Source organism: Holophagales bacterium, assembly GCA_016699405.1.
In the GTDB taxonomy this organism is placed as follows: Bacteria; Acidobacteriota; Thermoanaerobaculia; order Multivoradales; family JAGPDF01; genus JAAYLR01.
This window is the reverse complement of the sequence record CP064972.1, coordinates 1,975,776-2,033,446: the sequence shown is the minus strand read 5'-3', so window position 1 is coordinate 2,033,446 and position 57,671 is coordinate 1,975,776. Positions and strand designations below refer to the sequence as shown.

Here is a 57,671-nt window from a genome sequence, read left to right as displayed (position 1 = left end):
GACCACGTCCTGGTCGCCGTCGCCGTCGAGATCGACGGCCCGCACGGCGGCTCCGTCGACCAGCGCGCCCGTGCCGACCGTGTGTCCGGCCCAGACCGTCCCCGTGCCGTTGTTGGCGTACCAGAAGATGTTGTCGTTCAGCCGCTGCACGAAGACGAGGTCGACGTCGCCGTCGCCGTCCATGTCGGCGGCGTCGATGCCGCGCACCCCGTCGGCGCCCGACTTGGCCGTGACGTCGACCCAGAGGCCGCCGATGCCCGACGAGTTCAGATAGACGTGCACCTCGTCCTCGTCGTACGCGGTGGCCGCGACGTCGAGCTTGCCGTCGAGGTTGAAGTCGTCGATGACCAGGTCGAAGGGGCCGTTGGCTGCGGCGAGCAGATGCTGGGTCCAGGCCGTGCCGATGCCGTTGGTGTTCTCCCAGAGGTCGACGCGGTCGCCGTCGTAAGCGGCGGTGACGAGGTCCATGTCGCCGTCGCGGTCGTAGTCGAACGCCTCGACGCGATGTGCCCCGTTCAAGCTCGCCGAGACCGTGTGCGCGGTCCAGGTGGGCAGCGCCCCGCCGTTGTTCTGCCACCAGACGACGTCGTCGTCGACCACCGCGGTGCCGAGCACGTCGAGGCGGCCGTCGCCGTTGACGTCGGCGACGTCGACGTCGCGCGCCGCGTCGAACCCGGTCGCGACGACGTTCTCCCAGAAGAGATAGCCCGTACCGTCGAGGCTCAAGTAGGCGACGATCTCGTCGCTGTCCCACTGCGCGCTCACCACGTCGAGGAAACCGTCGCCGTTGAGATCGGCGACCTCGAGGGCGCGCGGATCGCCGACGCCGCTGCGCACGTCCTGCGCCGCACCGTCGACGAAGCGCCGATGCGTGAGCTGGCTCTCCCACCAGAGGAAGCGGTCGCCGGTCCAGGCCACCGCCGCGAGGTCGGGATCGCCGTCGCCATCGAGGTCCCCGGCGACGGCACCCACGACGCCGTCGATGCCGGTTTCCACGACCCGGTGGGTCCAGGAGATGCCGGTTCCCGCACTGTTTTCGAGCCAGCGCACCTGGTCGCCGCCCTCGATGCCGGTCAGCACGTCGAGATCGCCGTCAAGGTCGAGGTCGCAGGGGAAGACCGATCGCACGGCATTCAGGCTGGTGCCGGCGGAATGGGCGGTCCAGCTGGCGCCGCTGCGCTCGTACCAGCGGACCTCGTCGGCGACGTTCCCGCCCGCGATCACGTCCAGGACGCCGTCGCCGTCGACGTCCCCGGCGGCGACCGTGATCGCCCCGGTCAGGTTCGACTCGACGGTGTGCCGCACCCAGCCGGCATCGGGCGTGCCGTCGTTCTCGTACCAGAAGACGGCGTCGGAGAGCGCGTCGGTTCCCAACAGGTCGATGTCGCCGTCGCCGTCCACGTCCGCCGCGGCGATCCCGAACGGACGTCCTCCGGGCCGCGAGTCGATGCTGTAGCTCGTCCACCCGGTGTCTTCCGGCGTGCCGTCGTTGGCACTCCACGAGAATCCGCCGCCCGTCCCTTCCGTCGCGTAAGCGATGTCCACGTCCCCGTCGCCGTCGAAATCGGCCATCGCCACGCCGCGAACTCCGGCCGTGGTGAGGTAGGAGATGCCGAAGGAGGCCCAGCCGACCGGCCCGATCTTCGGATTGCGCAGCCAGAGCAGCTCGGCGTCCTCGGGGGGAAACGGCGGCGCGCCCGGCAAGGGAATGTTGTCGTACTGGCCGACGAGGATGTCGAGGTCGCCGTCGAGGTCGAGGTCGCCGTACGCGAGGGCAAAGGGCGAATCGAGCCCGCTGGCGGCGGTCGCGGAGGCAAAGGTCCCGCCGCCGATCGCGAGCCGGACCTTGACGTCGCCGGTGATCTCCGAGGCGACGGCGAGGTCGCTGATGCCGTCGCGGGTCAGGTCGAGCGCGAGGATCGCCGAGGCGCCGTCGTAGGTGCCGGCGAAGTCGACGCCGGTGCCGAAGGGGACCTGTCGCGCCGTCGCCGGGGGCGCCAGCACGAGGCCGAACAGCAGCAGCCCGAGGGTGAAGGTCAAACGATGTCCGGACATGGCCTAGCCTCCCGTAGGGGTTGTCGGCGGCCGACAGGCCACCGTCGATTTCCGTCCGGGAGTCTGGAAAACGGCGGAGATCGGGACCATGTCCGGAAGCGACAGGGACCGGTACGAACCCGCCAATCGGCAACCGGCCGGCCCGGACGGGCCGGCCGGGGCCAGGCGAAGGGGGAGGAAAGCCGAGGGTCAGGCCGCCCAGAGCGGGACGCGGGCGAAGCGGTCCACGTCGACGAGGCCCTGGTCGGTCAGCTTCAGGCTGGGGATGACCTCGAGCGCCAGGAAGGCCATCGCCATGAAGGGGTCGTGGAGCGTGCTGCCGAGCTCCCGCGCCCCGGCGATCGCCCGGTCGAGGCGGGCGCGGACCTCCTCGATCGGCCGGTCGCTCATCAGGCCGCCGAGCGGCAGCGGCACGTCGGCGACGATCTGCTCGCCGCTCGCCACCGCCATCCCGCCGCCCATCGCCGCCACCCGGCGCGCCGCGGCGAACATCGAGATCTCGTCGGCACCGATCACCACCAGGTTGTGGTGGTCGTGGGCGACCGAGGAGGCGATCGCGCCGTGTTGCAGCCCGACCCCGCGCACGAAGCCCTTGCCGACCGCCCCCGAGCCGCGATGGCGCTCGATCACCACCATCTTCAGCAGGTCGCGTGACGGGTCCGCCACCGCCTGGCCGGCGTGCACCGTCGGGCTTTCGATCAGATGGTGGGTCACCAGTTGGTCGGGGACGACACCGATGACGCGGATCTTCTCCCCTTCGGCCGGCACCGAGAGGTCGATGGCATTCCAGTCGATGCTCATCGTCCCGCGCAGGCGCGGGATCATCTTCGGCCCTTCGGCCGGGAGCATCACCCCGTCGCGCGCCACCACCTGCCCGCGGCGGATGACGAGATGCGGCCGCAGGTCGTGCAGATCGCGGAAGATCATCAGGTCGGCGCGGCGCCCCGGGGTCACCGCGCCGCGGTCCCAGAGGCGGAAGTACTGCGCGGTGTTCCAGGTCGCCATGCGCAGCGCGACGACCGGGTCGACACCGCCGGCGATCGCCATGCGCACGAGGTGGTCCATGTGCCCCTGGTCGAGCAGATCCGACGGCTGGCGGTCGTCGGTGCAGAGACAGAGACGGTGATGGTTCATCGGCGTGACCAGCGGCAGGAGCGTCCGCAGGTTGTGGGCGTTGGTCGCCTCGCGCAGGAAGATCGTCATCCCGGCACGGAGCTTCTCGCGTGCCTCCTCGACCGTCGTGCACTCGTGATCCGAGCCGATCCCCGCCGCCGCGTAGGCGGCGAGCGCCTGACCGGCGAGCCCCGGGGCATGCCCGTCGATCACCTTGTCGGAGAAGGCGCGCAGCTTGGCGAGGACACCGGGGTCGCCGTGCACGACCCCGGGGAAGTTCATCACCTCGGCCAAACCCAGAACCCACGGGCTCGACTTGAAGGAGGCGAGGTCGACGGCGTCGAGCGACGCACCGGAGCTCTCCATGTGCGTCGCCGGCACGCACGACGAGGCCATGACGAACATGGCCAGGCGCGAGCCCTTGGCGCACTCGAGCATGAAGCGGATCCCCTCGAGACCGAGCACGTTGGCGATCTCGTGCGGGTCGGTGATCACCGTCGTCGTGCCGCGCGGCACCACGGCGCGCGCGAACTCCGCCGGGGTCACCATCGCGCTCTCGATGTGGACGTGGGCATCGAGCAGGCCGGGGGCGACGTAGGCACCGCCCAGGTCGATCACCTCGTGCGCCGCGTAGCCGCGGCCGACGCCCACCAACTTGTCGGCGGCGATCGCCACCTCGGTCGGGTAGATCTCGCCGGCGAGCACATCCACCAGCTTGAGGTTGGTCAGCAGCAGGTCGGCGGGCTCACGGCCGCCGGCTCGTCGGATCAGGCTCTCGAGATCGGTCTGGGTGTCCATCCGCGAAGTGTATCCGCAGCCGCCGGCGGGCGGAGGGCCCGCGCGTCGCCCGGTGACCGGAGCCCTCGGCTCGGCCGGACCGGGCGACTGCCGGCGGGCCGAAGGCCCGCCGAGCTGCCGCCGCCGCGCGAAGTCTCGTCGTTCAGGAGACGACGGCGACCGGCGTCACCGCGTCGACGTCGGTTTCGCCGGTGCGGATCCGCACGACGCGCTCGACCGGGACGACGAAGATCTTGCCGTCGCCGACCTCGCCGGTGCGCGCCGCGCTCCGGATCGCGTCGATGGTGACGTCGACGAACGGCTCCGACACGCCGATCTCGAGCCGCACCTTCTCGACCAGCTCCATCTTCACCGTCGTGCCGCGGTAGGTCTCGACCGCTTCGGTCTCGCCGCCGTGGCCGTGCACGCGGGAGATCGAGAGGCCGCGCACCTCGGCGCGGAACAGCGCCTCGAGCACGTCGTTGAGCTTCTCGGGACGGATGATCGCGGTGATCAGCTTCATGGCTCAGCTCCCGGAAGTGCCGGCGAGGTGACTGAGATTGACGACCGGCGCGGCGGAGGCCGGCCGGCTCTCGGAGAGCACCAGGATCGCGCCCTCGCCGGAGCCGTAGGCCTCTTCGCCGTGCAGCTCGACGTCGAGCCCGCGCCCTTCGCCGCGCGGCTCGGCGCGCAGCGCGGAGACGAACGAAACGGCCTTGATGAGCCCCCACGAGACGACGCCGCTCCAACCGAGGGTGGCGAGCACGGCGATCGCCTGCCGGCCGAGCTGCGCCGGATTGCCCTCGACGAGGCCGGCCGTGCCCCCCCAGGCCGCCGACGCCAGGACGCCGGTGAGCAGCGCCCCGGTCAGTCCGCCGAGCCCGTGGGCGGCGACCACGTCGAGCGAATCGTCGAGGCGCGTGCGGGAGCGCCAGAGGATGCCGAAGTAGCTCGGCAGAGCCGAGACACCGCCGAGCAGGATCGCCCCCATCGGGCTGACGTACCCGGCCGCCGGGGTGATCGCGACCAGTCCGACGACGATCCCGGTCGCGGCGCCGACGGCCGTGAACTTCCCGGTGCGCGAGCGGTCGAGGAGCATCCAGACCGAGAGCGTCGCCATCGGCGCGAGCATCGTGTTGACGAAGGCCAGGGCCGCCGACGCATTCGCGGCGAGCGCGCTGCCGGCGTTGAAGCCGAACCAGCCGAACCAGAGCAGCGCCGTGCCGAGCAGGACGAACGGCACGTTGTGCGGCAGGAGGGCCTGGCGGCCGTAATCACGGCGGGCGCCGAGCGTCGCCGCGGCGACCAGCGCCGCGATTCCGGCGTTGACGTGCACCACCGTGCCCCCGGCGAAGTCGAGCGCCCCGAGCCCGGCGAGCCAGCCGCCGCCCCAGACCCAGTGGGCCACCGGCGCGTAGACGGCGAGCGACCAGAGGGTGATGAACGCCAGATACGGCCCGAAGCGCATCCGCTCGACGATCGCCCCGGAGATCAGCGCCGCGGTGATCACCGCGAAGGTCCCCTGGTAGGCCATGAAGAGCACATGGGGAATCGAGCCCTTTGCCGCGAGGTCGACACCGCGCAGGAAAAGGTGCCCGAAGCCGCCGATCGCCCCATTTCCCTCGCCGAAGGCCAGGCTGTAACCGGCGATCGCCCAGGCGAGCCCGACCACGCCGAGCGAGGCGAAGCTCATCATCATCGTGTTGAGGGCGTTCTTCGAGCGCACCAGGCCGCCGTAGAAGAAGGCGAGCCCCGGGGTCATCAGCAGCACCAGCGCCGTGGCCACGAGCATCCAGGCGGTGTCCGAGCCCGAGAGGGCAGGAGGGGCAGCCTGAGCGGTCAGAAAGGCGGGTTCGAGCAATAGCGGCATCGGCATCTCCTCGGCCGTTCGCCGCGGAGACTAGAGAAAATGCCGAGCCGTGTCAATTATTTCTGGATGAAATTATGCCAGATGCTGGAAAATTTATATTTAAATAATAGTCAATTAGATTATTTCGACAGAACCTGAACCCCCGGCACCGCGCCCTCCTCGGCCTGAAGTCGCTCGCGCAGCAGATCGCGGGCCGCACTGAGCTCCAGATCGACCTGCGGCAGGAGGTCGGCAATCCCCCCGAGCTGTCCGGCCCGCGCCGCCGCTTCGAGGGCGCGCCCGAGCCGGGCGACGCGAACCGCCCCCAGGTTCGCCGCCACGCCGGCAAGGGTATGGGCCACCGTCTTGATCCGAGCCGCGTCGCCGGCAGCGATCGCCTGAGCGAGACCGTCGGCGAGATCGCGCGAGCGCCCCTCGAAGCTCTCGACGAGCGGCCGGAGGAGCGGCGTCCCGGTTCGCCTCCCCAGCGAGGCAAGATCGTCGAGGCGCACCGGATCGAGGCGGGGCTCGCGCTCCTCGACCCGCTCGGCCTCCGGCGCAGAAGCAGCCTCTGGCGTCGCCGACGGACCCAGCCATTCGTCGAGCGCCTTCTCGAGCTGCGCGAGAGAGGTCGGCTTGCGCAGGCATTCGTCCATTCCGGCTTCGAGGCAGGCCGCCTGCTCCTCCGGGAAGCCACGCCCCGACAACGCCAGGACGACCGTGTGCCGCTCCCCTCGTTCGAGCGCACGCAGCCGCTTCGTCGTCTCGAGGCCATCGATCCCTTCGATCTCCAGGTCCATGAGCACCGCGTCGAAGGGCTGCGCCGCCAACCGTTCGAGCGCCTCCTCGCCGCGCGAGACCGCCTCGGCGACGCAACCGAGCACCCGAAGCTGGGCGAGCGTCAGCTCGCGAACGAGCGGATCGTCCTCGACCACCAGGATGCGGCGGTGCGTCGCCTCCCGCGGCGCTTCCCCCTCGTCGCCGGAGAGGCGGAGCCGCGACGAGGTGGTGTCCGCCTCGGCCGCCGTCGCGACGCCCAGGGAGATCTCGAGCCAGAACCGCGATCCGCCGCTCGGCCGCTCCTCGGCGCCGAGCTCGCCGCCCATCGCCTGCGAAAGCTCGCGGCTGATCGAGAGACCGAGACCCGAGCTGGGGAGGTGCCGATCGGAGATCTGAGAGCCTCTCGAATAGCGCTCGAAGAGCTTGCGCGAGTCGAGTGCCGAGAGACCCGGGCCGGTATCCAGCACTTCGAAGCGCAACCGCGACCGCTCGTCCGACTCGGGCGTGGCGATGACCACCAGCTGGACGCCGCCGCGGCGAGTGAACTTCACGGCATTGCCGGCCAGATTGAGAAGGACCTGGCGAAGGCGCCGGTCGTCGCCGACGACGAAGCGCGGCGCGTCGGTCGCCACTACGGTCTCGAACGACAGCCCCTTCGAGTGGGCTCGGGGGGCGAGGATTCGCTCGACCCCCTCGACCAGCTCGTGCAGGGCGAACGGCCGGCTGCGCAGTCGAAAGCGCCCCTGGCCGATGCGGTCGAGGTCGAGTAGGTCGTCGAGGAGGCTGAGCAGCGACTCGGCGGAATTGAGCGCCCACTCGAGCTGTCGCCGCTCGGCCGCCGGCAGGTCGCTTCGCAGGACGAGCTCGAGCAACCCGATGACCCCGTGCAGCGGCGTCCTCATCTCGTGGCTGACGTCGGCGACCTGCCGGCTGCGCTCTTCGCGAATCGAAACCGCGAGCGCCTCGGCGCGCGAACGCTCCGCCGATTCGCCCTCGAGCCGTCGCTCGAGCAGCGCTGCCCGCGCCTGGAGCAGGCTGCCGGCCAGCGCGATCACGACGACGCACGAACCGAGCAGCAAGAGCCCCGGGATCTCCAGGGCGGCGCGGATCACGCCCTCCGTCCGGTCGCCGAGCAGCGAGACCGCAGCCACGGAGGCGAAGGACAGGCCGGCCCACATCCAGGCGCGCCAGGGCCGACGGCCGGCGAAGGCGGCGACCGGCAGGGCGAGCAGCGCGGGGTGGATCGGTCGACGCTCGGCGACGGCGATTCCCAGGTCGACCGTCGCGGCGGTCCAGAAAAAGGCAAGGGAGAGCGCGTCCCGGACGCGCGCCGGAAGGCCGGTGATCGAGCTCTCCGCCATCGCCAACACGATCGCGGCGCAAGCGACGGCGAGGACCGCCGCATCGACGCGACCGCGCACCGCGGCGTCGAATGCGACGATCATGAACCCGACGGCGAGCGCCGAGGCCAGGGCGCGGCTCTCCGAGGAGAACCAGAGGACGATCCGGGGTAGGCGTGTCGCGGACATGCCGCCCTCCGCCTCAGGTGTCATCGGGCCGCCCTCCCGTCCGGTCGCCGAGCCCGCGTACGCTCACCACCCCTCGTCGACTGGCCGGAGTCGGCTCGAGCTTCTGCCGCACGCGATGGACAGACGCGCCCAGCGCGTCCTCGAGAAGGCCACCCGGTGACCAGCGGTTGCGCAAAAGGTGCGCCGACGGCACGGTGCGAGGCGCGTTCGTCGACAGAACGAAGAGGGGCTTCGCCGGCGGAGGCCACAACGGCAATCTGGTACCTCGCGGCAACGGACGCGGAGCGCGCGGTCCGCCGTAGGTCGGGACCGTCGTCGGACACGAAGATGCGCTGGCGGAGGCCGGCAGCCTCGGCGAGGGCGGCGATGGCGGGCATCGAAGAAAACAGGCTGCCACAGTCGCCAACCAACCGCAAGGTGGACCGGCCGGGCATTCCGACGGCCCGCCGGGTCATTCGCCGGGGAGGACGATCTCCGCCCGACGGTTGAGCGCCCGCCCCGCGTCCGGGCTCTCCTCGGCCACCGGGAACTGCCATCCGAACTCCTCGACCGCAATGCGGGACGCGTCGACGCCGTGCCGCTTCTGCGTGTCGGCAATCGCCTCGGCGCGAGCCAGGGAGAGCGCGAGGTTGTGGGCCTCGCCTCCGGTGTGATCGTTGTGACCGGACGCCCAAACGCGCAGGCCGGCGAACGGCCCCTGCAAGAGCTCGGCCTGGCGGGCGAGCAACACCAGGGCCTCGCCCCGCAGCTCCGCACGGTCTGCTTCGAAGAGCGCCCCGCCCGAATCGTCGAAGACCGTGACACACCCGAGTCCGAGCGCATGCGCGAGAGGCGTCGGCGCGTCCCCGAAGCCAAAGGTGATCTCGAGATCGGTCTCGCCCCGCACGCGAATTCGCCGCTCCACCAACGGCAGCCCCGAGCTCTCGGCGCGCAGGGCGAGCGCCTCGGCCATCGACGCCGCACCCATCCGCAGCGGCGCGACGCCGAGCGCTTCGTCACCGCGGGCGATTCGCGCCCCCGGGCCGATCGGAACGAACGTCGACGGTCCAGGCGGGGACGAGCGGGGCTGGCGCCGGACCAGGCGACGAAGCGCAGGCGAGCAGGAGAAGCACTGCCGGTGCGAGACCAATCGTTCGGTTCACCGTGAGGCTCCCTCGACCCGGAATCAGAAGCTGACGGCGAGCGACACGCGAGCCGGGACGGGCACGCCCGCGGCGTCGAGCGCAAGGTTGAACACGTAACCCCGGAGAGCACCCGCCGCCGCCGCTCGGCAGGCCGGTGCAACCGGCCGCAGCGATCGCGAGGCCACGACGCGACCGGCGCATCGACGAGCAGCGGTGCGGTCACCGGTCGACCTGGCGGCAGGTCGCGGCCGGCGCCCGTCCCGGCTCGATCGCCCGGAACCGACGCATACGGCAGTCGCCCGCTCAGCATCTCGTACGCGGTGACGCCGAGGGCGTAGAGATCGGCCCGCCCGTCGATCGACGAGCCGGCGAGCGCCTCCGGAGCACGGTAGGCCGGCGTTCCCATCAGCGCACCGGTGGCGGTAGCGCCCGGGGGGCCGTCCACCTTGGCCATGCCGAGGTCCATGACGCAAGGCCTGCCCGCGGCGTCGAGCACCAGGTTGGCCGGCTTGAGGTCGCGATGAACCACGCCGCGATCGTGGATGACGCCGAGCGCGTCGAGAACCTGCACGACGATCTCGACGACGTCGCCCGGAGAGAACGTCCGTCCACGGCGCAGCTCGTCGGCGAGCGTCGATCCGTCGATGAACTGCATGGGGGACCAGAAGATGCCGTCGGTGCAGCCGAACTCGTGGATGCGGACGATGTTCGGGTGGTCGAGCGCCGCGGCGATCTGCGCTTCGCGGGTGAAGCACTCGACGAACTCCGCATCCTCGCCGCGCACGTCGGCCAGGACCTTGAGCGCCTCGACTCGCCCGAGCCGGCGATTGGTCACCCTCCACACCGACGCGAAGCCGCCGCGACCCAGGTGCGAATGAAACTCGCACCGCGGCGACAGCACCTCGCGCACGGCCGAGGACCAGAGATCGGAGCTCGGACCCATCGCAGGGATTCTGGTTTCTCGGCGCAGCGCGCCCCCACCCGGCCGTCGGTGGCGCACTGCCCCCGCCGGCGAAGCAGAACCGCGGCGTCCGGAACCTCCGCCGCACACCCGACGGGAGGTGGCGTTCATCCCGCGTTCATCCGACCGCTCCATCCTGTTAGATTGCCAAGGAAGTCTCCGAGCCGCTCGCCGTTTCGGGCGCCGGCCCGAGCTCCGGCGCGCGCACGAGAGGAACCGCGAGATTGTCCGAGCCCACTGCGTTGCCCAGCCGCTTCATCGACCGCAGCCGCGCGCTCCTTGCCGGGCGTTTCCGTCCGGCCATGCTGATCTTCGTCGCGGCGTTGGCTTTCGCCCAGGTGACCCGGCTCTCGCTCTTCGCCCTCCGGCCACAGGCCTTCGCCGATGGGGTCGGCTCGGTCCTCGCCGCCCTGGCCGCAGGTTTCGTCCGCGACGTCGCCACGGCACTGTGGCTGGCCACACCGTGGGTCCTCTACCTGACGCTCGCACCAACCCGCTGGTTGCGAACCCGCCTCCAACGGGCATTGATGATCGCGTGCCTGGCCGCCTCGCTCTTCGGCATGCTCTTCGTCGCGGCGGCCGAGGGGTTTTTCTTCGACGAATTCGAGAGCCGATTCAATTTCGTCGCGGTCGACTACCTGCTCTACCCGACCGAGGTGGCGACCAACATCTGGGAGAGCTATCCGACCGGAACGATCCTCTCCGTCCTGTTCCTCGCCTCGGTGGCTTCGGCCTGGGCGCTGCGCCGGCATCTCGATCGCTCGTGGCTGGAGCCGGTCGGCCGACTCTCCCGCACCGCCTTCGCGGCCGCGGCGCTCGGAACCGCAGCGCTCGGCTCGTGGCTGCTGCCGACGGGGCTTGCCGAGGTCTCTCGCGATCGGCTGCTCGTCGAGATCGCCGGCAACGGCTACGCGAGCTTCGTCCGTGCGCTGCTCGGCGCCGACGTGCGCTACGACGGCTTCTTCTTGACAAGACCCGCCGACCAGGTCCTGGCACGACTCCCGGCGCTGCTCGCCGAGCCCGGCGCACCGGCCTCGAGCTTCGTTCCCGGGACCTCGCTGCGCAAGATCCCGGCGAGCGGCACGGGACGCCGCCTCAATGTCGTCGTGGTGCTCGAGGAGAGCCTCGGGGCCGATTTCGTCGGCTCGCTCTCCTCGCGCCAACCGAGCCTGACACCCGAGCTCGACGCGCTGGCGCCCGAAGGAACGCTGCTCACCCGCGCCTACTCGACGGGCAACCGCACGATCCGCGCCATCGAGGCGACCACCGCCGGGTTGCCGCCGTTGCCGGGCGAATCGCTGGTGCGGCGGCCGACCTCGAGAGGCCTGTTCACCTTGCCCGGTCTGCTGGCCGAGCAAGGGTACGAGACGCTCTTCGTCTACGGCGGGCGAGCACTCTTCGACGGCATGGGGCGCTACCTGACCGCCAACGGCGTGGGGACGGTGATCGACCAGGCCGACTTCCCGGACGGGACGTTCACCACGGCCTGGGGCGCCAGCGACGAGGCGATCTTCACGCGGGCGATTGCCGAGTTCGATCGGCTCGAGCAGGCCGGGCGCCCCTTCTACGCCCTGGTGCTCAGCGTGTCGAACCACCGTCCCTACGACTTTCCGCAGGACGGGATCCAGAAGCTGCCGGGACTGTCGCGCCGCGAGAACGTGGTGCGGTACGCCGACTACGCGCTCGGACGCTTCATTCGCGAGTCCCGCTCGCACCGCTTCTTCTCCGACACCATCTTCGTCCTGATGGGCGATCACGGCGCCCGGGTCTACGGCGCGGGCGAGATCCCGTTGCCGAGCTATCGGGTGCCGATCCTCTTCTTCGCTCCGGGCATCGTCCCGGCGGGCCAGCGGCTCGACGTCGTCGCCTCTTCGCTCGATGTCCCGCCGACGGTGCTCGGCCTGCTCGGCCACGCCTACTCGTCGCGCTTCTTCGGGCGCGACCTCTTCCACGACGGCGACACGGTCGGCCGCGCCCTGCTCAACCACAACCACAAGGTCGCCCTGCTTCGCGGCGGGCAGCTCGCGGTGCTCGGGCTGCAGCGCCGCGCCGAGCTCTTCACGGTGCGGAGCGACCAGGGCGAGTTCGAGCCGATCGCCGCTCCGGACGCGACGGCCAACCAGCTGCTCGAGGACGCGATCACCTACTACCAGGGAGGCGACCTGCTCTACCGGACCGGTCGCTACCAGCTCGACCCGGTGGTCGCCGCGACGACCCCGGCCGACGACCTGACCGGTCGCCCACCCGGGTGACGCTCCGTCGGCTGTGCCTCGCCAAGGACGGGGCTCCGGGCTAGCATCCTCGAATTCCGAGGAGGTTCCCGTGCCCCGTCACCACGCCGTCCGCCCTGCCCTCGTCCCTGTCGCGCTGCTCGGGCTCCTGTGGCTCGTCCCCGCTCCGGCCGCCGGCTGGGGCGCCACCGGACATCGCACCATCGGCCGGATCGCCGAGCATCGGCTCTCTCCCGCCGCGCGCACGGCGCTCGCCGAGCTGATCGGCGCCGAGTCGCTGCCGCGGATCAGCACCTGGGCCGACGACATTCGCACCGACCCCGCCTGGGCGAAGGCGGAGACCTGGCACTACGTCAACATCGCGGACGGTGCGACCTACGAGAACACGAAGAAGAGCGAGACCGGCGACGTTCTCGAGGCGATCGGCCGCTTCTCCCGCATCCTCGCTGACCGTGCCGCCCCGCGCGAGGAGCGCGCCACGGCGCTCAAGTTCCTGGTGCACTTCGTCGGAGATCTGCACCAGCCGCTGCATGCCGGTCGCGCCGACGACCGCGGCGGCAACGACATCCTGGTGCTCTGGCAGAACGAGCCGTCGAACCTACACAGCGTCTGGGACAGCGGGATGATCGACGCCTCGAAGCTCTCCTTCAGCGAGCTCGCGGAGTTCATCGACCATGTCGAGCCCGAGCAGGAGCAAGCCTGGCGCAAGAGCGAGCCGGGCGACTGGGCCAAGGAGTCGATGGCCTTGCGGAGCCAGATCTACGATCTCGGCGACCATCGATTGAGCCACAAGTACGTCGCTCGCAATTGGGCGACCGTCGAGCTCCGCCTCCTCCAGGCCGGCGTCCGGCTGTCCGCTCTGCTTGAGAAGCTGCTCGTCGACTAGTTGAAGGTCTCGCAGACGTCCGGGTTGCCGCTCTCGAGGCCGCGACGCAGCCACTCGACCCGTTGGGCCGAGGAGCCGTGGGTGAAGCTGTCGGGCGAGACGCGGCCAGTGGCCATCTTCTGCAAGCGGTCGTCGCCGATCGCCGCGGCGGCGCGCAGCCCCTCTTCGACGTCCCCGGGCTCGAGCAACTGACGCTCGCGGTGAGCGTGGTTGGCCCAGACACCGGCGAGGCAGTCGGCCTGCAGCTCGAGCCGCACCGAGTACGCGTTCGCCTGGGCCTCCGAGCCGGCACGTTCCTGCGCCGCACTGACCTTGTCGGAGATGCCAAGGAGGTTCTGCACGTGGTGCCCGACCTCGTGGGCGATCACGTAGGCCTGGGCGAAATCACCCGGCGCGCCAAAGCGGCGCGACAGCTCGTCGAAGAAGGAGAGGTCGAGGTAGACCTTGTGGTCGCCCGGGCAGTAGAACGGCCCGACCGCGGCGCTCGACATGCCACACGCCGACTGCACCGCACCGGTGAAGAGCACCAGCCGCGGCTTCTCGTAGCGAGCTCCGGCCTTGGCGAAGACCCCATCCCAGGTCTCCTCGGTGTCGGCGAGCACCACGGACGCGAACTTCCCGAGCTCGTCGCTCGGCGGCGCGCCACCGGGCTCGACCGCCGAGGGCGAGGCTCGGCAGCGTCGCCTGGGTCCCCTGCACCATCTGCAGGAGCGCCATCGGATCCTGCCCGGTGGCATAGGCGATGACGAGCACGAGCAACAGCCCTCCGCAGCCCAGCCCGGCTCCCGCCCGACCGATCGGCCCACGTCCCCGCACGTCCTCGACGTTGTCGCTCTCCCGCCGTCCTTGCCAGCGCATGGCGATCCTCCAAGTTACGGCGGATCTTAGAACAGGGGTGCGTCAGGGCGCGATTGCCATCGTCGCCGCGCCCGAGTACGCCGCGAACTCCGGGGCGTACATCGACTGCACCGTCGCCGGTCCGACACGGAAATCGCCCGCGGTCGCCGCGCGCAGCCGGTACTTGAGCGTGTACTCGCCCGCCGGCAGCTGTTCGAAGAAGAAGCTCGTCGCGCTGTCGCGCGTCTCCTCGTAGCGGGTGATGCCGAGATCCCAGCGCCAGCCCGAATCGGGGCGATCGGGCTCGAGGCCGGCTGCCCGCGGATCGCGCAACTGGACGTACTCGGCGCCCATGCGGCTGCGCAGCGAGAGCTGCACTTCGATCTCGTCGCCGATCGCCACCGTCGACTGCGGCGTCAGAGGCTCGAGCGTCGTCTCGCGCCCCTGCTTGACTCGCCGGAAGTAGCGGCGTTCGACCGAGAAGAGGTCGCCGTCGCCGCGCGCCGGCGGCTGCTCGGTCGAGAAGCTCCAGGTCGCCGAAGCGAAGGCGAGACCCTTCGTGTCCTTCTCCACCACGACGGCCGGCCGCGTGGTCTGGGCCAGCGCCTCGCCCGGGACCACCATCTGGCGCTCGGTGCCGGCGAACTCCGCCGGATCGAAGACGAAGCGGGCCGTGCGCCCGGCTGCCGCGACGCGAATCTCCTCGGTCGTCAGCAGGCTGCCTTCCTTCTCCAGGTGCCGGGCCACCGAGTAGAGCACCTCGGCCGTGGCGCGCGTCGACTTCCAGTGATTGAGCTGCCGGTTGAGGAACAGCCACTGCACCAGCCCGGCGCGACGCGGATCCTCGGGCGCCACTTCGAGCAGGGCGCGAACCGCCCAGGCATGGGTCTCGATGGTGTCGTTGTACCAGAGCCACGACCGCTCCTCGGGGCGCCAATAGGTGCCTTCGTCGCGAGTCGACTTCGCCGAATCCATCACGCTGGCCAGCACGAGCTTGGCGTCGGCGCCACGCCCGGAACGCGCGAGCGTCATCGCCAGCATCAGCTTGAGCTGCGGCGAGTGCTCGCGCCAGTGGCGGAATCCGAGGTCGAGGATCTCGCGCCGCTCGCTCGCCGACAGCCCCGCCTCGGCCCAGCTCGGATCGGGATACGAGGAAGCGACGTAGCCGAGGAAGGTCAGATACTCGAAGCAGCAGCCCTGCTTCAGATCGCGCCTCCACTGCTCGCGGAAGTCACGCGCCAGGTAGCGCCACCCCCGCTCGACCATGTCGCGCGGCACCGCCACCCCGAACTCGGCGGCGCGCGCGAAGCCGGACATCAGATAGAGCGTCATGTACGGAGACGGCGGTCCGCCCGGGAACCAGGGAAAGGCTCCCGAAGGGAGCTGCGACTCGACGAGCCGGGCGAGCGCCGACTCGCGCTGCGCGCGGGCGACCTCGGGATCGAGCACCCGCAGCCAGGCGGGATCGCCCTCCCTCGCTCCGCCGCGCGAGAGCTCGAGCCACGGCGTCTCCTCGAGCGCGAGTCGACGGTTGGGATCGTCGGCCTTCCACGCCTCGAGCGGCGTCGTGCGTCTCGCCGCGAGCCGACGCCCGAGCTCGGCGAGCTCCGGGCGTTTCTCGAAGAGACTCGAGATCATCCCGGTCGACAGGAACCGGTTGAGCGTCTGTTCGGTGCACTCGTACGGATAGTCGGCGAGGTACGGCAGTGCCGCCAGCATGCCGGCGAAGAGCTGACCGTCGACGGTGACCACCAGCTTCTCGTCGATCCGTGTCGGGTCCTGCTCGCGCAGGTCGGGAAAATCGAGCTCGCGCCGGTCACGGTCGTTGAGCGCCGCGAAGCGCGACTGCACGAGGTGGACGCGCGACGGCAGCAGCGGCAACGGGCGGCGTTCGCCGTCGCTCCGTCCGTCGGCTCGTGCCGCGACCTCGACGAGAACGCGGCTCAGGCGGCGCGGAGCGAGGAGTTGGAATTCGAGGTCTTCGCCGCCGCCGGGTGCGATGCGGAACGAGCGTCGCCGCGCCTCGGGAGCGAGCCCGAAGGCGCTCGTCAGATCCTCGCCACTCGCCTCGTCGCGCAGCACGATCTCCGCCTCGCCGTCGAGCGGCACACTGGCCGCGTTGTTGACGACGACCTTGAGACGTGCACGGTCTCCCTCGCGCAGGAAGCGCGGCAGGTAGGGCCGCACCATCAGCTCCTTGCGGGTGCGGGCTTCGGCCTCGAGGGAACCGAAGGCGAGCTCGCGCGTCACCGCGCTCAGCCAGAAGCGCCACGAGGTGAGCGCCTCGGGGACCTTGAACTCGATCGCCACGGCCCCGTCGGCGTCGGTCACCAGGTGGGGCTGGAAGAAGGCGGTCTCCGCGAAATCGCTGCGCATCGCCACCGGCGGTGCGACCTCGGCGGCGGCCTCGCCTCCCCGGACGGCGATCGTCTCGGCGATCGCCTGTTCGGCGGGATGCGGCGGCGGTGGCGCCGAAGCCGGCGCCGCAGCGACCATTCCCAGCATCTGCCCCTGGAACCTCCCGCCCTTCGCCATCCGTACCATCTGGCGGCCGCCGGGGCCGCCGATGCCGTCCGACGACATCCAGGCGAGCTCGTCCGGGGCAAATCCCTCCACGGCCTCGACGTCGCTCCAGTCGCGTCCCCACATGCCGCCGTGCTCGGCCAGGCCGAGCGTCGCCACGAGTGCCGGTGCCCCGGCGCGGACCGGGAAGAGCTGGCGTGGCTGCGGCGGCGCGAACGGCCGGAAGGCGTCGAGACTGCGGTCGTACATCGCCGCCAGCAACTCGGCAGCCCCCGCGCCGAGCGGCCGCCCCTGCGGGTCCTTGACCACCACCCGCCAGGTTTCCCGCTGCCCGGGCTCGAGCAGGTCGCGGAAGGTCGCGAGCTCGAGCTTCAACTCGCGGTCCTCGCGAGGCACGTCGATGGCGACTTCGGAGACGAGCAACTGGTGATCGGCGACCATGCTCAGCCGGACGCTGAACCCGCCCCGGTCGCGCTCGGCGACCGGCAGCTCGACGACCTCGGGCACGGCGCGGGCGATCCGTCGCTCCCGCCGGACCGCCTTGCCGTCGCGGAACAGCTCGAGAAAGAGCGTCTGCCCGGGTAGCGCCGAATGGAGGAGCAGCCGCGCGGTTTCGCCGACGCGCACCTGCGCTCGCTCGGCCAGCAGAATGACCGGCAGGGCGAGGTGTCCCGACCCGGATCCGGCCACCAGCAGATCGCGTTGCGCCTCGGCGCGCTGCCCGACGTCGTCGAGCGTCTCCCACCGCAGCCGATAGGCGCCCGGGGCGAGCGGCGGCAAGGCGATCGACGCGCGCCCGTCGCCCCCGTGCAGGAGCTGCCCATGGCTCACGGCCTCGCCTTCCTTCCAGGCAGCGACCACCGGCTCCCAACGCCCGCCCCCCTCCCAGCGCGGGCGAAGGAGGTCGCCCGGCGTCCGCAGCGGCGGGGTCTCCCCTGGCTCGAGCGGTGAAACTTCGACCGGCCGGTCGGCAGGAAGCAGGGCACGCTCCGGCTGGATCAGGCGAACGAGCCTCCAGCTCGCCTCGCCGGCCCGCGGCACGCCCTCGAAGTCGGCGCGCGTCGCCGCGACCGTGGCGCTCTGGCCGGCGACCAGGAAGCCGCCCGGAGGTTCGAGCGCACCCTCGACCGCCGCCCAGCCGAGCCGGAAGGAGCGCGTCGCCGAGCGGGTCTCGCCGCCGCTGTCCGTGACCTCCACTTCGACCCGGTAGGCATAGGTCACTCCCGAGCCCTTCTCCCGCTCGTCGGCTCGCGGGTCGAAGACGATCGCCACCCGGCCGTCACTGCCGACGGCCCCGGTGCCGGTCGCGACGGTGAGGGGGCGGGTGTCGAGCGGCACGCGGAAGCAGAAGCAGATCCCCTTCTCGGAGAACCAGAAGAGCCAGGGTGGAAGCACCGGCTCGCGAATCACCCGCCATGCGGCGCGCCCATCGGGCAGGGGCAGGCCGAAGAGGTAACGCGCCTCCGCTCGCAGGGTCGCTTCGCGATTGAGGCGCAACGGCGATTCCGGGTCGAGCAGCTCGACCTCGAAGGTCGGGCGCTTGTACTCCTCGACAGCGATCGACGCCGCACCGTTCGGATCGGCGGTGAGGCGCCAGTTGCCGAGCAGGCGCCCGCTCGGGATCGTCAGATCGCCGGAGGCGGTGCCGAACTCGTTCGTCTCCGCCTCGCCCGTGGCGACGACCTCGTTGTTGGCATCGACGAGAGACACCCGGAGCGAATGCCCGACCAGCGGCGCGAGCGGTCCGACGTCGGACCGCACTCGGTAGGCAAGGCCCTTCCAGTGGACCACCTGGCCCGGGCGGTAGAGCGCCCGATCGGTGAACAGGAGTGTCGACAGCTGCTCGGTCGGCGCCGGCGCCTCCCAGGTGGAGCGCCATTCGGCCCGCCAGGCGATCTGCCCCTGCCAACGACCGAGGATGAGGAGCCGTCCATCCGACGCACCCTCGTCGAGCCTCGTCTCGAGCAGGCCGTCGGCATCGACCCGGCCTCCGCCCACGCGTCGCGCCGGCTGCTGCCAATCGACGCGATAGAGCGAGATCTCCGCGCCGCCCGCGGGCTGCCCGGTCGATCCGGAGACCGCCCGCAGCCTTACCTGCGAGCCACCGGTCCACTCCTCGAGCAGCACGAGGTCGGAGACCAGCAGGCGCACCGCGTTGAGTCGGTTGCCGCGCTCGCCGAATGCGGGTGTCGCCGAGGCGACGACCACGTAGGCGCCCGAGCGCAGCAGCGGCGGCGTCACGAAGGTGCGGTGGGTTTCGAAGTCGGGTGTCGACGGCAGCTCGACGGTCCATGCGGCTGCCGGCTGCTCCCGGCCGAGCAGCCGGAGCAGCTCGTCGCCACTCGGCCAGACGTCCTGTTCGACGGCGAGCCCGAGCCGCGTCTCGAGGTCCACCGCGAGAGCGCGGAAGTAGAGACGTGGCAGATTGCGGTGCGTCACCTCGATCGACCGCTTGCCCGGGGCGTCGACGGCCATCGCTTGCAGACCGTAGTCCGGCGCCTCGATCTGCTCGACGAGAGCGCGGCAACGGCGGCCGCCCGAGCTTGCCGGGTAGGCGAGCGCGCCGCGGCGCGCGATGGCGTGGGCCTCGGCGGTCGCTCCGGGCTCGTCCGAGCCCTTCACGAGATCGGCGAGCGTCGCCATCCCTTCGCTCCACCAGGGGTACGAGCGAAACGACGGAAGCCGCTCCGCCAGCGCCTCGCGAACGCTCTTGCGATCCGCGTCCGCCTCGAAGCCTTCAGACAGCAAGCGTGATCGTTCGAGCATCGCCTCGAGCTCGGCCTCCGGGCGGCCGGCCTGACGGTGCCAACGCTCGAGATCCGACAGCACCGCGGCGAGCTGCTCCAGTGGATGGAGCTTCGCTTCGCCCGGAACGGCGGCCTTCGGCGCCGGCCCGGCCAGGGCCTTGGCGTCGAGGCGCCGGCGCTCGGCAAGCTCTTCTGGGGTCCACAGCGAGGTGTCGGCGAGGATCCCGGCGAGCAGATAGGTCAAGCTGTCGCGCAGGGTGGGGCGAATCCCGGCGGGATAGGTGTTCTTCGTCATCCCCGGCAGCGACCCCGCCGGACGCGCGCCGAGCGTCTCGCGTTCACCCCAGGCCGCTTGGTAGGCCCGCACCGCCTCGGCGCCGATCTGCTCGGCCGTGGCCGACTCGAGGTCGAACGGACCCTCGCCCGCCACGCGCTCGCGCTGTCGCACCTCCCATCCGTAGCTCGCGAGGTACTGGCGTAGCGAGGCGCCGAGGTGCAGCGAGAGGGCGGCACGCGACGCGCGGTCCGCAGGCCATTCGGCCCGACGCAATTCGTTGACCGCCGCCGCGAACTCGCCGAGCGCTCCGCGGAGCTCGGCCGCCTCGAGCAGCGCGCGCGTCCAGTCCGCACTCTGCCCAGCCGCCTGCGCCGCGGTCCGCACGCTCTCCACACGCTCGAGCGCCTCGGCGAACTTCTGGTCTTCCTTCAGCCGTTCGATCTCCTTCCAGGTTGCCGGTGCGGTCGTCCCTTTTCCGTCCCCTCCGCCACCGGCGGCGAACGCAGCGAGACCGAGCATGGCCGAAAGGCCCAGGGCGGAGAGAACAAGTCGGGTGAGGTTCATGGCGAGCATGGCATCCTCGATTCGTCGTCGAACGGGCTTCGGAAGCGTGGCGTCACTCCATTAGACCCCGGAATCGGCCGCCTCGAAACCGGCAGACCGTCGGCTCCTCGACATGGTGCGGATCTCTCCGCGTCGGGGGGTCGCTCGCGCGCATCGAACGGCCGGGCGGCACCTCGAGACCGAAGCCGGCGCGGATTCGCCTGGCTGTCGTTGGACGAAACGTCCAGGACCCGGTCGATCGAACGGCCGGGGGATCTCGCCGGTGCACGGGCTGCGGCGGGGCCCGAGGAGGATCGGTCGAGGCCGCCAGCGCTCTGCTCTTCGCGGTCGCCGAAAAAAGATCGGGCGGCGCCTGCCGTTCGTGAGAACGGCGCGCCGCCCGGTTCCTGCGAAAGGCTGTGAGCTACGCCTTCTTGTGGCAGTCAGCGCACTTGACGGGGAGCGGCTTGGCGGCGTTCTTCGCCACCTCGGCCTTGTGGCAGCCGATGCAAGAGATGTGGAACGGGTTCTTCGTCATGCTCATCTCGGAGCACTTCGGCGTCTCGGGCTTCTCCGGCGCGACGTGGCAATCCTTGCACGCCTTCACCGCCACATCGGTTCCGGCCTTCAGGTCGGCCTGGGTGTGGTGGCAGGTCTTGCAGTCGAGCGTCAGGTGCTTCCCGTGCGGGAAGTTCACCGGCGGCTGCTTGGCCTGGCAGTCGGAGATGGTGATTTCCTGCGGCGCCTGCTTGGCGGTCGCGGCAGAGACCAAGCTCACACCCGCGAGCACGAGACAGACAACAGCCAGTGTCACGAACAGCTTCCGCATCGGGTTCCCTCCTCCTCTCGTTCGGTTCGGTGCCGAGGCACGAACCACCGCCTGGCCCCCATGGCCGAGTGGGTGGATTCACCATCTAGGTTAGCAGGGAAGAACCGCGTTTTCCCCGCCCGGCTGGGGAGGTCAGCTCCCTTTCTTGAGGGACTTGAGCATCTGTTCGAACGCCGCCCGCTGGGCGTCGATCGTCGACTCCGGCCCGGTCATCTTGAAGAACCAGTTCGCGTCCGGACCCTCGGCGATGGCGCCGAGGAGAGCCTGACCGGGCACGGCCTTGCCTGGCCCGCCCATCATGCTGCCGGCCAGGTAGGTTCCCTTCGTCTCGACGAAGAGGATCCTCACCCCGTTCGCCTCGAGCTGCCGCGTCGTCATCTTCGCCGAACCGGGCTGGCCATCGGGCCCGACGAACTGCGACGCCCAACGCTCCGCGTTCGACTGCGGGTCACCGCCCTGTCCGGGACCGAAGTAGAAGACCGCGCACTCGGCATCGCCTCCCTTGCCCGGCACGCGATACTGCGCCCGACGCATGTTCGAGGACGGCGGCACGGCAGCCCACCCGCTCGGCACCTGCCAGGCGATCGCCTTCTCGCCGCTGCCAAGAGCCGGGTCGACCGGCGCCAGCTCCATTCCGGCGGGAGCCGCGCCGCCCATCGGTGGATGGTTCGCCGGCATCACGGCACCGGGCTGAAGGGGCGGCGCGCTCTGCGTCGCTCCGTCGAGCGGCGGGTGGTTGGCCGGCATGACGGCCCCCGGTGCGAGCGGCGGAGCCTGCTGCACCGGCGCGTCGAGGCGCGGGTGGCTGGGCGGGAGCGCTACGGGCGCCGGAACCGCCGCCGCGGAATCCGGTTGGGCGGCCACGGCTGCCGGACCCGCGGCGGCACCCGGCGTCGCCGCGGGCGTCGCCTCGGCGACCTGGACCTGAATCGCCGGCTCGGAACCGCAACCGGAAAGCGTCCCTCCGCCGATGGCGGCGAACGCGACGAGGCTGAAAGCAAGGCTCTTGGTCATGTCTTCCCCCTGGGCGAGCAAGGATAGCAACGAAGCGGGTCGCGTCGCCGCCCCAACGGGTGGCGCGTCCAGGGGGCCATCCGCGAGAGAAAGAGCGCCCGGAGGAGACCCCATGGCGAGCCGCGAGACCCCATCCCGACTTCTGGTGCGGACCGGCGCCGCTCTCGGCCTGCTGCTCGGCGCCTGTGACGGAGCGACGCCTCGCCTGACGGTGTCGACCCAGCCATCGACCTCGCCGGCGGCAACGGCAACGCAGGCTGCGACCGTGCCGAACGCCGAGGCCCCGCGAGTCATCTCGCTCGACCCACCGAACGGCGCCGCGGATGTCGATCCGGGGCGGGCGTCCATCTCGGTCACCTTCGACCGTGCGATGGACCGAGACGGCTGGTCGTGGGTGATCGAAGGACCGGAGACGGCCCCCGAGCTCGGGGAGGCGGTGTTCGACGCCGAAGCTCGCGTCAATACCGTACAGACCCACCTCCTACCGGGACACACCTACGTGGTCTGGGTGAACTCGCCGCAGTACAGCTACTTCAGGAGCAACGCGGGCGTCCCCGCCCAGCCGTTGCGCTGGACCTTCACGACGCGCTCGGCCCCCTCCGCACCGGGATCGGACGGACCCGCGGTGACGGCGTTGGCCGCCCACGCGGTGGCTCCCCGGGTGATCACGCTCGACCCGCCCAACGGCGCAACCGGCGTGGATCCGACGAAGGCCCTGCTGCGGGCGACCTTCGACCGCCCGATGGAGGAGAGCTGGTCCTGGGTCACCGAAGGCGCGGACTTCCCCACCGCTACCGGGAAGGCCTACTTCGAGCCCGATGGACGGACGGCCGCGATGCCGGTGCGTCTCGAGCCTGGAAGGACCTATGTTCTCTGGCTCAACAGCGAGCAGTACCAGCTCTTCCGCGATCGTGCCGGCAACCCCGCGATGCCTCTGCGCTGGGTCTTCTCCACCCGCCCGGCCCCCTAGAACGATGCCCGCGCCCGGCGCTCGCTCGGCGCTGCCCCTCGCCATCGACCGCTCTCTCACCGGCGTTCGGGGGTGGGGAATCTCGCGCTATACCTTCGTCCAACTGGGGACTTCGACCCACCCCGCGAAGACCACTGCGGCACGGATCTGGTCAGGAAGCCGTCGCCGACAAGGGGCTCGTCGGCTCGCCGGCGATCAATCGACGCAGCGTGCCGCCGAGCTGGGCGCTGGGAACCGGCTTGACGACGAACTCCGCCCGACCTTCGAGGGGAAGGAGGCCGAGCTCGCCCGGCCCCGACTCGACGCAAGACTCGTAAAGCACTGGGATCACGGGCTTTTGCGCTGCACAGAGATGCTGCAGCTCGCGCCAGGGGAGGCGTGCCTGCGTCAGGCTGACGACGACGAGATCGGGATGCGACTCGAGAATGCGCCGGAGCGCCCGGTCGAAGCTGTCCACACCCTCCACCTCGTAGCCGGCACCGAGAGCACGGGCGACCAGCCAGGGGAGCAAGCGACCTTCGTCGAGAACGAGAATGCGCATCACGAACCTTCAGTGGCACGATCCAAGCAAGAGGCGTTCCACGTGACCGAGCGCACCGCCGATCTCCGACGGTTCTCGCCGTCGCGCTTCGCTATCCTCGAGCCCTCGCCATTCGCCAACGCCAGGAGAACCGGCCGATGATCATCATGGCTTCGTTGCACTCCGACCAGGCAGCCCGCTTCCTGCGGCTACTCGCCGCCTCGTCGGCGGTGCTCGTCGCGCTGCTCTGCGCCGCTCCCGGCCTGGCGCAGGAGACCTGCACGTCTGCCCAATGTCACGCCGGGCTCGTCGCCGCTGCCAACGTGCATGCGGCCACGGACTCGTGCGACAGCTGCCACGAGGCGCTCGGCGAACCGCATCCCCAGAAGGGCAAGCGCACCTTCAAGCTCACCGCCGAGCCGCCGGCCCTCTGCGCCAACTGCCACGACGCGATCGGCACGAAGAAGTCGGTGCATTCACCGGTCAGCGAAGGGATGTGCACCACCTGCCACGATCCCCACGCGTCCAAGGAAGCCAAGCTCCTGACCGCCCCGGCGAGCGAGCTGTGCGCCAGCTGCCACGCCGACCAGACGTCGCACGCGCTGCTGCACGGACCGGTCTCGGCCGGCGCCTGTGCTTCGTGTCACCTGCCGCACGAGTCGGACAACGCGAAGCTGCTGGTCAAGGCCGGGGACGACCTCTGCTTCACCTGTCACGGGGAAGTGCGCGAGATGCTCGCCAAGAAGAACGTCCATCCGGCGATCGAGAGCGGCTGCACCTCGTGCCACGATCCGCACGGCGCGGCTCACCCCAAACTCCTGGCCGAGGCCGGCGCGGCGCTCTGCTACCAGTGCCACGATGCGATCGCCGAGCAGGTCAAGGGTCCCTCGACCCACGCCGCCCTCGACGCCGAGAAGGCCTGCGCGACCTGCCACTCGCCGCACGCCACCGACAACGCCAAGCTCCTGGTGAAGACCGAGAAGGAAACCTGCCTCTCCTGTCACCCCAAGGTGCTCGACGCCGGGATGACCTTCCTGCACGGTCCGATCCAGGAGGGGCGCTGCACGGCCTGCCACCGCCCGCACGGCGGCACCGAACGCAAGCTGCTGAACGCGAGCTTCCCCGCCGCTCCGTACGTTCCCTACACCGACAAGGCCTACGAGCTCTGCTTCAACTGCCACCAGCGCGACCTGCTGCAGTACCCGGACACGTCGTTTGCCACCGGATTCCGCGACGGCGAGCGCAACCTGCACTTCCTCCACGTCAACAACGCCCAGAAGGGGCGGAGCTGCCGGCTCTGCCACACCCTGCACGGCGGCGGCAACGATCGACTGATCGCCGACAGCGTCCCCTTCGGCTCCTGGACCCTGCCGTTGAAGTTCGTGCGCACCGAGGACGGCGGGAGCTGTGCCCCCGGCTGTCACAAGCCGGTCACCTACGATCGGAAGAACCCGGCTCGTCGCCCGGCAACCGCCACGCCGAGCCCGGCCCGAGCGAACGGTCGCAACGACTAGCGCGCGGCCGACGAGCGGGCGGCTCGCAAGGCCAGCGCCCGCTCGAGGTTCCTGCGATAGGACGGTTCGGCCGGGGCGAGCCGCACGGCATCCTCGAAGCGAGAGACCGCTTCGTCGAGATGCCCCTGCTCCGCGCACTCGATGCCCGCCACGGCATGGAAGTAGGGGTTGTCGGGCCGTAGCCGGACGGCAACTCGATAGTGCTCCAACGCCTCGCTCGACCGCCCGCTCCTGGAGAGCGCACCTGCCAGGTCGAAGTGGCCGGCAGCGTCCTCGGGGGCGAGAGCGAGAGCTCGCCGCAGGAGCCCGATGCCCTCTTCTCCCTGACCAGCGACGAGCAGGGCTCCTCCCAAGGCGGACAACGACGCGGCGCGGGCAGGCTCGGCCTCGGCGAGGATGCGCAGCAAGGCCACGGCCTCGGCAGGGCGCCCTCGTGCGAGCAGCGTCGCGGCGAGAGACGCCGGCGGCAGCGGGACGTCGGACCCTCGGGCCTTCGCGTCCACGAAGAGCGTGTAGGAGTCTTTCCACACCGGGATGCGCCGCAACGTCAGGACGGCAAGGAGCGTCACGGTCAGCAGAAGTGTCGGCACGGCGACGAGGCGCAGGCGGGGACGCGACGCCATCGCCTGAAGCGCCAGCGCTCCGAGCAAGGCGAATCCGACCATCGGCAGGTACAGGTAGCGCTCGGCCGGCGGCGCTCCCCGGCCGAGGCTCACGTAGAACGCGGGAGCAAGCGGGAGAGCAACGAGCGCCAGACCGAAGCGCGCGATTCGGCGCCGACGCGCGACCCAGACCGCCGCACCGACGACGCCCAAGGCGAAAAGCACCGAGCCCCCCTCGACCGACCACTGGAAATCCGCCGGACGAAAACGGCGCCAGTGATCGAGCTCGTCGGGCAGCAGCAGGACGCTCAGGTAGTCGCGCACGAGCACACCGGCCCCGGCGACGGCCTCGAGCGCCGTCGGATGCCAGTCGTCGAGGTTGCGCAGGTTCGCCGCGGCGAGGATCGCCTGCCGAATCGCCAGGTAGACGCCGGTCAGCGCCAGGTAGGGACGCACCCGGCGCCCGGCCGCACGAAGGGCGCTCCACGAGGTCCCGGTCCCCGTCAGCTCCCAGCTCGCCAGCAGCACCGGGACGACGACCGCCGTCTCCTTCGCCAAGAGTGCCAGACCGAACGCCGCCAGCGCCGCCGTCGACGTCCGGTCGGGGCGTGACCGCGCACCGATCTCGAGCCACAACGCCAGCAGACCGGCCAGCGTGAAGGTGAGCTCCGGCAGCGAGGCAACCCAGGCCACCGCCTCGGTCTGAGCCGGATGAACGGCAAAGATCGCTGCAGCGACGAACGGGACGATCCAGTGTGCGTCGTCGCCCTTCCGCGCCGGTGTCGTCGCCGCTCCGCCCTCAGCGAGGACGAGCCTCTCCACGAACAGGAAGACGAGTCCGGTGTTCACCGCGTGGAACAGCACGTTGACCAGGTGGAACCCCCACGCACGCAGACCGAAGAGGAGGTTCTCCGCCAGGAGCACGAGATGCATCACCGGCCGGTAGTAGTCGGCTGCCACCGGCGCGTCGAGGAAACCCCAGACGCTGCGCGACAGGATGCGCGGAAGGGAGCCGAGGTCCCGGATCCAGGGGTTCAGCAGGACCTGATGCTCGTCGTCGTTGACGAAACCGTTGGCGAGCGTCGTGGCGAAAACGCCCAGAGCAAGCAGCGACGGCAGGAGGGCCATCGCCATCCGGCGGGTCAGCAGCGAGCGGACGAAGGACGGCTCCGGCCGAGAGGCCGGCGGCGACGGATTCGGCACCGGCGCCGTGGTGCGGGAGGACCTGCGACGCGAGGAGGAGGCCACGGAGCCGCTCCCGGGGGAAGGCTCAGGGGTAGCTCGCGGTCGCCCGATCGTGCGTCACACCGTGGCACGTCAGCGTACAGCTGCCCGAGAAGAGGCCGGTCGACTGGAAGACCGGATAGCGCTGTCCAGGCAACGGCTGGACGATCCGCAGGTCGAAGTTGATCAGGTGTCGATGGTCGCCGCTTTCGGGATCCGCACCGGCACCCTCGGCCGGGACGCCGTGCGGGTCGTGACAGGTGGCACACGAGATCCCGGCCTGGAGGTGCCCGCGGTGTCCGCCCCCGGAGAGGGTCGTGTGCTGCGTCTTGGCGCGGAAGCTCGCATTGCGCAGGATCGCCCCGCGATCGTGGCAGCGATAGCAGAGCGCATACATCTCGAAGCTCTCGCCGACGTTGCCCGACAGGTCGTAGCGCTCGCGAAGGATCGGTGCATAGTCCGAACCGTGCGGCCCGCGCGATCCGCCCTCGTCGTCGGCATGGCACGAGGTGCAGCCGACGATCTGCGACGGGGCCATTCCCGGCGACAGCGCGGACGGGATGCTCGGCACGTCGAGGTTGCGTCCCATCGCCACGACCGGGTGGTAGGAGACGTTGCTCGGGTCGAAATCGAGTCGCGTGTTGGTGCTCGCGACGACCCGTGGCACGACCTCGCGATCGCCGGAGGCATTGGCGTGGCAGCGGAAGCAGAGCTCGTATTCGTAGGTCACCGACGCCACGCGGAGGCCGCTGCGATCGACTCCCGGCACGTCGTCGAGCAGGCCCGAGGCATAGGGCAGGGTGGCGGCCCGGCGGTTCGCCGCGTGCGGATCGTGGCAGGACTGACACGCCACGCCGGCGAGGGTCGTCGACGGCTCGCCGACGCCCGTTCCCGGTGCGGGCAGCGCGTCGCCGACCCACTCCCGATGGGCCGATCCCTTGCGCACCTGGCGTCCGATGTCGGTCTTCGCCGAGCCCTCGGCCCCCGGTGCCGCCGACGCGGTACCGGAGCCCCCCCCGCTGTGGCAGCCCGTGGTCGTGCACGAGTAGGGCTCGGGGCGACGGTCGGTGAAACGCAACAGCGAGGCCGGAGTGGCCGCCGCGTGACTGGTGTGGCAGGCCTCGCAAGCGAGGTCGGCGAGTCGCGGCGACACCGCCGAGCGCGCCAGCCCCGCCGGCAACTGGGCACCCAGCAGCGACACCGTCGAGACGGCGTGGGTCGCCGTCGGCCAGCGAGTGAAGTGGTGACAGGTCAGGCAGAGGGCGGAGGCCTGGTTGTCCATCACCAGGAACTTGCCGAACTGGTCGTCGTGCGGATCGTGGCAGGTGATGCAGTGGATCTCGTCCGCCGCGCCGTAGCTGAGGACCGGCGGCGGCGGCGACACCAGGTTCGCGTTGGGCAACGCGGTGTGGTATGGAAACGACACCGGGTGATGGCCGGACAGGTCGAGCCCGAACATCGACGCGCTCGCCGGCGGAATCACGCCGCCACCGCTCATCGCGATGCCCGCCGCGGGATTCACCACGGTGCCGAGGGCGATCGTCCCGTCGTGGCAGCTCAGGCAGAGCTTCGTCGGGCCCGACGGCTGCGGCAACGGCGCCGCCTTCAAGGTCGGGCTCCAGTAGACGCTGTAGGTCTGCGGCTCGAGGCCGCGGTTCCAGAGCGGTGCCTGAGGCGTCGAATTGTGCGGCGTATGGCAGAAGACGCAGATGCGATCTTCGGTCAACGCCTTGACGGTTCCGGGCCCGGAGACCGAGAGGTTGTGCCGGGTGTTCTGGACGTTGGCGGCGCGCTGAGCCCCGGCACCGGAGGCGAAGGTCAGGGCGACGATCGCCGCCGTCACCGGCAGCAGCAGCCGCGCGCGAGAGGGCTCAGGGTGTGGCATCGGCATCCCGCTCCGTGATGTGGAAGACCTGTACCCGGCGGTTGTAGCTGTCGGCGACATAGAGGTCGCCGCGCTCGCTGATCGACAGGCCGGCCGGGATCCAGAACTCGCCCAAACCGACCCCACGCGCACCGACGCCGAGCAGGTAGCGCCCTTCGCGGTCGAAGAGCTGCACGTTGTCGAAGAGACTGTCGGCGAGGTAGACGACGCCGCGGCGATCGACGGCGATCCCCTTCGGCATCGCCAGATCGCCCGATCCGTCGCCGTGACGGCCGAACATCCCGCGCGGCTGGCCGTCCTCGTCGAAGACCTGCACGCGGAAGTTGAGGGCGTCGGTGACGAAGAGCTCGCCCGCCGGCGACCAGGCGACGTGCGTCGGGAAGTTGAAGCTGCCAGCTCCTTCGCCGCGCCCACCGATCGTCCGCACCAGCGCCCCGTGCTCGTCGAAGGCGTAGACCGCGTGGGCCAGCGTGTCAACCGCGTAGAGCAGCTTGCGGGTGCGACTCCACGCCAGGCCGGTCGGCCGGAGCAGTGCCGCCGCCCCGGCCCGGCTCCAGGTGGCGAGGAGCTTGCCGTCGACGCCGAAGACCAGCAGGCGACCCGTCGAGTCCGAGACGTAGAGTCGCTGGGCTTCGTCGAAGACGACGCCGACCGGCGAAGTCAACGGCGCCTCGGGGGAACCGACGAGGCGGAGATACCGCCGCTCGACCGGAACGAAAAGGTGCACACAACGCAGCCCGAGATCCGCCACCGCCAGTCGCCCGTCGGCGCCAGCCGCCGCCGCGACCGGCACGCCGAATCGATCCTTGGCGTCGGGCTGGCGTCCGATCGCCACCGCGCGTGCCACCGAGCCCACGTCCTGCCCACGAGCGAATCCGCCGATCGACTCGACGAGCGTCAGTCGGGAGAGCGCCGGCATCGGCGGCCACTGCAAGGCTCCCACCGGTCTCTCCACGCGCGGCGACCAGGTCGCGGCGCAGGCCGACAGGGTCAGGCACAGCGCCGAGAGAGCAAGCCGGCGCCCGATCCGGGCCTCGATGTCCACGGTGCTCCGCATGGGACGTCTCGTGCGGACTCTAGTCGAGTCGTCGGTTCAGCCGAAGGAAGTAGTAGCGGTGCAACCGTCGCGGAGCAGCGAACGCCGGCCCTTCGGACTCGGACTGGTAGGAGCTGGCACCCGCGCTGAGGGACAGCTTGCCGATGTTCCAGGCGATCGACCCGTTCCAGGTCAGGCCGCGCGTCTCGACCAGACTCCGGATGTGGGTGTAGCCGCCGCCGGCGGAGAACGTCAGCGTGCGGTTCAGGCACTGGCGCTGATAGTTGGCCGTCGCCGCCTCGATCGTTTCGCGGTAGGCCCTCCCGGCATGCGCCGCGGCCGTCCGCTCGTAGTCGCGCTCGACGTAGGAAAGCGACGCGAAGAGGTTGGACTGGAGGCCGACCGCGCCGACGTACTGGAGCTCCGCGTCCCAGGCCGTGTACGGGCTGCCGTCCCACTTCACGTCCTGGTACTGCGCGCGCGCCCGCACGGGGCCGAACAGACTGCGCACCCCCACGGTCCACGTGGTGCTGTCGGGAAGGAACCCCGGAACGATCCCGTCGCGCACTTCGGAGCGCACCCGCATGAAGCTGTAGTACGGCGACACGTGGCTGGCGAAGAGGTCGATGCTCGCTCCGTGGCTCAGGGACTCGGTCAGTAGGTCGAACCGGCCACTCAGCAGCGAATACGACACCTCGAAGGTGAAACTGCCGGGGAGAACGAAGGGCGCCGGCAAAGCGAGCACCCGGATCTCGAGCAGCGGGCCGACCTGCTGCACGGTGTAGTGCATGTTCTCGGCGAGCAGGACCGCCTCGAACGGAGCGAGCGGCGAGCGCACGTAGACCTGCAGGGTCGAGGCGCGGACGTTCGGGCGCACCAGCTGGAACGAACCCGGTACCGCCACCGCCTGATGCCCTTCGCGGATCACGTCCGCCCGGCCACGGTTCTCCGCGACCGAACGGCTCGCCCCCAGGCTGGCCTGCAGGCGGCCGCTCGGAATGCGCTTCGTGTAGCTTTCACCGATCTCGTGGGAGAGCTGCTCGGAGTTGCCGGCCGTCGACTCCTGCGTGCCGTAACGGACCGTGTAGCTGCTCTCGAGGCTGTCGTAGAGCCGGTGGACGACGCCGGCCTCCGCCTCGTGGCCGCTGCTCTGGAGCCGGCGCTCGGGGCCCCCCTCGGACGACCGGCTGTCGGTGTCGTGATAGCGATAGTCGAAGCGGGCGCGCAGGCCCTTGCCGAAAGCGGCGGTGAGCTGCTCGCGCACCTGGAACTGCGTCGAACCGTAGGAGCCGTCGATCTTGCTTCGCTGTTCGAAGTCGCTCCGGGAGACGTTCGATGCCAGCCGCAGGCCTCCACGCTCGAGCACGTTGCCGAGCGTCGCCTCGGACGAGTCGCCGGAGAACCCCCGGTTGTTGTCGAAGCGCGTCGGCGCGAAGGTACCGCTGAACGAGACGAGCGAGCCGCCGCCCATCTCGCGATGGTACTGGCCGCTCATGTCGAGCTTGCGGATGTGCGTGATGTCGCGACCGGTCTCGATGGAGTTGTCGGTGTAGCCGGCGCTCCCGAACCACGGCCGCCGGCGGTAGCGGACGAGGGCGCCGAAGCTCGTGTCGACCGCCTGCAGGAGCGTCGACGCGCGCTCTCGCACCAGCGGCTCGACGCGCCGAGCGAAGATCATCAGGTTGTACGGGTGCTCCGGAAGCAGGGTGATCTGTGCGTCGTATTCCAGCCCCGAGTCCTGGTGCCAGCCCATGTCCGGCATCCCCGTGTCCTCGTAGGCCTCCCGCTTGATCGCGCCGCCGAGCGAGGCGCGATAGACGAGGAAACGCGGGTGGTAGACGTAGCCCTCGGAGAAGAGGGTGAGCTTGGCCTTGAGGAAGTCGTCGCTCCAGCGGGTGGGCCGGAGGGTTTCGGTGATCTCGTCGCTCTCCGACGAAGCGAACAGGTCGAGCGCCGCGCCCTGGTCGACCGACCGAGGAAGGAAGAGCCGCCAATCGGCGGCGTGCCCAGCGCGTGCCGTCAGGATGTGGACGGCGAGTGCCACCACCAGTCCGCGGCAAGCGCGCAGGTTCCCCACCGGCGCCATCACTTCAGCAGGTACTTCTGGTCGGACATGTGGGCATCGTGGCAGGCGGTGCAGTCGCCGGGGTCGCCGCCGTGGGCCGGGGAGGCGGCCACCGCGGCCGCGTCGTGACAGCGCACGCAGAAGGTCGTCGGCTCCGCGGCAAGGAGATACCGGAAGCGCGAGCTGTGCGGATCGTGGCAGGCGAGACAACCGCCGGACGCGAGCGGTCCGTGCACGTACGCCTTGTCGAGTTGCAGATCGTGGCAGCGCTGGCAGAGCTCCTCACGCGGCGCGACCAGGCCGTTGTTGGCGCGCCGATCATGGCAGGCGTCGCACTGCTTGTCGGCGTACGGCCCGTGCGCGAAGACCGTCGGCGGCGCCGGGGCGGCCGCCTCTTCCGCGACCTTTCCGCCGGCCGAGGTCGCCTGCGCCCCGGGTTCGGGAACTCCGTCGAAGAAGATCGAGAGCACCTTGTGGCTCGAGGTCGCGCTGCACGCCGCCAGCAGCGCCACCGCCAGGCAAGCGCCCCACACGGCGCGCCGTCGGCGAATCCCCCCCTGGAGCTCTCGATCGTCCATCGGGTCAGTCCGTCGGCGGTGGCGGCGCAGCGCCGGTCGCGGGAGGGGTCGGCGTCGGAGCGGGCGGAGCCTCCGGAGTGACGGGGCTCTCGCGCTTGCGGCGTGCCTCGATCTCCTTCTGGATCTCGGCCTCCGTCGGGTAGTGCCGCCCCTTCTCGTGTCCGTAGGCGAAGACGTTGACGAGGCGCGATCCGAACTGGCTGGTGACGAGAATCAGGAACTCGGGCTCGAACCCCGGGGCAACGCGATCACGGAAGTACTTGAGATTGTCGAAGTCGAGCGACACCTTCGCCGGCAGAGTCAGGCTGCCGGGGGCGCTCTGCTCGCTCGCGCCGCCGAAGAACATCAGGAGACGTCCCTCGCGGTTGAACATCTGGACGTTGTTGAACGCCGCATCGACCACCAGAAGGTGCCCTTCGCGATCGACCGCCGCACCCTTCGGCCGCGCGAAGTGGCCGAGGTTGTCGCCGAGCTTGCCGACCGTCCCCTTGAAGTGACCGTCGCGATCGTACTTGACGACCTGGAAGCGACCGGCGTCGGTGACGTACAGCGTGCCGGTGGCGTCGAAGACGATGTTGGTGGGGCGAACCAGCTGGTCTCCCGGCTCGCCGGAGTCGCCGATCGCCTTGACCGGCTCGCCGGTCTCCTTGTCGAGCACCTGGATCCGGCGCTTCGCCGTGTCGACCACGTAGAGCCGCCCCTCGAACGGCACGGCGTCGACCGGTCGCCATTGGCCGGGGACCCCGAAGGCCCGGACGTACTCGTCGGCGCGGTTGAAGACCACCACCTGGCCGCGCTCGGGATCGGCAACGTACTTGGTGCCGTCCGGCTCGATGCTGATGTTCAGCGGCTGGATCAGCTTGCCGGGGCCGACCGCCCCCTTGAGCGCACCGAAGCGGTTCGCCTGCAAGTCGAACACCACGACCGTGACGTTGGAGTCGCAGACATAGATCCGGCCGTCGAACATCGCCACGCCGTAGGGCTTCTCGAGCCGCAAGTCGGGCTGCTCGCCGACCACGAAGCGATCGAATTTGCTCTGCGTCTCGATGTCGGAACGACCGTTGAAGGAGGCCAGAAACTGCACCCGCGGCAACGCCGGCGGCCCAGGGAAGAAGATCGGCGCCTCGTGCGGCGGCGGCGGAGCGCTCGCACAGGCCGCACAGAGCAGCGCCGCGGCGAAAGGCCGCCGCAGGACGGCGGCGACGGTGGGGAATCGGAGTGAAGGCATCGTCGAGCTCCCGGAGAACGCGAGCCGCCAGACCCTTCGCCTGGCGCCGCGAGGCGCGATTCTACGGCAGCCCGATCGCGGGCTCGCGCACGCCACGGGCTGACTGCCGTCCGCGCACCTGGCGCCAGTGTCCACTGCGTTCAAGATCCCCCCCCTCTACGCGACGCGAGGGGGAAAGGTCGCCCTTTCCCCCTCGCGGTCAGGGTTCCGCTGGGCTCAGGCCTTACGGGAACGTGTTCGAGTAAGCGCCCTTGGTGTGGCAGGTGGTGCAGAGCCGGCTCTGCCGGTCGCTCCGCCAGAGGAACTCCTCACCGGTGTTGCCCTGGTTGTGGACCGAGTGGCAGGTGCCGCACTCGACCGTGCCGCCGACGCCGTAGAGGTGATCGGCGATCGTCGATCCGCCCTGCGTCATCACCGTGGTGACCGGGCGCAGGCCGGTGTCGATCGAGGCCGCGGCGGCGTAGGAGAAGCCGATCGGATGGTGGTTGCCGAGGTAGAGATCCTGACCGATCACGTAGCCCGGGCTGATCGGGATGCCGCCGCCGCTCTGCGAGGTGGCCGGCTGGTTCACGTTGCCGTAGGCGTTGACCGCCACGCTGCCGTCATGGCAGCTCAGGCAGAGCAGCGAGGTGCTGCCGGGGGTCATCGTCAGAGCGATCGCCTGGGAGGCGTTCGCGCCCGTCTGCGGAGCGCCGGTGCCGTTCCAGTACATCGAGTAGGCCGTGTCCGACTGCAGCGTGTGGTTCCACAGCGGCAGGTAGTCGAACGCGTCCGAGGCCTGCGGGCCGGCGCCGAGACCGTTCGGTCCGCCGTTGGCGACGCTGGCGCGGTAGGTGTTGTGCGGCGCGTGGCACCAGATGCACATGCGCTGATACGGGTCGGCCGGGCTGGCCGGATAGTTCATGCCGTGGATGCCGGGCACGCTCAGGTCGTGCGCGGTGTTGTTGACTCCCGAGCCGGCGACGTACGTGGTCGGATCGTAGGCGTTGGCGGCCGTGGCGACGAGAAGCCCGAGGGCGACCATCAGCAGGCCCTTTGCGATCTTCTTCATTTCTTTCCTCCGGTAATCCTTCGGTTCCAAGCTCTGTTCGGGATCGCAAGGCAGGGCGGCGGGAGCTTTCCCGCCGCCCTGCCAGGTTTCAGTTCGCCAGGATGTTCACGGCCCCGCTGTTCGGCCCGAGCGTCAGGGGCGTCGACGGGAAGACCAAGCCGGTCTTGGTGACCGTGATCGTGTAGCTTCCGGGCTTCAGGGTCGGAGTCGCCAACGTGCCGAAGGTGAACTGCCCCGAGGCGTTGGTGAAGGCCTGTCCGACGATCGCCGCTCCGCGCTTCAACGTGACGGCGGCCGAGGCCACCGGCGTGACGCCGTTGAGCACCGTGCCGGCGACGTAGAAGTAGTGGATATCCGTCGTCGTGACCGGGCAGGTCAGCGTTCCGAAGCGCCCGCTGGTGTCGATCACCTTGTACTGGACCTGGAAGCCGCTCGGCAGCGCGGCCGACGGCGGCGACAGGAAGGTGTGCGTGGCGACGAGCGGACTGGAGAACGGAGTCTTCAGGTTCGTCAGCACCGTTCCGTCACCCCAGTTCACCACCACCTGCTTGATGTTGGTGAGCGCGGAGCTGTCCGTGATCGTCGCCACCCAGGTGTTCTGGTCGACGACGAGGTTGCCACAGGTGATCCCGACCGTCGGAGCCGGCGAGGTGCCGACCGCGATCGTCTTCGAGACCGAGCCACCGATGCCGACCTTGGAGGCCGTCAGGGTGACGACGATCCGGCCGTTGACGCTCGGCGCGTAGTCGTGCGAGGCGGTCGCCACGGCGGTCACCGTGTTGGCCGTCCCGTCGCCCCAGTTCCACTCGAAGCTGGTGCACGCCCCGTTGCCGCAGTAGGAGGTCGTGGCATCGACGTCGAGGTGGAGCTTGGCCGGCAGCGCCAGCGCGTAGGTAAAGGCCGGCGTCGGCGGGTTGGTGTTCGCACCGCTGTGCATGCCGAAGGCGAGCACCGCGAGCGCAGCCTTGGTGCGGTAGAGCGCACCGTTCTTCGTCGCGTTCTGCACCACCGGCGTGTTGCTGATGGAGAGCGGCGCCGTCCCGTTGTTCAGCGTGAAGGTGGTCGAGCTCGGGATCGTGCCGATGTAGCTGTCGAGGTCCTCGCGACGGCCGACGCCCAGGTCGTCGTAATAAAGGGCGCCCGCGCCGGTGATCCGCACGCGCTGGCCAACCGCCAGGCCGGCCGTGCTCGGCACCGTCACGACGTTCGAACCCGAGACCGTGGTGCCGGTGGTGGCGAGGTAGCTCGAGCCGCCGCCATGGCACTGACCGCAGGCGTGGTCGACGTCGACCCAGACCGCGTCGTTCTTCGTGCCCCAGGACGAGGTCTCCGGATACGTGCTCGCGTTCACGGTCGCGGTGAGAGCCGCCGCCGGGAAGGTCGAGTACGAAGCCGAAGTGTTGATGCGCCAGAGGTGCAGCCCTTCCGGCATGTGGCAAACCTCGCAGGCCTCGGCCGGCTTGGTCGCCATGTTCTCGAGCGGCGTCCCCGGGCCACCACCGTGCTTGATCTTGGTGAGCGACACGGCGTACGGGCCGGCGTGGCACTCGGTGCACTCCTCGTGGATCGCCGTCTCGCTCGCCACCGTGGAGGCGTGAACGTCGTGGCAGCCGGTGCAGCCGTTTCCGGTGTTGGCCGCCTCGCCGTCGAACATGAAGTAGCTGTTGTAGCCCGAGTAGTTCTTCGCGGTGGCGATCTGGTTGAAGGTGCCGCTGAACCGCGCGTGCGGGCTGTTCAGGAACTGATTGCCGTGCGGGTGGCTGACCGGGACGATCGAGCCGTGGTACGGACCGACCTTCACGTAGGTGCCGGGATTCGACAGGCTGAGATCCGGCTGCGCCGAGGTGCCCGTGTTGGCGTACGGCACGCCGCTCGTCTCCTGGCGGTGGCAGTCCATGCACAGCCGGGTGATGATCTGGCCGCGCGTCGAGTTGCTGCCGGTCCAGGTGCCGCCGGCGTCGTCGCAACGGATGATGTCGGTGGCGTAGGCGAACTGGCCGCCGAGGCCGTCACAGGTGGCCTTGTCGGTGACGTTCGTGCCCTTGTTGCAGAAGCCTTCGAGCGAGCACTTCGAATACGACCAGGTCGCGCTCGCCACCTGGCACGAAGCCTGGGTGCCGTTCGCACGCCAGGTCTTGGCGGTGTTGCCCGAGCCGCCCGAGCAGGTGCCGATCGCGTCGGCCGTGGTGCACCAGCCGTCCTGCCAGGTGTAGGCGTTGGCCGTGCAGGTCGCCTGCGTGGTGTAGAAGGCGTTGCTGCACCAACCCGCGACGGCAAACCAGCTTCCGCCGGCGGTCGTGCAGTTGGCCGAGGTCGCCGCGCCGTAGGTGCAGACGCCAGCCGTCGGGTTCACGCTGCAGGCGGTCAGCCAGGAGCCACCGGCACCCGTGCAGGTCGACTCGCTCGTGTAGTCCGTCTTCGTGCAGACACCGCCGCCGGCATCGGCCGCGGTCAGGTTGTTGTGATGGCTCGAGCGACCGCTCGGGGCCACGTAGTTGTTGATCGTTCCGCCGTTTGTCGTGCAGGCCGTGGGCGAGATGTTCGAGCAGTTCGGCGAGCTCCAGGAGCCGCCGAGCGTGGTGCAGGTGGCCTGGACCAGCCCGCCGCACGATACGAGGCTCATGTCGACGACCGAGTTGTGGCACCGCGTGCAGCTGATGCCCCAGACGTCCCAGGACGAATACTTGTTGCCATCGCCCGAAACGCCGCCGGTCAGGTTGACGACGCCGAAGCCGGCGCTCGAGTTGCGATCCCAGGTCACGCCGGGGAACGACTTCTCGGGCTCCTTGCTCGCGTTGATCGTCGCGTCGCTCGACCAGCCGGTGGTGTGGCAACGGCCGCAGGAGTACGAGGCGCCGGCGTTGAACACCCACGTGCCGCTGTTGGCTTCGCAGGTCGCCTGGGTGGTGTAGAGCGGGTTGGTGCAGGTCTTGGTCGTCGCCGCCGGCGCTTCGTAGATGGCGCGCGGCAGGGCGGCGAGCCAGTCGCCGTAGATCCACTTCACCCGGCGCGGGGTCCCCGAGACATCGACGTTACCGTTCGGCCAGTCGAACACTTGGCCGGTATCGGTGGCGTGATACTCCTCGGGATCCCAGGTGGCGCCGTTCTGCTCGCACGACTCCTCGTCGGTGTAGAGCGCGTTGCTGCAGGAGAACGGCGGGCCGCCCTTCTTCTGGTACGACCAGGTCTGACCGGCGGTGGTGCAGGCCGTCTCGCTGGCGTAGTTGCGATCGCTGCAGACGCCGACCTTGCGGGCCATGTTCTTGTGGCCCATGTAGAGGGTGTCCTCGGTGTCGCGGACGCGCGGGCCGTTGTACTGCGTGACGTCGTTGTGGCAGCGCAGGCACTGGTCGCCAGCGCCGTTGCCGGAGAGCAGGGTCGGCTGATAGGCGGTGCGAGCCGGCATGATCCAGCTGCCGGTGCAGGTACCGGTGGTGACCCACGTGCCGCCGTGCTGGGCGCAGACCACGTTGTTGCGGTCGTCGTCCATCATCACGACGGCGCAGGTGCTGGTGCCCGGGTTCCAGAGACGGTCCGGCGCCAGCTCGCAGGTGACCTGCGTGGTGTTCACGAGGTCGTTGCAGACGCCGCTGGTGGTCCACGAAAGGTTGTTCCCGCTGGTGCAGCTCGCCTGCACGATGTTCAGGCGCAGGGCAACGCACTCGGGGCGGGTGTCGATGCCGGTGTAGCTGTTGGCAGCTCCGGCCGGACAGGTGCCCTGCGGCGGGAGGTCCCAGCCGCCACGGTTGTTCGGAATCGCGCCGTCGTCGAGATAACGGATCTGGGCCACCGCGCTTCCGGCGACGGCCAGCGCGAGCAGCGCCATGAAGATCGTCGTCTTCATGCGGCTCTTGGGGGTCAGGTTCATGTTGTCGAGTCTCCTCTGGGGAATGCCTCGCCGGTCGAAGAGCAAGGCCCGTGCCCGCCCTTCCATCACTGAAGATGTCGGCGCCTCCGTCTGCGACTCGATCTCGAGAGTGGCGCCAAAGGCCCGTTTAAACGGGCCTTGGCAACGCCGCAACCGTGCCCGACCGGCGATGCCCGGCGTCGGTCCCCCATCGACTGTCGGAATTTCACGGGCGCTTTTCCCCAGCGACTGGGGGATATCACGCAGCCCCTTTGCGGCCGAACCCGGCCGTCAGGGTAGGCGTACAACCTACCCGGGCAGGCAGGGGCTACTGCGACTCGTCGTCGCGCATGCCGAACTTCTTGAGCCGGTAGCGCAACTGGTCACGGCTGACGCCGAGGAGCTCGGCGGCACGAGTCTGGTTGTCGCCGGTGGCGCGCATCGCGCGGATCAACATCTCGCGCTCGAGCTCCTCGAGCGGCACGATGCCCGAGGGCATGCCGCTACTCCTCGCGGCTCCCCCGGTCCCCGGCTCGCCACGCTCCGGTGGCGCGTCGCTCTCCCAGTCGAGCACCAGGCTGCGCGCCGAGAGCCGCTCGCCCCGCTCGAGCACCATGGCGCGTTCGACGACGTTGCGCAGCTCGCGCACGTTGCCCGGCCATCCGTAGGTGAGCAGGCGGTTCTCCGCCTCGCGCTCGAGACCGGCGAAGCGCCGCCCGAGCTTCGGACCGAGCGAGGAAAGGAAATGCTGGGCGAGCGGCACGATGTCTTCGCGCCGCTCGCGCAGCGCCGGCAGGCGGATCGGGAAGACGCTCAGGCGATAGTAGAGATCGCCGCGGAAGAGCTTCTCCCGCACCATGGTCTGGAGGTCGCGATTGGTCAGGGCGATCACGCGGACGTCGACGATGATCTCGCGCGTGCCGCCGACACGGCGGAAGCGCCGCTCTTCGAGAAAGTGCAGTAGCTTGGCCTGGAGGTCGAGCCGCAGCTCGCCGATCTCGTCGAGCACCACCGTGCCGCCATCGGCGAGCTCGAACGTCCCGAGCTTGAACCCCTTGGCGTCGGTGAAGGCGCCCTTCTCGTGGCCGAACAGCTCGCTCTCGAGGAGGTTCTCCGGAATCGTCGCGCAACTGACCTCGAGCAGCGGCCGGGCACGGCGTGACGAGAGGGCGTGGATGTGGCGCGCCAGCACGTTCTTGCCCGAGCCGCTCTCGCCGAGCAGGAGGATCGTCGCCACCTCCGCGCCCGCGACCTGCTCGGCGGTCTCCACGGCCTCGCGAAAGGCTGGCGAGACGGCAACCACTTCCTGGCGCAGGACGCGTTCGCGCGAGGTGCGCGCCGCTTGCGCTTCGAGCCGCTCGCCGCGCACGTGGATCGAGCGGTCGACCAGCCGCACCAGATCGGCCTGATCGACCGGCTTGGAGAGAAAGTCGAGCGCCCCGAGCTTCATCGCCCGAACGGCCTCTTCCACCTGTCCGAGAGCGGTCATCACGATCACGACGCTCTCGGCCAGCCGTTCCCGGTTCGTCTCGTAGAAGTCGAGGCCGTGACCGTCGGGCAACCCGAGATCGAGCAGCACGACCTCGGGCTGGTGCTTCGAGAGGTGATCGGCCGCTGCCGCGAGGTCGCCGGCGACGTGCACCGTGTGGCCGGCGCGCTTGAGCTGCTGCTCGAGCGCCCAGCGCAGCAGCTTTTCGTCCTCGACGATCAGGACCAGCGCCATCCGCCTATCTCCTCTCCTCTCCTTCGCCCGTCGGCTCGCTCGCCAGAGCGACCGGGCAGGGGAAGAAGACGAACATCCGTGTTCCACGACCGGGCTCGGAGTCGACCTCGATCCGGCCGCCGTGCTGCTCGACGAGCGACTTGGAGATGGCCAACCCGAGACCGGTCCCGGTGAACTTCGTGGTGAAGAACGGCTGGAAGATCCGTTCGAGGTCGCCCGCCACGATGCCCGGACCGTTGTCCGCCACCTCGAGCACGACCTCGCCGGCCGAGAGCAGACAGCTCGCCCGCACCGTGACCTCGCCGCCGCCGCGCATCGCCTCGGCGGCGTTCTGGATCAGATTGACCAGCACCTGCCGGATCTTCGCCGGGTCCACGCGGAGGACCGGCAGCTCCGGCGCGAGCTCGGCCGAGAGCTGCACGCCTTTGCGCCGCATGCCCGGTGCCAGCAGGTCGACCGTGTCGCGCACCAGCGTCGCGGGGTCGACGTCGATCACCCGCAACGGCGCCGGCCTCCCCGACTCGAGGAGGCGCTGGAGAATGACGTTGACGCGCCGCAGCTCGGCGAGCATCTCCTCGTAGAGATGGACCCGGTCCGCGTCCTCCCCCACGTCGTCGCGCAGCACTTCGAGCGCCCCCTGGATTCCGGCCAGCGGGTTCTTGATCTCGTGGGCGAGCCCGGCGGCGAGCTCGCCGAGATGGGCGAGCTGGTCGACGTGCGCCAGACGAGACGCCACCTCGGCCTCGTGCTCCCGGCGGCGAGCGAGGAACTCGCGCAGCGAGCGGTGGATCTCCGCCGACACCGGATCGAGAACCCAGAGGCCGCGTGCCGGCGTGTCCTGCTGACGACCGCGCTCTGCCGCATCGAGGTCGGCGCGCAAGCGCGCCCCCGAGCGTTGAACCGTCCGCCGCACGAGCGCGCCGGTCAGGCCGAGGAGGCCTGCCCAGGCGGCGACCAACAGGGCCAGCTTGAACCGCAGACTGCCGCGCATCGCGGCGAGCGGAGCGGTGAAGTCGAGGCGCATCGCGGCCGCGCCGAGCGGCTCGCCGGCCGCGTGGCACGGCGTGCAGGTGGGTCCCGAGGTGAGACGGGTGAGCCCCTGGACGATGTCGCGCTGGCCCCACCGCTCGATCCAGACCTGCTCGGGGCGTCCCGAGGCGAGGAACTCGCGGACGTCGGGCACGAACGCCGACGGCGGCAGCACGCCGACGCCGAGCGGATGGCCGTGCCGGTCGAAGAGCTGCAGGTCGATGTCGCGATGCGCCGCCAGGGCGTGGACGAAGAGATGGGGGTTGCGGCCGGCATGCCCTTGCGGCACGAAGAACGGCATCTCCTGGACGGCATGATCGAGCCGCTGGCGGGCTCCCTCGATGCCGGCCCGCCCGTAGGCGTCCTCTAGGAGCCGCACCGCGGTCAGGTAGAGCGCCAGGAAGGCCAGGAGATGCAGCGGCACCATCACCGCGAGCAGGCGGAAGCGCGCCGGGTCGACCCGCCAGTCGCTCCGACCGCCCTTCCGGGGGCCCGCAGGACGTTGCGTCACGGCCGGCGACTATACGCCAGCGCCCCCACCCTCGCGGAGCAGAGGCTGCCCCGCTGAGCCCTCCGGACGATATGCTTCACCCTTTGAAGGCGAGGAGGCCGTCGTGACCAAGGCAATTCAGACTTTGGGCTCGTTGAAGCTGACCGTGGTGCTGGTGCTGCTGATCGCGGTCGTGCTGTCGGCGGGGACCATTCTCGAGTCGTTGAAAGGCGCCGAGCAGGCGCGCTCGATCTACTACGCCCCGTGGTTCTTCGCGCTGCAGGGGCTTTTCGCGCTCAACCTGATCGCCGCGCTCATCGACCGCTGGCCGCAGAACCGCTATCGGGTCGGCTTCGCCGTCACCCACCTGTCGATGCTGATCATCCTCGGCGGCGCGCTGACGACGGCGGTCTTCAAGGTCGAGGGTCAGTTGCCGATCTGGGAGGGTCAGAGCTCCGCGAAGGTCTTCCTGCGCGACGCCGCACCGGGCGGAGCGAAGAGCTTCGACCTGCCGTTCGTGGTGCGGGTCGACTCCTTCGAGATCGACCGCTACCCGGGCACGATGATGCCGTCGATGTTCCGCAGCCGGGTGACGGTGGTCGACCCGGCCGCTGGCGAGCACGCCGCGGTCATCGAGATGAACAAGCCGCTCACCTACGGCGGCTACGAGTTCTTCCAGAGCAGCTACCAGATCGAGAACGGCCGCGAAGCGACGATCCTCTCGGTTTCTCGCGACCCCGGCCAGGCGATCGTCTTCCTCGGCTACGTCCTGCTGGTGGCCGGAATGATCGTCGTCTTCGTCACCCGTCTCGCACAGCACCGCGAAGCCCAGCAGATGCAGGCGCGCGGGACGTCGCGTGGCCTGGCGGCGCGCGCGGGAGCGGTCGTGCTGGCCGTGCTCGGCCTCGCCGCCGTGTCACCCGCCGATGGAGCCCAGATTCCCGACGCCGCCTCCGCGGCGCGCGTGCGCACGCTGCCGGTGCAGCACGACGGCCGCACGATGCCCTTCGACACGCAGGCTCGCGAAGGGGTGCGCAAGGTCACCGGCAAGCGCGCCTGGCCCGGCATCGATCCGGTGGCGATGGCCCTCGGCTGGAGCGCCGATCCGCAGGGCTGGTCGAACGAGCCGATCGTCAAGGTCTCCGCCGAGGTGGCCCAGGTCGCCGGGTTGCCCCAGGGAACGCGCTACACCTCGTTCCGTTCGCTCGTCGAGAGCCAGTCGCTGCTCGCCGCGTCGCGGCAAATGCACGCCCGGCTCGACGCCGACGAGGCCAAGCCGACGGCCGAGGAGAAGGAGTTGATGGCCGCCGAGGAGCGGCTCGGTGTGCTCGACGCCTACTTCCGCGGCGAAGCGATCCGCGCTCTGCCCGCCGCCGACCCCAACGGCGCCTGGCAGGTCCCGACCGGCGCGCGGAGCGCCGCCGCCCTCGCCGCCCTCGAATCCCAGGTGCGGGCCAACGCCCCGGCCCACTACCCGACCGGCGACGCGATCGACCGCGAGATCGGCTACAACGCACGCCGGCCCACTCGCCTCGGCTGGCTGCTGCTTGTCCCGGCCGCTCTCGCGGCGGCGTTCACGCTCGAGCGCGACCGCTGGCGCCTCGAGTGGGTCGCCCGCATCGCTCATCTCGCCGGCTTCGCCGTGCTGACCTGGGGGCTCGCCACCCGCTGGCAGATCGCCGGGCGTGTTCCCGCGTCGAACATGTACGAGTCGATGCTCTTCCTCGGCTGGGGCGTGGCGCTCGTCGGCATCCTCGGCATCGCGCTGAGGAACCGCATGCTGCTGTTCAACGCCGCTGCGATGTCGGCGCTCGCCACCGCGCTTCTCGACCTGCTGCCGATCGATCCGTTCATCCACCCGATGCCGCCGGTGCTCTCGGGCACGCCGTGGCTCGCCATCCACGTGCCGATCATCATGATCGGCTACGCCTGCCTGGCGATCGTCACCCTGTTCGGCCACCTCGTGGTCGGCGCCGAGATCTTCGCGCCGGCGCGTCGTGACCTCGCCACGCGCTGGAGCGAGATGCTCTACTGGTACACCCACGTCGGCTCGATCCTGCTGCTCACCGGGATTCTCACCGGGTCGATCTGGGCTGCTTCGTCGTGGGGACGCTACTGGGGCTGGGATCCCAAGGAGGTCTGGTCGCTCGTGGCGTTCCTGGCCTACATGGCGATCCTGCACGCCCGCAGCGACGGACAGATCCAGAGCTTCGCCGTCGCCGCCTGGTCGATCGCCGCCTTCTGGACGATCTTGATGACCTACCTCGGGGTCAACTTCGTGCTGGCCTCGGGGCTCCACTCCTACGGGTTCGGCAGCTCGAACCTGGTTCGCATCATGCTGATCGTCGCCCTGGTCGAGGCCGTCTTCCTCACCGCCGGCGTGCTGGCTCACCGGCGGCGCCTCGCCGGGACCCCCGACCTCGCCTGAGAGGTCCGACGAGCCGACCCCCGCCCTCCGCACGGAGGGCGGGCGCGCCCCTCAACGAGCCGTCGGGTCGACGCTCGGAGAGCCTCGCAGCGCCAGCGTGGCGGCCGGCTGCCGGAGCACCAACCACCGAGCCAGGTTGCCGGCCAGTCGCCGGTTGTCGACGCGTTCGGCCAGGATCTGGTTCTGAAAGACCGCGTCGTCGCCGAAGACGACGAAGCGGCCGGCACCGCGCTGCCCCACCAACGCGACGGCGAAGCGCTGCCGTGCGTCGCCCTTCTCGAAGGTGCCCGACCGGTTCAGGTCGACCCACGCCTGCGGTCCGGTCTCCGCGAGCGCCGTGACGCCCGTGGCCGTCGGCAGGAGCGCCCAACTGCCGAAGATCCCGAAGCTCGCGAGGCCGGCGTTGACCGGATGCGTCGCGAGTCGACTCACCGTGAGGTTGATCGCCTCCCCGCCGATCGCTGCGCCCTCCTCGCGCAGGATCCCATTCGACACCGAGACACCGAGCCGGTGCAGGAGGTCGGCGACCGGCGGGGCGATGTGCAGGAGGACGGCGAGCCGGCCGCCACGGTCGAGGAACCCGAGGACCGCTTCGATCTCGTCGGGCGCAATCGGGCGGAACGCCCCGCTGACCACCAGGACCTCGGCCTTCGCCAGCCCCTCCGGAGTGATCTTCGACGCCGTCGCGTCGACCTGGCCGCCGGCCGAGGAGAAGAAGGCCCCGAGCCGGGACAGGTCGAGAGCGCCACGGCTGCCGACCCGGAAGCGCTGGTCGTGCCCTTCGTCGAAGAGCACGACCGGCCGCCCCGCCGCCGGCCCCGGGGCCGTCCGGGCGGACAGCTGCGCATCGGCGCCAGCGCCGGCGGCGACCACCATCGAGAAGACTGCGGCCAGCAACGAACCACGAGAGGGCTTCATGTGATGAGATCTCCGACCAGGGGTGTCGGCTGACGCCGAGCCCCGATCCTACGGCCGATCCGACCGAGGACGCCGCCACCGGACCTTCCGGGGTGGCCCGGTCGTTGCACCACGGGCAGTCAGACAAGGAGGGTTGACCCTCATGTGGGGCATTTGCCGCGGCCGGCCTCGGAAAATGGGCGTTTCTACGCAGTCGGAGCAACGGACAGGGTCGCTCGCGGCCCGTTCTGCGCTGGCCATCGCGGGCTCGCTAGCCCTGGCGGCGGCGGCGCTGGCCTCCCCTCCTGCTTTCGATCTCTACTCTGCCTCTCCCCCGGCCGTCCGGCCCGGCGAGACGGTCGCCTTCGCGGTCGACGCCCACGACCCCGACTGCGGCCCCCTGCCGACGAGCTGCACGAGCGGCTGCGGCCAGATCGTGCGCTCCGACCTGACGCGCTGGACGATCTCGGGCGGCTCGGTGGTGACCACCGCGAACGGGACCCCCGGCTCGCCCTACCACGCGGAGATGACCTGGCGCGCGCCCACGACGGCCGGCACCTACACGATCACCGTCAGCCTCTCCGACAACGGCGGAACCTTCGGCTGCAGCGGCTCCACCCGGCAGACCGACACCCGGACGCTCGCGCTCCAGGTCTCCGATCCCCCCAACATGCCCCCGCAGCTCCAGGCGCTGAGCGCCCAGAGCTCTGTGATCTTCCCCGGCGAGAGCACCGCGCTGACGTGCGAGGCGACGGATCCGGAGGGCGGCGCGATCACCTACTCCTGGTCGACCGACCTCGGTGTGGTCACACCGGCCGCGGGCGGCGCCGCACAGTTCTCCGGCGCGACACCGGGTCTCGCCACCGTCACCTGCCGCGCCAACGATCCGAACGGCGGCCAGGCCAGCGGACTGCTGCGCCTCTCGATCTCCGGCGCCGCGTCCGAACGACGCTTGCGCGGCAGCCTGGCCACCCCCCATCGGGTGGCCATCGGTCGGCTCGGCGAATTGCTGGCCGTCGACCGGGGCTCGGGCGTCGTCCGCTTCTTCCACCTCGGCAACGGCGCACCTAGCCATTCGTTCGCCCAGCCGCTGGCCACCGCCATCGCCAGCGACTGGCAAGGGCGCGTGATCGTCGGCCTGGGTGACGGCAAGGCGCTTGCGCTCGACCGCTCCGGCAACCTGATCCAGTCGCTTCCGGACCCAGGGGACCTCGGCGAGGTCTCCGACATCGCGGTGGATCCGGTGCGCCAACGGGTCGCCGTGCTCCACCGGCCGACCGGGCGGGTGGTGATCTACGACGCCAGCCTCGAGCTCCAGTCCGCCTTCGGCAGCACCGGCGACAGCCCGGCGACGTTCCTCAGCCCGGCGGGAGTGGACTTCATGCCCGATGGGCGGATCGTCGTGGCAGACAGTGGCCACGGCCAGATCAAGCTCTTCGACAGCACCGGCGCGACCCTCCTGCTCACGTTCGGCGGGACCGGTTCGGCGCTCGGCAAGTTCACCGCCCTCGACGACGTGGCGGTGGACGGCGACGGGCTGGTCTACGCGAGCGATCCGTACCAGAGCCGCGTCCAGGTCTTCAACCCGGACGGAACGGTGAGGGAGGCGCTCGGCACCTGGGGCGACCAGCTCGGGCGGTTCAAGACGCCCAGCGGGCTGGCGGTGGCCTTCGATCGCCTCGTGGTGGCCTCGACCAACACGCCGAGCCTCGAGGTCTTCCGCCTCGACGCCGCGGCCCCGACCGTTCCGCTGCCTCGCGTCGAGTCGATCTCCGCCACGCCCGCCGCGCTCACCTTCGGCGAACAGCCGGTCGACTCGGCTAGCGCTCCGCAGCTCGTTCAGCTCGCCAACGGCAGCAGCACGCCGCTCGGCATCGTCGGCGTGCGCGCCGAAGGGGACTTCGCGGTGGCACCCCGCTGCCCGGCGGCGCTCGAGCCCGGCGCCTCCTGCACCTTCGAGGTGACGTTCTCTCCGAGCCTCCCGGGGGCCCGCTCCGGACGTCTCGCCCTCGAGACGAGCGACGGTGTCATTCGCACGGTCTCCCTCACCGGCACCGGCTCCGTGGGTGCCGACTCGCTCCTCTCGCCGGCGGCGGTCGATTTCGGCAATCAGCCGATCGGTCGCCTCGGGGAGGCCAGGCGCGTGCTCCTGATCAACCCGGGCACGGCGCCGCTCGCGCTGGCGGGGATCCAGGTCACCGGAGAGTTCGCCCTGGCGCACTCCTGCCCGGCGGTTCTCCCGGCCCGCGGCTCCTGCGAGCTCACGGTTCAGTTCGCACCCGGCGGCCCGGGCACGACCACCGGGCGGATCCTCGTCGCCTCGTCGAGCCCGCACAGCCCGGTCGTCGCGACGCTGACCGGCCGCGGAGTCGGCCCAGCGCTCGCCATCGACCCGCCGGAGTTCGACTTCGGCCTCACGCGCGTCGGTGAAGCGAGCTCGATGCGCTTCTTCGATCTCAGCAATCGCGGCGACGAGACCGTCGTCGTCGCCCCGCTCGCCGCGTCCGAGGAAGCCGCCGATCGCTTCCTGCTCGTCGAAGACCGCTGCAGCTCGGCGACCCTCGAACCCGGAGGCAGTTGCCGCTTCGCGGTGGTCTTCCAGCCAGCAACGCCCGGCCGCGCCTTCGGTTCACTCGCCGCGCGCACGCTGAACGGCGCGGCCGTGGCCTCGACCGCCTTCGAGGGCGAAGGCGAAGGAACCATCCTGATCGAAATCCCGACGCTGTCGGAGTGGGGCCTGGCGCTCTTCGCGCTGCTCGTCGCCGCCGCAGGCGCCGTGGCCTTGCGAGGGAGGACCGCCGGATGAGCCGCTGCCGCCTGCTCCCGTTCGCCCCGTTCGCAGCACTCGCTGCGCTCGTCGCCACCGCGGCGACGCCGGGCTTCGCCGCCGAGCCTCCCCACTGGGCCAGCGCGTCGTTCCAGATCAACTGCACGCTGCAATGCCACACCGTTCACGGGGCTCCCGGCGGCAGCCTCACCAGCGCGGCGAGCAACGTGAACCTCTGCCAGACCTGTCACAGCCCCTCCGGGCTCGCCAACGCCCTGTCGGTCTCCGATTCCGACCGGGCGGTGCCCGGAGTGAGCGGGACCTCTCACGCCTTCGACCGGACCGCGGTGAACGCCGCGCTCGGCACGCAGCTGCCGCTCGACACGGCGATGGCACAGCGCGTCCTCAATGGCAACGTCGTCTGTTCGACCTGCCACGATCAGCACTCGGGCGGCTCGACGAACGGGGGCACGCCGCGCGTCTCGCCGGCGCAGAAGATCACCGATCTCGGGACGACCGGAACGCTCCTTTCCGGCGGCACGCCGCTCGGTCCGGCGAGCTCCTGGTACCTCGTCGAGATCGCCACCGGCGGCGCGCAGACCACGGCTCGCTTCGGCTTCTCGAAGGACAACGGCGTCACCTGGGAACCGGCGGCCTGCGATCCGCCGAACGGCGCGGTCGCCGCCTGCCTGACCGCGGCGACCACACCGGTCACCCTCGCCGACGGAATCACGGCGACCTTCACCGCCGGGAGCTTCGCGCTCCACGAACGCTGGCAGTTCTCGGCGAGTTGGCCGTTCCTGCGACACGCACTCGACGCCGGCGACAACGCGACCGGCGTCAAGTTCTGTCGCGACTGCCATCGCAGCTGGGAGATGGACCACACGGCGCTCCACACCTGGGACGGGACGAAGAAGAGCCACCCGGTGGGCGTGGCGCTCAACGTCAACGGGCTCGGCTACGACCGCGCCGTGCCGCTCGACGGCAACGGCGCGCCACAGGGCTCGGTCGGGCGCGACGGCAATCTCAGCAACGACTACCCGCTCGACGCCGGAGGGCGGTTGCAATGCCTGAGCTGTCACGGCGTCCACCGGGCCGACAGCAACACCTCGACGGAGGACGTGCGATGAACGCTGCGCCGGCCGCTCCACCCGCCCCGCGCACCCTCTCGGCCGCAACCGCAGCCAGCTTCGCCTTCGCCCTCATCTTGAACCTGACGATCAGCGCGCCGGCTGCGGCCCAGGTCTCGATCCTCAATGGATGGACGAACATTTCGTCGACGGCACCAGGCAACGCCTCGGGCACGGTGAACGCCGGCTCGCTGTCCGTGTCGGCTGGCACCGACCGGATCTTCCTCGCCGCGGTCTGCCTCGAGGTCAGCAACAGCAACGTGACGGTCACGACGATGAACGTCACGCTGGGCGGCACGGCGCTCGCCACGGTCGGCAGCACGTCGGCGACGTCGGCACGCGAGCACTGCTGGGTCGGTCGGATGACGAGCTCGCAGTTCCCGACCTTCCCGGCGACGCTCTCGGTGCAGTATGCCGTATCGGGGAACACCGTCACCGGCCTGCACGTCCATTGGGGCTCCTACAGTGGGGTCGACCAGGCGACGCCGATCAACAGCTCCAACGCCGTCGCGACGGCGGCGACCTCCGTCACCTTCGGCGCGACGATCAACTACGTCGTCAACGGGCTGACCTTCTACGCAGCAGCCAATGGCGGCAGTCCGGCCACGATGACCTTGCCGGCGGTGACGCCGGCGTTCTCCCAACTCGTCGGCACGACCAGCAATGGTCATTCGAGCTTCGTCGCCGCCACCGCGATGCACCCAGCAGCCGGGAGCTACGCCAGCGGTTCCAGCGTCGGCTTCGGCGGCACGACCGGCACTCGCTCGGCGCTCGTCGTCGCCTCGCTGCGCCCGGCTGCGGCCGCGACCGCCACCTCGGTCGGAACCGTCACGGCGACCTCCTCCGGCTGCTCCTCGATCAGCGTCTCGGCTCCGTACACCGGCGACAGCGACAACGACAACACGCTCTCCTATCGCTACCGCACGCCGAGCGGGAGCGGCGCCTGGACCGCGGCGACGAATCTCGCGCACAGCGCCTCGCCCTACGCCTTCGTCATCGCGGGGCTCACCTTCGGCGCCACCTACGACGTCGAGGTCACCTACGTCGACGTCGACGGCGTCTCCGGCACCAACCCGCAGACCGTGACCAACGTCACCGCCGGAACGAGCTGCACCGGCGCGGGCACGGCGAGCGCCGCGGCGACTGCCGGGACCACGCCCTCGATCGCCCTCTCCGCCCCCTACACCCTCGACCTCGACGGCGACAACACGCTTTCCTACCGCTATCGCACGCCGAGCGGTGCCGGCGCCTGGGTCGGACCGATCAGCCTGGCCCACGCCGCCTCACCGTACGCTGCCACGATCGGCAACCTGATCTGCGGGGAGACCTACGACGTCGAGATCACCTACAACGATCCCGACGGTCTCGGCTCCGGGACCCAGGTGCAGACGGTCACCGGCATCGCCTTGACCGCCTGCACGCTCCCCGGGACCGTCACCGCCAGCGGCGGCCCCTGCGGCTCGCTCAGCGTCAGTGCCCCCTACACGCAGGACCTCGACGCCAGCAACACTCTCTCCTACCGCTATCGCACACCGACGGGGACAGGGACCTGGTCCTCGGCGGTCGCGTTGCCGCACGCCGCGTCGCCCTACGCCATCTCGGTCACCGGCCTCGCCCCGGGCAGCTACGACCTCGAGGTCACCTTCGCCGATGCCTTCGGCGTCAGTGGCACCAACCCGCAGACGGTCACCAACCTCGCCGTCACGGCCGACTGCACGACGACGGGAGCGCCCACCGCGAGCGCGACGTCGTGCACCGCCATCTCGGTCAGCGCGCCGTTCACCGGCGACGCCAACACCAACGGCTCGACGAAGGTGGAGCTCAACACCTCCGACAGCTGGCCGGGGACGACGGCCTGCGCCAGTCTTTCCGGAGCGAGCCCCCGGACCTGCGCGGTCAGCGGCCTGGCCAACGCCTCGTCGTATTGGTTCCGCGTGACCTTCACCGACGCCGACGGCGTGAACGGAACCAACCCCCGCGTCATCGGACCGGTCGCGACGCTCGACTGTCGCGTGACGCCCCAGGCCGCGTCCGCCGACCCCGATTCCTGTTCCCTGGTGACCGTCACGGCACCATTCGCCGGCGACGCCGACGGCGACAGCCGCACCAACGTCGACCGTGGCACGGCAGCGGGCGGTCCGTTCGCGACCGCGGTCTGCTCCAACCTCGCCGGCGTCTCGCCACGACTCTGCGCCGACTCGACGGTCGCCGCGACGTCGACCTACTACTACCGGGTCACCTTCACTGACCCCGACGGGATCGTCGGCGGCGCCTCGCAGGTCGTCGGCCCGGTCACGACACCGGTTTGCGTCGAGACGCGCACGACGCCGGGCACCGCCTCGGCAACGGCAAACGGCTGCCATCAGGTCACCGTCACCGCGCCCTTCTCGGGCGACGGCGACGGCGACGGCTCGGTGCTCGTCGAGACCAACACGACGAACACCTGGTCCGGCAGTCAGACCGTGGCCTGTCCCGCCGCCGCCGGACCGTCGCCGCGCCTCTGCCTGGCCACCGGGCTCGCCGCCTCGACGGCCTATTACGTGCGCGTGACCTACAACGACCCGGACGGCCTGCTCGGCGGGACGAGCCCGCAGGTGCTCGGCCCGGTCTCCACGACCGCCTGCACCGGCAACGGTGCCGCGCCGATGATCCTCCCGCTCGCCCCGTCGACCGGGGCGGTGGTCGGCGGCGTCGAGCGCTTCCGCGTCCAGGTCTACGACCCGGACGGCGTCACCGTCGCCAACGTGCTCTGGGGCCTCGACGGCGGCACGCTCGCCAACACCGGTGTCCTCCAGAACACCAGCTACGCCTGCGACCTCGAAGGACAGACCGCCTGCAAAGTCTTCGAGTTCGACGTCATCACGTCGGCGCTCGCCAACGGCGAGCATTACGTCACCGTGCAGGCGACCGACTCGGCGCCCGCGCCTTCGGCGGTCGGACGGCGCTCCTGGGGCTTCGTGGTCAACAACAGCGGAACCGCTGCGGCCGGCAACGGTCTGCTGCTGCGCCGCACGCACGGCTCGCAGCTCTGCCTCGATTGCCATGCCATGGCCACGCACTCGAGCCAGGCGACCTCCTTCAACTACGGCTCGTGGAGCGAGGAGTGCCTGACCTGCCACACCCCGCACCAGACGGCGAACCTCTACCTCGTCCGGGAGACGATCCAGACGCCGGCCAGCGGACCCAAGGCGCTCGACTTCCGCAACCTCACGGGCAAGGCCGACTACAGTTTCGCCACCGTCACCGCGCCCGGCAACGGCGCCTGCGAGGCCTGCCACACCAAGACGAAGAACTCCGACGGGACGCCGCGCTTCCGCAACACCGGCGGCAGCGACGGCGGCAAGCACTACTCGACCAACTGCGTGTCCTGTCACGACCATGGCCGCGGCTTCGCCGCCGGCGAGAGCGACGGCAACGCCAACTGCGCCGGTTGCCACGCCGACATCTGGAACGGCATGCAGACCGGCTCCGCCAAGGCGACGAAGCACCGGATCGCGCTCGACACCTTCAGCGACGACAGCCTGGTGTGGCCGGACGAGACGACCGGCACGCTCGGCGGCGTGAGCCCGGCGCTGCGCTCCTGCGTCAACAGTTGCCACAACGACCATCCGCACACGCTGACCTCGCCGGCCACCGCGACGCACGAGAACAACGTCTACATGGACGCGACGAACGCGACCTCGCGGGCCGCCGGATCGCGCACCAGCGCGACCAAGGACAAGACCGATTTCGAGTCGGCGCCGACGGCCGGAGGGATGTGTCTTTCCTGCCACCGCAATCCGGTCGACAGTTCGCATCCGGCGATCAACAAGGCCGCCTACGACAGCTCGGCCCACGACTACGTCACCTTCGGGGCCTACGGAGCGTGGACCTACACGCAGCACGACGGCGGCGTCTTCAATCGCAACTGCACCAAATGCCACGCCGGTCGCAACGACGCCCGCCCGGGAGACAATTCGATCTTCTTCGAGGCGGTCCACTTCTCCGACTACCCCTCGCTGCTCGCCGGCTCGACGAACCCCAACGGAGCGCCGTCGACCTTCGTCTGCTACAACTGCCACGGCAACGGGACGACCGGCGTCGACCTCTCCGGCAAGAACATCGCGACGCAGATCGCCAAGGCGCGCAACCACCCGGCCAACGCCGACGCGGTGCACAACACCGTCGCCGAGGCCTCGGCGGCACTCGGCAACATGCTCGGCGTCGCCGGCCGTCACTCGAACTGCATCGACTGCCACGACATGCACGAGGCCAAGGCCGGCACCGCCGCCTCGCCGGGGAACCTCGCCGGGCCGCCGCTCGAGGGGACCTGGGGAGCGCAACTGACGACGAATCCCGCCTTCTTCACCGACACGACGGCGGCGAGCTTCACCCGGAAGACCCTCGTTGCCGGCACGGACCTCGAGGCCACGCTCTGCTTCAAGTGCCACAGCCGCTACTACTGGGGAACCACGGCCACGACCGGCCGTGGCGTGCCTCCTGCCGCCCCATCCGGCGGGACCTACGCGACCGGCACGGCCGCTTTCACCAACGGCAGCGCGACCGTGACCGGTACGGGCACCGCCTGGAACGCCAACACGCATGTCGGTTGGGTCATTCGCAACAACACGAACGGCACCTGGTACCTGGTGACGGCGGTGGCGAGCGGCACGAGTCTCACCATCAGCCCCGCCGCGGACTTCACTGCCGCGGCCTCGGCCTACACGCTGCAGATGGCCGAGACGGATGTCGCCAAGGAGTTCAACCCCGCGAACGTGGGCAATTTCGCCGGCACCTGGGCCAGCGGAGAGACGGCAGGAGGCTTCCATCCGATCCTCGCCACCGCGGGGAGCAACCTCGGCGCAGTCAACCTGGCGAACCTCGTCACCACCAACATCGCCTGGAGCACCAGCGCTCGGAACCTGATGAGCTGCACCGACTGCCACGAATCGGAGACCACCACCGACCCGAACGGACCCCACGGCTCGACCGCCGGGTTCCTGCTGCGCGGACCGAACACGACCTGGAACGGCACCATGGTCGCCACCAGCACCGGCATGCCGACCGGAGCGTTCTGCGCCAACTGCCATTCCTCCTCGTTCGCCAGCAGTCGGTTCACCGGAACCCAGCACTACAGCCGCGGCGAGCACCGCGTCGCCTGCTGGAACTGCCACGCGGCCATCCCGCACGGGGGACCCCGGCCGGGAATGCTCGTTGCCCCAGCGGGCGCAGCCGCCGGAGTGGGCGGCACGATCGCCGGCTGGGACACCGCGGCACCCTACTGGGGCCGTGGCGCACTGACCGCCACGGGCAAGCTCTACATCGCCTCCTACCCGGCCAACAACACGACGGCTTGGAACCAGGGCAACTGCGGCTGTAACGGCACCGGTCACTGACCTCTCGGCCATCTTCGACGGGCGGGAAGCCTCGCGAGGCTCCCGCCCGTCGTGTCTTCCGGGTACGATCCGCGCGTGTCCCGCCTCTGGAAGCTCCTACGCTCGCCGCGCCTCGCGCTCGGCGTGCTCGCCTTCCTCGCCGTTTACGGCGGCCTCGCCGCCTGGTATCCGTGGCAGCGTCCTGGCGGCCCACGCGTGCCGGCCTGGGCGCTCGCGCTGCATCTCGATCGTCCTTTCTCGTCCCCGGTCTTCCTCGGCGCGGCACTGCTGCTCTTCCTCTCGACCGCCGCATGCACCTGGGATCGCACGTTGCGGGTGGCCGCTCTCTTCCGCGGGCGGGTGCGGCCGTACGGCTTCCAGCTCCCGGTCCGCGCAGGGATCGACGCCGCCGCCTTCCTTGCCGCTCAGGGTTTCTCGCGACCCCGAAGCGGCGGCGCCTGCTTTCGCGCTCGCGCGGCACTCTGGGGCGGATGGGTGCTGCACCTGGGGTTGCTGTCCCTGATGGCCGGAGTCGTCGCCCAGCAGGGCTGGCACGACGGCGGCGCGTTCGAGATCGCCGAAGGAGAATCGGTGCGCCTCGCGGCGCCCGGCACGGTGTTCGGCCGCGACCGGGGACCGTTCGCGCCCTCCGCGCCACCCGACCTGGCGATCGGCCTGCTCGCCTTCGACCCGTTCCTCCACCAGCGCGGCTACGCACCGGACCGGGCGAGCCGGATCCGCGTCGAGCCGCCGGGAACCGCGCCCATCGAACGAGCGCTCGACCGCGCCGCCGGCGTGGAGGTCGCTGGAGCGACCCTCTTCCAGGCGATCCCGTCCGGCCTCGCCGTCGTCGTCGAGTCACCGCAGCTCGGCGCACGCGCCCTGCACCTGAGAGACGAAGGCGATCACCGCGCGCACGGCACCTTCAACTCGCCGAGCGGCCTGCCCGTCGTCTTCGGCGTCGACAGCGACCGCTCGCTGCACGACCCCGCGGGCACGGGCGCGCTGGCGGTCTGGATCGAGCGGGGAGGACGGCGATCGCCGCTCGCCGCCGGCCTCCCCTTCGATTTCGGCGGCGAACCGGCGCGCCTCGTCACGGTCGTTCGCTGGGGAGGGTTCACCTACTCGATCAACCCGGGGATGCCGGCAGTCTTTGCCGGCTTCACCCTGGTGCTGCTCGGCGCGGCGCTGCTGACGCTTCCGGCGGGCGCCGCCGAGATCGCCGCAACAGGCGTCGAGCCCGCCGCCTGGGTCTATCTGACCCGCGGACGCGAAGCGCTCGTCGCCGACTGGGCGAACGCGACACCCCCGCCGTCGCACACTGCCACCGAGGAGAGCTCCTGATGCAGTCCGCCGCGTTCTGGGCCGCCGCCACCTGCTACGCCGTCGCCACCGCGCTCTTCTTTGCCGAGGCCGCCTTCCGCAAACGGGGAGCTGGGGCCTGGGGGCACGCGGTCGCGGCAATCGGGCTTCTGCCGCACCTGGCCGCGATCGCGATGCGCTGGTCCGAGGTCGGGCACGGTCCGTTCTCCACCCGCTACGAGGTGCTCTCGGCCAACAGCTTCCTGCTCGTCGCCGTCTACCTCGTGGCGGCGCGTGTCGCTCCCGGCCTGCGCCCGCTCGGGGTGTTCGTGCTGCCCGCCGGCTTTCTCATGATGGGCTGGGCGGTCGACACGATGGGCGTGCGCAACGAGGTGCCGATCATCTTCCGCTCCTACTGGCTCTGGCTGCACATCGGCTTCGCCAAGCTCTACAGCGCGGCGACGGTGATCGCAGCCGCGTGCGCTGTCGCCTACCTGGCCAAGGAGCGGCAACCCGGAAGGCTCGAACGCTTCCCGGCGCCCGCGAAGCTGGACCTCTACGCTCACCAGTTCCTGCTCGTCTCGTTCCTCTTCCTCGGCGTGATGATCGCTGCCGGCTCGCTCTGGGCACACCAGTCGTGGGGCCGCTACTGGGCGTGGGATCCGATCGAGACCACGGCCCTGTCGACCTGGGTCGCCCTCGGGGTGATCCTCCACTTCCGGATCCTGCACGGCTGGCCGCCGCGTCGGATGGCGTGGCTCACGCTCCTCGCGCTGGCGTTCATGATCGTGACCCTCTACGTCGTCGTCCTCGTCACGCCGACGATCCACAACTTCTACATGGTCGGGGAACCGCGTTGAGAGCGGGCCGGCGCGCTCTCGGCTTCGGCCTCGCTGCGGCTCTGGCAGTGGAGCTCACCGCCGGCTGTGCGCGCCTCCGTCTCGAGCGCGAGGCGGAGGCGGCCGTGCGTCGCTACAACGACGCGCTGATCGTCGCCTACCGCACGAACGACCCACGCGGCCTCGAAACCGTGGCCGGTCAGGACGAGTTGCGGCGGCTCGTCGCCCTCATCGACCTCAAGCGGGCAGGCCATCTGGCACTCGAGAGCCGGGTCGAGTCGCTCGAGTTGCTGGAGGCGACCACGCCGGGGCCTGACGCGATGGTCGTGCGCACGCGCGAGCGTTGGCGTTACTGGGATCGGGCGCTCAAGCCCGGCATGCCCGCCGGACCGGTCTTCGTCGCCGACCTGTGGATGCGCTGGGAGCTCGCGCGCGAGAGCGGCGTGTGGAAGGTCCAGAAGGGGCGGACCGAACGCAGCGACTACCTCGAGCCGAAGGGATTCCAGCCGGGTGCGGGCGGGCAGAGCGGCCATCTCGCCCGGCCGCAAACGTCGATCGGGAGCTGAACGCCGTGCGCAATATCGGCAAGGTGATCATCGGCTTTCTTCACGACTTCGCCGCCGGCGTGTGGGCGGCGACGGTGCTCGGCGTCTGGTGGCTCGAGCGCGCGGTCGTCGACGCCACCTCCCGCACCGTCCTCGACGGGCTGGAACGGGAGCTCTTCTGGATCGGGCTCGTCGCCGTGATGCTGGTCTTCGCGACCGGCGCCGGTCGGACCTTCACCTATGTCGACAACTTCTACGGCCCGGAAGCCGAGCTGGCACGCCGTCGCGCCCTGATCGTCAAGCATCTGGTGCTCTTCACCGTCTTCGGCGGCGGGATCTGGTGGCAATGGACGATGGCATTCCGGTGAGCGCCTGTCTCGTGGGCAGAACAGCCCGTGCCGCGATAGGCTGCGTCGACCGCCGACCGAGGAGCCGAACCGAGTGAGCCACCGCCCGCGCGTCCTGCTGATCACCCCGCCCTACCACTCGGGTGTGGTGGAGTCGGCCGGCGTCTGGATGCCGCTGCACTTCGTCTACCTCGCCGGGCACGCCCGCGCCGCCGGCGCCGAGGT

General features: G+C 70.3%; 34 protein-coding genes and 2 pseudogenes (2 of these 36 cut by a window edge). 13 read left to right on the top strand and 23 right to left on the bottom strand.

Annotation, left to right across the window (positions count from 1 at the left end; translation table 11 throughout):
• The 7 genes and pseudogenes from IPJ17_08485 to IPJ17_08455 form a co-directional block, all read right to left on the bottom strand.
• A protein-coding gene (locus IPJ17_08485; GenBank protein QQR75593.1) for a VCBS repeat-containing protein crosses the window boundary here: on the bottom strand, window positions 1–2,055 show its 5' portion. The gene continues 804 nt to the left of window position 1, outside the view; 2,055 of the gene's 2,859 nt are visible here — the first part of the coding sequence; it begins with the start codon at window positions 2,053–2,055; its stop codon lies beyond the left edge, outside the window.
• A gap of 189 nt (window positions 2,056–2,244) precedes the next feature.
• Window positions 2,245–3,966, bottom strand: coding sequence for an adenine deaminase (gene ade, locus IPJ17_08480; GenBank protein QQR75592.1), 1,722 nt, complete (start codon window positions 3,964–3,966; stop codon window positions 2,245–2,247).
• Between the two features lie 142 nt (window positions 3,967–4,108).
• Complete coding sequence (locus IPJ17_08475; GenBank protein ID QQR75591.1) at window positions 4,109–4,468, bottom strand: P-II family nitrogen regulator; 360 nt, start codon at window positions 4,466–4,468, stop codon at window positions 4,109–4,111.
• 3 nt (window positions 4,469–4,471) lie between these two features.
• A complete protein-coding gene (locus tag IPJ17_08470) occupies window positions 4,472–5,821 on the bottom strand; it encodes an ammonium transporter (GenBank protein ID QQR75590.1) in 1,350 nt (449 codons plus the stop codon).
• Window positions 5,822–5,934: 113 nt separating this feature from the next.
• A complete protein-coding gene (locus IPJ17_08465; GenBank protein QQR75589.1) occupies window positions 5,935–8,103 on the bottom strand; it encodes a response regulator in 2,169 nt (722 codons plus the stop codon).
• 451 nt (window positions 8,104–8,554) lie between these two features.
• Entirely contained in the window at window positions 8,555–9,055 is a 501-nt protein-coding gene (locus IPJ17_08460; GenBank protein ID QQR75588.1) for an OmpA family protein, read from the bottom strand.
• A gap of 446 nt (window positions 9,056–9,501) precedes the next feature.
• A pseudogene (locus tag IPJ17_08455) lies at window positions 9,502–10,323 on the bottom strand (serine/threonine protein kinase).
• 89 nt (window positions 10,324–10,412) lie between these two features.
• Between IPJ17_08455 and IPJ17_08450 the strand changes: the two are divergent.
• Both IPJ17_08450 and IPJ17_08445 read left to right on the top strand, forming a co-directional pair.
• Entirely contained in the window at window positions 10,413–12,440 is a 2,028-nt protein-coding gene (locus IPJ17_08450; protein ID QQR75587.1) for a sulfatase-like hydrolase/transferase, read from the top strand.
• A gap of 70 nt (window positions 12,441–12,510) precedes the next feature.
• Window positions 12,511–13,305 carry a S1/P1 nuclease gene (locus IPJ17_08445; GenBank protein QQR75586.1) on the top strand — a complete coding sequence of 265 codons (795 nt, stop codon included), beginning with the start codon at window positions 12,511–12,513 and terminating at the stop codon, window positions 13,303–13,305.
• On the opposite strand, the pseudogene IPJ17_08440 reads toward IPJ17_08445, so the two are convergent.
• The 4 genes and pseudogenes from IPJ17_08440 to IPJ17_08425 form a co-directional block, all read right to left on the bottom strand.
• Window positions 13,302–14,163, bottom strand: a pseudogene (locus tag IPJ17_08440) (neutral zinc metallopeptidase). The gene IPJ17_08445 and the pseudogene IPJ17_08440 sit on opposite strands and share 4 nt — an antisense overlap.
• A gap of 42 nt (window positions 14,164–14,205) precedes the next feature.
• A complete protein-coding gene (locus IPJ17_08435; protein ID QQR75585.1) occupies window positions 14,206–20,253 on the bottom strand; it encodes a hypothetical protein in 6,048 nt (2,015 codons plus the stop codon).
• 403 nt (window positions 20,254–20,656) lie between these two features.
• A complete protein-coding gene (locus tag IPJ17_08430) occupies window positions 20,657–21,061 on the bottom strand; it encodes a cytochrome c3 family protein (protein ID QQR75584.1) in 405 nt (134 codons plus the stop codon).
• A gap of 132 nt (window positions 21,062–21,193) precedes the next feature.
• Window positions 21,194–22,075 (bottom strand): hypothetical protein, encoded by an 882-nt coding sequence (locus IPJ17_08425; GenBank protein ID QQR75583.1) that lies wholly within the window; start codon window positions 22,073–22,075, stop codon window positions 21,194–21,196.
• Window positions 22,076–22,187: 112 nt separating this feature from the next.
• Between IPJ17_08425 and IPJ17_08420 the strand changes: the two genes are divergently transcribed.
• Window positions 22,188–23,045 (top strand): Ig-like domain-containing protein, encoded by an 858-nt coding sequence (locus IPJ17_08420; protein QQR75582.1) that lies wholly within the window; start codon window positions 22,188–22,190, stop codon window positions 23,043–23,045.
• 151 nt (window positions 23,046–23,196) lie between these two features.
• On the opposite strand, the gene IPJ17_08415 is transcribed toward IPJ17_08420, so the two are convergent.
• Window positions 23,197–23,586 (bottom strand): hypothetical protein, encoded by a 390-nt coding sequence (locus IPJ17_08415; protein QQR75581.1) that lies wholly within the window; start codon window positions 23,584–23,586, stop codon window positions 23,197–23,199.
• A gap of 137 nt (window positions 23,587–23,723) precedes the next feature.
• Here IPJ17_08415 and IPJ17_08410 point away from each other — a divergent pair, with 137 nt between their 5' ends.
• Window positions 23,724–25,079, top strand: coding sequence for a cytochrome C (locus IPJ17_08410; GenBank protein ID QQR75580.1), 1,356 nt, complete (start codon window positions 23,724–23,726; stop codon window positions 25,077–25,079).
• Here IPJ17_08410 and IPJ17_08405 read toward each other — a convergent pair.
• From IPJ17_08405 to IPJ17_08360, 10 genes are all read right to left on the bottom strand, one after another.
• On the bottom strand, window positions 25,076–26,929 hold the full coding sequence (locus tag IPJ17_08405; GenBank protein ID QQR75579.1) for a tetratricopeptide repeat protein: 1,854 nt from the start codon (window positions 26,927–26,929) through the stop codon (window positions 25,076–25,078). The two genes, IPJ17_08410 and IPJ17_08405, sit on opposite strands and share 4 nt — an antisense overlap.
• A 22-nt stretch (window positions 26,930–26,951) precedes the next feature.
• The gene (locus IPJ17_08400) at window positions 26,952–28,790 is read right to left on the bottom strand and encodes a cytochrome c3 family protein (protein QQR75578.1); all 1,839 of its coding nucleotides are present in this window, start codon (window positions 28,788–28,790) and stop codon (window positions 26,952–26,954) included.
• Window positions 28,777–29,847 (bottom strand): hypothetical protein, encoded by a 1,071-nt coding sequence (locus IPJ17_08395; protein ID QQR75577.1) that lies wholly within the window; start codon window positions 29,845–29,847, stop codon window positions 28,777–28,779. Before IPJ17_08395 ends, IPJ17_08400 begins: the two co-directional genes overlap by 14 nt.
• Before the next feature lie 19 nt (window positions 29,848–29,866).
• Window positions 29,867–31,912 (bottom strand): hypothetical protein, encoded by a 2,046-nt coding sequence (locus tag IPJ17_08390; GenBank protein QQR75576.1) that lies wholly within the window; start codon window positions 31,910–31,912, stop codon window positions 29,867–29,869.
• Window positions 31,912–32,469, bottom strand: coding sequence for a cytochrome C (locus IPJ17_08385; GenBank protein ID QQR75575.1), 558 nt, complete (start codon window positions 32,467–32,469; stop codon window positions 31,912–31,914). Before IPJ17_08385 ends, IPJ17_08390 begins: the two co-directional genes overlap by 1 nt.
• A 4-nt stretch (window positions 32,470–32,473) precedes the next feature.
• Window positions 32,474–33,697: a hypothetical protein gene (locus tag IPJ17_08380; protein ID QQR75574.1), complete on the bottom strand. Its 1,224-nt coding sequence runs from the start codon at window positions 33,695–33,697 to the stop codon at window positions 32,474–32,476.
• A gap of 223 nt (window positions 33,698–33,920) precedes the next feature.
• On the bottom strand, window positions 33,921–34,748 hold the full coding sequence (locus tag IPJ17_08375) for a hypothetical protein (GenBank protein QQR75573.1): 828 nt from the start codon (window positions 34,746–34,748) through the stop codon (window positions 33,921–33,923).
• Window positions 34,749–34,836: 88 nt separating this feature from the next.
• Window positions 34,837–38,616: a hypothetical protein gene (locus IPJ17_08370; protein QQR75572.1), complete on the bottom strand. Its 3,780-nt coding sequence runs from the start codon at window positions 38,614–38,616 to the stop codon at window positions 34,837–34,839.
• Window positions 38,617–38,923: 307 nt separating this feature from the next.
• Window positions 38,924–40,318: a sigma-54-dependent Fis family transcriptional regulator gene (locus tag IPJ17_08365; GenBank protein ID QQR75571.1), complete on the bottom strand. Its 1,395-nt coding sequence runs from the start codon at window positions 40,316–40,318 to the stop codon at window positions 38,924–38,926.
• A 4-nt stretch (window positions 40,319–40,322) separates the two neighbouring features.
• Entirely contained in the window at window positions 40,323–41,858 is a 1,536-nt protein-coding gene (locus tag IPJ17_08360) for a hypothetical protein (protein QQR75570.1), read from the bottom strand.
• A gap of 103 nt (window positions 41,859–41,961) precedes the next feature.
• Here IPJ17_08360 and IPJ17_08355 point away from each other — a divergent pair, with 103 nt between their 5' ends.
• Window positions 41,962–44,265, top strand: a complete 2,304-nt coding sequence (locus IPJ17_08355; protein ID QQR75569.1) for a cytochrome c biogenesis protein ResB — start codon at window positions 41,962–41,964, stop codon at window positions 44,263–44,265.
• 51 nt (window positions 44,266–44,316) lie between these two features.
• Here the strand turns inward: IPJ17_08355 and IPJ17_08350 are convergent, their stop codons facing one another.
• Window positions 44,317–45,183 carry a DUF4350 domain-containing protein gene (locus IPJ17_08350; protein ID QQR75568.1) on the bottom strand — a complete coding sequence of 289 codons (867 nt, stop codon included), beginning with the start codon at window positions 45,181–45,183 and terminating at the stop codon, window positions 44,317–44,319.
• 142 nt (window positions 45,184–45,325) lie between these two features.
• Here IPJ17_08350 and IPJ17_08345 point away from each other — a divergent pair, with 142 nt between their 5' ends.
• From IPJ17_08345 to IPJ17_08310, 8 genes are all read left to right on the top strand, one after another.
• Complete coding sequence (locus IPJ17_08345; GenBank protein ID QQR75567.1) at window positions 45,326–47,968, top strand: IPTL-CTERM sorting domain-containing protein; 2,643 nt, start codon at window positions 45,326–45,328, stop codon at window positions 47,966–47,968.
• Window positions 47,965–49,059, top strand: coding sequence for a hypothetical protein (locus tag IPJ17_08340; GenBank protein QQR75566.1), 1,095 nt, complete (start codon window positions 47,965–47,967; stop codon window positions 49,057–49,059). Before IPJ17_08345 ends, IPJ17_08340 begins: the two co-directional genes overlap by 4 nt.
• The gene (locus IPJ17_08335; protein ID QQR75565.1) at window positions 49,056–54,434 is read left to right on the top strand and encodes a hypothetical protein; all 5,379 of its coding nucleotides are present in this window, start codon (window positions 49,056–49,058) and stop codon (window positions 54,432–54,434) included. The genes IPJ17_08340 and IPJ17_08335 overlap by 4 nt, the downstream gene beginning before the upstream one ends.
• 75 nt (window positions 54,435–54,509) lie before the next feature.
• Window positions 54,510–55,757 carry a cytochrome c biogenesis protein ResB gene (locus IPJ17_08330; GenBank protein ID QQR75564.1) on the top strand — a complete coding sequence of 416 codons (1,248 nt, stop codon included), beginning with the start codon at window positions 54,510–54,512 and terminating at the stop codon, window positions 55,755–55,757.
• Window positions 55,757–56,575: a cytochrome c biogenesis protein CcsA gene (gene ccsA, locus IPJ17_08325; GenBank protein ID QQR75563.1), complete on the top strand. Its 819-nt coding sequence runs from the start codon at window positions 55,757–55,759 to the stop codon at window positions 56,573–56,575. The genes IPJ17_08330 and ccsA overlap by 1 nt, the downstream gene beginning before the upstream one ends.
• Window positions 56,572–57,120 (top strand): hypothetical protein, encoded by a 549-nt coding sequence (locus tag IPJ17_08320; GenBank protein QQR76253.1) that lies wholly within the window; start codon window positions 56,572–56,574, stop codon window positions 57,118–57,120. The genes ccsA and IPJ17_08320 overlap by 4 nt, the downstream gene beginning before the upstream one ends.
• A complete protein-coding gene (locus tag IPJ17_08315; GenBank protein QQR76124.1) occupies window positions 57,117–57,467 on the top strand; it encodes a hypothetical protein in 351 nt (116 codons plus the stop codon). Before IPJ17_08320 ends, IPJ17_08315 begins: the two co-directional genes overlap by 4 nt.
• Before the next feature lie 148 nt (window positions 57,468–57,615).
• Window positions 57,616–57,671: the beginning of a cobalamin-dependent protein gene (locus IPJ17_08310; GenBank protein QQR76123.1), read on the top strand. Its footprint extends 1,384 nt past the window's final position; 56 of the gene's 1,440 nt are visible here — the first part of the coding sequence; it begins with the start codon at window positions 57,616–57,618; its stop codon lies beyond the right edge, outside the window.

Bases quoted from the DNA above. Each gene is read 5' to 3' on its own strand.
- ade (QQR75592.1), bottom strand. From the start codon at position 3,966: ATGGACACCCAGACCGATCTCGAGAGCCTGATCCGACGAGCCGGCGGC.
- IPJ17_08475 (QQR75591.1), bottom strand. From the start codon at position 4,468: ATGAAGCTGATCACCGCGATCATCCGTCCCGAGAAGCTCAACGACGTG.
- IPJ17_08470 (QQR75590.1), bottom strand. From the start codon at position 5,821: ATGCCGATGCCGCTATTGCTCGAACCCGCCTTTCTGACCGCTCAGGCT.
- IPJ17_08465 (QQR75589.1), bottom strand. From the start codon at position 8,103: ATGTCCGCGACACGCCTACCCCGGATCGTCCTCTGGTTCTCCTCGGAG.
- IPJ17_08460 (QQR75588.1), bottom strand. From the start codon at position 9,055: ATGGCCGAGGCGCTCGCCCTGCGCGCCGAGAGCTCGGGGCTGCCGTTG.
- IPJ17_08435 (QQR75585.1), bottom strand. From the start codon at position 20,253: ATGAACCTCACCCGACTTGTTCTCTCCGCCCTGGGCCTTTCGGCCATG.
- IPJ17_08430 (QQR75584.1), bottom strand. From the start codon at position 21,061: ATGCGGAAGCTGTTCGTGACACTGGCTGTTGTCTGTCTCGTGCTCGCG.
- IPJ17_08425 (QQR75583.1), bottom strand. From the start codon at position 22,075: ATGACCAAGAGCCTTGCTTTCAGCCTCGTCGCGTTCGCCGCCATCGGC.
- IPJ17_08420 (QQR75582.1), top strand. From the start codon at position 22,188: ATGGCGAGCCGCGAGACCCCATCCCGACTTCTGGTGCGGACCGGCGCC.
- IPJ17_08415 (QQR75581.1), bottom strand. From the start codon at position 23,586: ATGCGCATTCTCGTTCTCGACGAAGGTCGCTTGCTCCCCTGGCTGGTC.
- IPJ17_08410 (QQR75580.1), top strand. From the start codon at position 23,724: ATGATCATCATGGCTTCGTTGCACTCCGACCAGGCAGCCCGCTTCCTG.
- IPJ17_08400 (QQR75578.1), bottom strand. From the start codon at position 28,790: ATGCCACACCCTGAGCCCTCTCGCGCGCGGCTGCTGCTGCCGGTGACG.
- IPJ17_08395 (QQR75577.1), bottom strand. From the start codon at position 29,847: ATGCGGAGCACCGTGGACATCGAGGCCCGGATCGGGCGCCGGCTTGCT.
- IPJ17_08390 (QQR75576.1), bottom strand. From the start codon at position 31,912: ATGGCGCCGGTGGGGAACCTGCGCGCTTGCCGCGGACTGGTGGTGGCA.
- IPJ17_08385 (QQR75575.1), bottom strand. From the start codon at position 32,469: ATGGACGATCGAGAGCTCCAGGGGGGGATTCGCCGACGGCGCGCCGTG.
- IPJ17_08380 (QQR75574.1), bottom strand. From the start codon at position 33,697: ATGCCTTCACTCCGATTCCCCACCGTCGCCGCCGTCCTGCGGCGGCCT.
- IPJ17_08375 (QQR75573.1), bottom strand. From the start codon at position 34,748: ATGAAGAAGATCGCAAAGGGCCTGCTGATGGTCGCCCTCGGGCTTCTC.
- IPJ17_08370 (QQR75572.1), bottom strand. From the start codon at position 38,616: ATGAACCTGACCCCCAAGAGCCGCATGAAGACGACGATCTTCATGGCG.
- IPJ17_08365 (QQR75571.1), bottom strand. From the start codon at position 40,318: ATGGCGCTGGTCCTGATCGTCGAGGACGAAAAGCTGCTGCGCTGGGCG.
- IPJ17_08350 (QQR75568.1), bottom strand. From the start codon at position 45,183: ATGAAGCCCTCTCGTGGTTCGTTGCTGGCCGCAGTCTTCTCGATGGTG.
- IPJ17_08345 (QQR75567.1), top strand. From the start codon at position 45,326: ATGTGGGGCATTTGCCGCGGCCGGCCTCGGAAAATGGGCGTTTCTACG.
- IPJ17_08340 (QQR75566.1), top strand. From the start codon at position 47,965: ATGAGCCGCTGCCGCCTGCTCCCGTTCGCCCCGTTCGCAGCACTCGCT.
- IPJ17_08335 (QQR75565.1), top strand. From the start codon at position 49,056: ATGAACGCTGCGCCGGCCGCTCCACCCGCCCCGCGCACCCTCTCGGCC.
- ccsA (QQR75563.1), top strand. From the start codon at position 55,757: ATGCAGTCCGCCGCGTTCTGGGCCGCCGCCACCTGCTACGCCGTCGCC.